The organism is Serratia sp. BFP-2025 (genome assembly GCF_050880365.1).
Lineage (GTDB): Bacteria > Pseudomonadota > Gammaproteobacteria > Enterobacterales > Enterobacteriaceae > Serratia > Serratia surfactantfaciens.
In genome coordinates, this window is record NZ_JBPAFV010000003.1 from 281,361 (window position 1) to 336,317 (window position 54,957).

The following is a 54,957-nucleotide window of genomic DNA, read 5'->3' on the forward strand; positions in this document are numbered from 1 at the left end:
CCCCTGCGTGCACGCCTTCGCCATTCAGGGCAACCTCGACAAGATCATTCCGTTGGTGCTGGCGGCGGTGTGCGCCTGGGGCGTGGCCTACCTGCTGGTGACCTGCTCGGTGGTCATCCTGCGCCTGCGTCGCCCCGATCTGCCGCGCGCTTATAAATCGCCGTGGTTCCCGCTGCCGCAAATCGTCTCCAGCGTCGGCATCGTGCTGGCCATCGTCTACATCACGCCGCCGGGGATGAACCCGAGCGACGTTTACATTCCCTTCGGCTGGATGATCGGCCTGACCGCCGCCTATGCGCTGTTCTGGACGCTGTGCGTGCAGAAAGTGAATCCATTCAAGCCGGTGCCGGTCGAGCAGGTGCTGGAAAATGCCTTCGCCAAGGGCGAAAACGAGGAGGCGCAGTTTGATCGGCTTACTTCCCTCACTTAATCGCGCCTGGCGGCGAGCGCCGTCGGGCTATCGTCCGGGCGCCGCGCTGGATCGTCTGGCGCGCAACCTGGAACCCTACGCGTGCGAACGTCTGGCGCCGGGACTGCTGCGGCTGACGCTGCCGCAGGGGCCGCAGATCGAGGTCAGCGAACAGGTGCAGGGGCTGTTTATGGCGCATATCGTCAGCCATCGTTTTCGGTTGCAGGGCGCGTGCGCGGCGCAGCCCCCGCTGACGCTGGACGTGGTGACCGGCGGTTGGCTGCGGCGGCGCGGCGTGCGCTATCTGCTGCGCCAGCGCCATGCGGCCGCGCAGCGGGTGCTGGATGGCCTGCTGCGCTACCCGCAGATCGGCGAGACGCTGGCGCAGCTGGATTTTCGCCGCGTGCGGCTGACGGTCAAAGACGGGCGCTGGCAGGTGGATATCGAGCATTTCGCCGCATCGGAGGTGGTCAGCCGTTTGCCGGCCGGCCGCCGCTATCTGCGGCTGGACGCCGAACAGCGGCGGCTGCTGTTGAGCAGCCTGCTGATGATCGGCCAACTGATGGAGAAGCTGAATCATGAATAGAGTGGTTGTGATTACCGGCGGCGGCACCGGCGTCGGCGCCGCCTGCGCCCGTCTGCTGGCGGCGCAGGGCGATCGGGTGTTCATCATCGGCCGCCGCCCGGAACCGCTGGCGGCGCTGGCGCATGAGATCGGCGCGCAGGCGCTGGTGGGCGACGCCGCCAGCGGCGAGAGCTGGAACCACACGCTGCTGCCGGCCATTCTGCGCGACGCCGGGCGCATCGACTGCCTGATCGGCAGCGCCGGTGGCATGGACTTCAAGCGCATTACCGAGATGACCGACGAGCAGTGGCAAGGGGCGATGGACAGCAACCTCAACAGCGCTTTCGCCAGCGCGCGCGCCTGCTTGCCGGAGCTGATCAAGAGCGGCGGCAACCTGCTGTTTGTCGCCTCGATCGCCTCGCTGGCCGCCGGGCCGGAGGTCTGCGGTTACGTCACCGCCAAGCACGCGCTGATCGGACTGATGCGCTCCATCGCCCGCGACTATGGCCCGCTGGGCGTGCGCGCCAACGCGGTGTGTCCCGGCTGGGTGACCACGCCGATGGCGGACGAAGAGATGCAGCTGCTGATGGACGCCCATCAGATTTCGCTGGAGCAGGCTTACCAGATGGTCTGCCGCGATGTGCCGCTGCGCCGGCCGGCCAGCGCCGAGGAGATCGCCCGCGTCTGCCGTTTCCTCTGTTCCAGCGAGGCTTCAATCATTACCGGCGCGGCGCTGGTGGCCGACGGCGGCTCCACCATCGTCGATGTGCCGACATTGGCTTTCACTTCCCTGTAAGGAGCATTTCCATGAGTTCAGAAGCGGTATTCATTCAGGTTGGCGCGCTGGCGGAAGGCTTTGCGCCGCACAGCAATACGCTGGAACGCCAGCACGGCCTGGCGGGCACCACGCTGACGCTGCGCTTTCGCGACGGTGCGACACAGCGCTGCCGGTTCACCGACGAGCAGACGCTGGAGTGGGGAGAGCGGCGCGGCGTCGCCTATCGCGCCACCAGCATTCGCCCCGGCGTGCTGTTCATCGATTTTCTCGACCCCGCACGCGCCAACGCCAGCATTACGCTGGTGTGCGACCGCAATCAGGGCAACTTCACCGCGGTGTACGGCCAACTGCCGGACGAAGCGCAGGCGCGGCTCGACGCCTTCAGCCGGGTGGAACAGGGGCTGCCGCTGACCGCGGTCGAGGCCGAATTCCGCTTCGGCACGCTGGATGACGCCGACGTGGCGCCGCCGGGTTTTACCGATGAGCTGATCGGCATGCGCAATATGTACACCTACAGCCCGACCGAACGCTACGAGCATATCTACCTGAACGACAACTTCTACGCCTGGCAGTGTCTGGACGGGGTGGAGAAAGGGCTGGCGGACGTCGATCGCTGTCACTACGTGAAGGTGGCGGAGCAGCTTTATCTGTTCGTCTGGCGCGAGAAGATCATTCCGACGCTGGGCGTGGTGATGATCGATCTGCAAGGCATGCGCACCGACGGCAAGATCCTCGGCTATCAGGGCAGCGATTTCAGCGCGCTGAGCAACTTTGCGGTCGGCGCCCACGCGCAGGTGCTGAACACCACGCGCCACCCGCGAGGATAGGCCGATGAACGCAACCTATGCGGCCGACGCCTTCGCGGGGCAGGCGGTGCTGGTGACCGGCGGCGCTCAGGGCATTGGGCTGGCGATCGTCAGCGCCTTCGCCCGGTTGGGCGCCGAGGTGACGATCGCGGACGTGCAGCTGCCGCAGGCACAGGCGGCGGCGCAAGCGCTGCGGGACGAAGGGTTGAGCGTGCAGGCGCTGGCCTGCGATCTGGCCGAGCCGGGGCAGATCGCCGAGGGGGTGGCGGCGGTGGGCGAGCGGCATCAACGGCTGGATGTGGTGATCCACAACGCCGCTTACTTTCCGCTGACGCCGTTCGCCGCCATCGACGCGGCCCTGCTGCAACGCACGCTGAGCGTCAATCTGATGGCGCCGTTCTTTCTGGCGCAGGCAGCGCTGCCGTGGATGCGCCGCTCCGGCGGCGGCAGTCTGCTGGTGACCTCGTCGGTGACCGGCCCGCGGGTGGCCTACCCGGGGCTGGCGCACTACGCCGCTTCCAAGGCCGGGGTGAACGGGTTTATTCGCGCGGCGGCGCTGGAGCTGGCGGCGGAGAAAATTCGCGTCAACGGCGTGGAGCCGGGGATGATCCGCACGCCGGCGATGGCCAACCTGGGCGACGCGCAGGTGAATCAGGCGATCGCCGCTGCGGTGCCGCTCGGGCGGCTGGGTGAACCGGAAGACATCGCCGCGGCGATGGTGTTTCTCGCCTCGCCGGCGGCGGCCTATATCACCGGCCAGACGCTGGTGGTGGACGGCGGCGCGCTGTTGCCGGAAACGAATTCTCCGCTTGCTTGACGCTGCAGCGTTGTTGGCTGCAGACGCCAATTAATTTGAGAATTCCGGTGGGTTAAATCACTGCTTGGCAGGATGCGCGGTGACGTTGGCGGGCAGGCTGTCGCCCAGGGTGATCAGCTCGTCCAGCAACGTCATCAACTGGTCCATTTTCTGCCGCGAAAAGGCGGCTTCAATCTCGGCGTAGCCCTGTTCCACCTGGTGGCGCGCCACTTCATACAGATCCTGACCCTGTTGGGTCAGCGACACGTACAGCTTGCGCTGATCGTTGACGGGTTTCAGGCGGAAGATCAGCTTGTCGCGCTCCATGCGCGACAGAATGCCGGTCAGGCTGGGGCGCAGGATACAGGTTTCCGCCGCCAGCTCGTGGAATTCGATCGAACGGCTGTTGGCCAGCACGCGGATGATGCGCCACTGCTGCTCGGTGAGATTGTGGCTTTTCAGGATCGGGCGGAAGAACCCCATGGCGGTTTCACGCGCCTGCAGCAGGGCGATGGTTAACGATTCATGCATAAGTTTGGCCTTAGCTATCAAGGTGTTCGTTATTACGGCGCTCGTTATGGGGGCGCCTGCCCCACAAAGCCCGATTTTGTTAATAACTTAATAGTAGCCAAAGTTACCCGTAGGGATAAAGCAAAAATGCAAGGCGCAGCGAAAAATGGTGTGAAAAAGGGTTAATACGTTGAGTAATCACGCTAATGTTCTTGTTTTGTGAATATTTTGTTATCACGATCACAAATCACTCCAAGCGCGTTGCGTAAAAGCTGCACAGCGTATAAAAGTAATCATTAATATATTAATGAATGCCGGTTGTCATGTTTTGCCATTGGAGGAGTTCGCATGAAAGGCACCGTATTTTCCGTTGCGCTGAACCACCGCAGCCAACTGGACGCCTGGGATCAGGCGTTTCACCAGCCGCCGTATCAGACCCCACCCAAAACCCCGGTGTGGTTTATCAAACCGCGCAATACCCACCTCGCCAACGGCGGGGCGATCCCGTTTCCGGCCGGTGAAACCGTGCAGAGCGGCGGCACGCTGGCGGTGATCATCGGCGACACCGCGCGCAAGGTGCCGGCGGCGCAGGTGAGCCGTTATCTGGCCGGTTACGCGTTGGCCAACGACGTCAGCCTGCCGGAGAGCAGCTTCTATCGCCCGGCGATCAAGGCCAAATGCCGCGACGGGTTCTGCCCGCTGGGAGAGATCGGCCAGCTGGAGAATGCGGATCGGCTGGAGATCGTCACCGAGATCAACGGCGTGGAGCAGGATCGCTGGTCCACCGCCGATCTGGTGCGCTCGGTGCCGGAGCTGATCGCCGCCATCAGCGATTTCATCACCCTGCAGCCGGGCGATGCGGTGCTGATCGGCACCCCGCACCAGCGGGTGGAGATCAAACCGGGGGATGAGGTGACGGTGCGCGCCGCCGGCCTGCCCACTCTGAGCAACCGCGTCACCCAGGCAGGAGCCACATCATGAAACATGCCCGTATTCGCCATCATGGCCAGATCGTCAACGTTCAGGTGGACGACCAGCTGCGCGTCACGCTGCCAAACGGCGAGGTGCTGCAGGAGCGCGAAGTGGAATGGCTGCCGCCGGCGCAGGGCACGGTGTTTGCCCTGGGGCTGAACTATGCCGACCACGCCAGCGAACTGGAATTCAAGGCGCCGGAAGAGCCGCTGGTGTTCCTCAAGGCACCGAACACCCTGACCGGCCATCGTCAGGTATCGGTGCGTCCTGCCGACGTGGAGTACATGCATTACGAAGCCGAGCTGGTGGCGGTGATCGGCAAGACCGCGCGCAACGTCAGCCGCGAGCGCGCCATGGAGTATGTGGCGGGCTACACCCTGTGCAACGACTACGCCATCCGCGACTACCTGGAAAACTACTACCGGCCGAATCTGCGGGTGAAGAGCCGCGATACCCTGACGCCGATCGGGCCGTACATCGTCGATCGCGACGACGTCGCCGATCCGCACCGGCTGGCGCTCAGCACCTACGTCAACGGCGAGCTGCGCCAGCGCGGCAGTACCGCCGACATGATTTTCGACATTCCGTTCCTGATCGCCTACCTGAGCGAATTCATGACGCTGCAGCCGGGCGACATGATCGCCACCGGCACGCCGAAAGGGCTGGCCGACGTGCGGCCGGGCGACGAAGTGGTGGTGGAGATCGAGGGCATCGGCCGTCTGGTTAACCACATTATCAGTGAAAAAGATTACGAGGAGAGCCTGCGATGAAAACCATCAACCACTGGATCAACGGCAAGAACGTCGCCAGCAAAGAGTATTTCACCACCACCAACCCGGCGAACGGCGAAGTGCTGGCGGAAGTGGCCTCCGGCGGCCAGCTGGAGATCGACCAGGCGGTGGCGGCCGCGAAAGAGGCTTTCCCCAAATGGGCCAACACGCCGATGAAAGAGCGCGCGCGCCTGATGCGCCGTCTGGGTGAACTGATCGACCAGAACGTGCCGCAGATCGCCGAAATGGAAACTGCCGATACCGGCCTGCCGATCCATCAGACCAAAAACGTGCTGATCCCGCGCGCCTCGCACAACTTCGAGTTCTTCGCCGAGGTGTGCCAGCAGATGAACGGCAAGACCTACCCGGTGGACGACAAGATGCTCAACTACACGCTGGTGCAGCCAGTGGGGGTCTGCGCGCTGGTGTCGCCGTGGAACGTGCCGTTCATGACCGCCACCTGGAAAACCGCACCTTGCCTGGCGTTGGGTAACACTGCGGTGTTGAAGATGTCCGAACTGTCGCCGCTGAGCGCCGATCGCCTGGGCGAGCTGGCGCTAGAGGCCGGTATTCCCGCCGGGGTGCTGAACGTGGTGCAGGGTTACGGCGCCACCGCCGGCGACGCGCTGGTGCGCCATAAAGACGTGCGCGCGGTTTCGTTCACCGGCGGCACCGCCACCGGCCGCCGCATTATCGAAAGCGCCGGGCTGAAGAAATTCTCCATGGAGCTCGGCGGCAAGTCGCCGGTGCTGATCTTTGAAGACGCCGACATCGAGCGGGCGCTCGACGCCGCGCTGTTCACCATCTTCTCGATCAACGGCGAACGCTGCACCGCCGGTTCGCGCATCTTCATTCAGGAGAGCATCTACCCGGAATTCGTCAAACGCTTCGCCGAGCGCGCCAACCGTCTGCGCGTGGGTGATCCGCAAGATCCCAACACCCAGGTGGGGGCGCTGATCAGCCCGCAGCACTGGGAAAAAGTCTCCGGCTATATCCGCCTCGGGGTGGAAGAAGGGGCGACCCTGCTGGCCGGCGGCCCGGACAAACCGGCTGGTTTGAGCCACGGCAACTTCCTGCGCCCGACGGTGCTGGCGGATGTCGATAACCGGATGCGCGTGGCGCAGGAGGAGATCTTCGGGCCGGTGGCCTGCCTGCTGCCGTTCAAGTCGGAAGAAGACGGCCTGCGCATGGCCAACGACGTGGAGTACGGCCTGGCGTCGTACATCTGGACGCAGGATGTGAGCAAGGTTCTGCGCCTGGCCCGCGGCATCGAAGCCGGCATGGTTTTCGTCAACACCCAAAACGTGCGCGATCTGCGCCAACCGTTCGGCGGCGTGAAAGCCTCCGGCACCGGCCGCGAAGGCGGCGAATACAGCTTCGAAGTGTTCGCCGAAATGAAGAACGTGTGCATTTCCATGGGCGACCACCCGATCCCGAAATGGGGCGTCTGAGCCTCAGACCACAATAATAACGAGAGAGATGAGAACAATGACGACAAAACTGACCACTAATGCTGTCCCTGCTCCCGACGTCGTGCGCTGTGCCTACATGGAAATTCAGGTCACGAACCTTAAAGCCGCACGCGAATTTTACGTCGATATCCTCGGCCTGGTCGTGACCGCCGAAGATGACAAAACCCTCTACCTGCGTTCGATGGAGGAGTTCATTCACCATAACCTGGTGCTGCGCGAAGGGCCGGTGGCCGCCGTGGCGGCGTTTGCTTTCCGCGTGCGCACGCCGGAAGACGTCGATCGCGCCGAAGCGTATTTCAAGGCGCTTGGCTGCCGCACCGAGCGGCGGGTGAACGGGTTCGCCAAAGGCATCGGCGATGCGGTGCGGGTAGAAGATCCGCTCGGTTTCCCGTACGAATTTTTCTACGACGTGCAGCACGTCGAGCGTCTGGCCTGGCGTTACGATCTGTATACGCCGGGCGCGCTGGTGCGCCTCGATCACTTTAACCAAATCACCCCAGACGTGCCGCGCGCCGTGGAATATATCCAGGGGCTGGGCTTCCGCGTAACGGAAGACATCCGCGATGAAGACGGCGTGGTTTACGCCGCCTGGATGCGCCGTAAGGCGACGGTGCACGATACCGCGATGACCGGCGGCGCCGGGCCGCGCATGCACCACATCGCCTTCGCCACCCATGAAAAACACAACATTTTGGCCATCTGCGACAAACTCGGCGCGCTGCGCAAATCCGATTTGATCGAACGCGGCCCTGGCCGTCACGGCGTCTCCAACGCGTTCTATCTCTACCTGCGCGATCCCGATGGCCACCGCGTGGAAATCTACACGCAGGATTACTACACCGGCGATCCGGACAACCCGACCGTGACCTGGGACGTGCATGACAACCAGCGCCGCGACTGGTGGGGCAATCCGGTGGTGCCGAGCTGGTACACCGAAGGATCGCTGGTGCTGGATCTCGATGGGCAGCCGCAGCCGGTCATCGAACGCAGCGCGCCCAGCGAAATGGCCGTCACCATCGGCGCAGACGGTTTTTCCTATACCCGCGAGGGCGATACGGAAAAAGGTTTCAAACTTGGCAATACGCTGTAAATGCCGTTGCGCGGGCCTGGCCCGCGCATATTCGCCGTCTGGAGAACGCTATGCCCCATTTTTACGCTGAATGTACCGACAACATCCGCCGCGAGGCGGATTTGCCGACTCTGTTCGCCAAGGTCAACGAAGCGCTGGCGGCGACCGGCATCTTCCCGTTGGCCGGCGTGCGCAGCCGCGCCATCTGGCTCGACACCTGGCAGATGGCCGACGGCAAGCAGGATTACGCCTTCGTGCACATGACGCTGAAGATCGGCCACGGCCGCAGTCTGGAAAGCCGGCAACAGGTGGGCGAGATGCTGTTTGCGCTGATCAAGGAACACTTCGCCGCGCTGATGGCGCAGCGTTACCTGGCGCTCTCTTTCACTATGGAAGAGCTGGATCCGGTACTGAATTACAAACAGAACAATGTCCACGCGCTGTTCAACAAAGCGTGAATAAGGGGTCGTAAATGCTGGATAAAGAGCAGGTTAACCGCGCCGTGCAGCGTCTGCATCAGGCGGAAAAGAGCCGTGAGCAGATCCGCGCGCTGTCGCTCGATCATCCCGAGATCACCATCGAAGACGCTTACGCCATTCAGCGGCAGTGGGTGGAGCTGAAGATCGCCGAGGGGCGCACGCTCAAAGGCCACAAGATCGGCCTGACCTCGCGCGCCATGCAGGTGAGCTCGCAGATCACCGAACCGGATTACGGCGCGCTGCTGGACGACATGTTCTTCAACGACGGCAGCGATATTCCGATCGATCGCTTTATCGTGCCGCGGGTGGAGGTGGAGCTGGCGTTCATACTGGCCAAGCCGCTGCGCGGGCCGAACTGTACGCTGTTCGACGTCTACAACGCCACCGATTACATCATTCCGGCGCTGGAGATTATCGACGCGCGCAGCCATAACGTCGATCCCGAGACTCAGCGGCCGCGCAAGGTGTTCGACACCATCTCCGACAACGCCGCTAACGCCGGGGTGGTGATGGGCGGGCGGCCGATCAAGCCGGATGCGCTGGATCTGCGCTGGATCTCTGCGCTGCTGTACCGCAACGGCGTGATTGAAGAGTCCGGCGTGGCGGCGGCGGTGCTCAACCACCCGGCCAACGGCGTGGCCTGGCTGGCCAACAAGCTGGCGCCGTATGAGGTGGAGCTGGAGGCGGGGCAGGTGATCCTCGGCGGCTCCTTCACCCGGCCGGTGCCGGCGCGGCGCGGCGATACCTTCCACGTCGACTACGGCCCGATGGGCTGCATCAGCTGCCGCTTCGTCTAATAAGCAGGCTCGGCGAACCGGGCCGCACTAAACCGGGCGGGGGCCATGCGCCGCGCCCGCTTGTCAGGGAGAATGCGATGTTAACCAACCACTTCAAACGTGCGCTGCAGGAAAAACGCCCGCAGATCGGGCTGTGGCTCGGGCTGTGCAGCAGCTACAGCGCCGAGCTGCTGGCCGGCGCCGGTTTCGACTGGCTGCTGATCGACGGCGAACATGCGCCCAACAACGTGCAAACGGTGCTGGGGCAGCTGCAGGCGGTCGCGCCTTACCCCAGCCAGCCGGTGGTGCGTCCGCCGTGGAACGACGCGGTGATCATCAAGCAGCTGCTGGACGTCGGCGCGCAAACCTTGCTTATCCCGATGATTCAAAACGCCGAACAGGCGCGTGACGCGGTGCGCGCGACGCGCTATCCACCGCACGGGGTGCGCGGCGTCGGCAGCGCCCTGGCGCGCGCTTCACGCTGGAACCGGGTGCCCGATTACCTGCAGCAGGCCGACGAGCAGATGTGCGTGCTGGTGCAGATTGAAACCCGCGAAGCGGTGAAAAACCTCGACGCCATTTTACAGGTGGAAGGGGTGGACGGCGTGTTTATCGGCCCGGCGGATCTCAGCGCCGACATGGGCTTCGCCGGCAACCCGCAGCACCCGGAGGTGCAGCGCACCATCGACGACGCCATCGCGCGCATCCGCGCCGCCGGCAAGGCGCCGGGCATTCTGATGGCCAACAAGGCGCTGGCGCAGCGCTATCTGGAAGCCGGCGCGCTGTTCGTCGCGGTAGGGGTGGACACCACCCTGCTGGCGCGGGCGGCGGAAGCCCTGGCGGACGAGTTCAAGCAGGGCGGGGCGTCAGCACCTTCATCGGGAGTCTACTGAACCATGAACCACGTCGATTCGCTGCAGCCGGCCAACCCGGCGCAGCAACATAAAGCGTTAACCGCCGCCGAGCAATCGGTGATTAAAAAGTTGTTTCGGCGCCTGATCATTTTCCTGTTCGTGCTGTTTGTTTTCTCTTTCCTCGACCGCATCAACATCGGCTTCGCCGGGTTGACGATGGGCAAAGATCTCGGCCTCAGCTCGACCATGTTCGGGCTGGCGGCGACGTTGTTCTATGTCACCTACGTGATCTTCGGCATTCCCAGCAACATGATGCTGAGCCGGGTCGGCGCGCGGCGCTGGATCGCCACCATCATGGTGCTGTGGGGCATCGCCTCCACCTGCACCATGTTCGCCACCGGGCCCACCAGCCTGTACGTGCTGCGTATGATCGTCGGTATCACCGAGGCCGGCTTCCTGCCGGGCATTCTGGTGTACCTCACCTACTGGTTCCCGGCGTTCTACCGCGCCCGCGCCAACGCCTTGTTCATGATCGCCATGCCGGTGACCATGGCGATCGGCTCGCTGGTCTCCGGCTATATTCTGGCGCTGGACGGGGTGATGAACCTGAAGGGCTGGCAGTGGCTGTTCCTGCTGGAAGGCATTCCGTCGGTGCTGCTGGGCGTGGTGGTGTGGTTCTATCTCGACGATACGCCGGCCAAGGCCAAGTGGCTGACCGACGAGGAGAAAGCCAGCCTGAAGGCGATGATGGAGGCCGACAAGCTGCAGCTGGTGCAACCCAACGGGCCGAGCAGCCACCGCGCGCTGCAGCAGCGCAGCCTGTGGCGCGAGATCTGCACGCCGATCGTGCTGATGTACACGCTGGCCTATTTCTGCCTGACCAACACCCTGAGCGCGATCAATATCTGGACGCCGCAGATCCTGCAGAGCTTTAACCAGGGCAGCAGCAACGTGACGATCGGCATCCTGGCGGCGATCCCGCAGATCTGCACCATCGCCGGCATGGTGTGGTGGAGCAAACGATCCGACCGGCTGCAGGAGCGCAAGCATCACACCGCGCTGCCGTACCTGTTCGCCGCCGCCGGCTGGCTATTGGCGTCGGCCACCGATCACAGCCTGATCCAACTGCTGGGGATCGTGATGGCTTCGGTCGGCTCCTTTACCGCCATGGCGATCTTCTGGACCACGCCGGATCAGTCGATCAGCCTGGAAGCGCGGGCGGTGGGGATCGCCGTGATCAACGCCACCGGCAACATCGGATCGGCGCTCAGCCCGCTGTTGATCGGCTGGTTCAAAGACATGACCGGCAGCTTCAACTCCGGGCTGTATTTCGTCTCGGCGCTGTTGATCGTCGGCGCCGTGTTGGTGTGGCGCATCCCGATGAAGGATTCGCGCCCGAGAGCGACGCCTTGATGCGCAGATAGGCAGGATTGCAGGAGGTCATGAGGTGCGGAAAAGTACCGGCTTTATCGCCAACATCGATATTTGCAAAGAGTATGACGCGCGCTACGCCGCCGACGAGGTGCATTACGAAACCTTCGCCGGGCTGGCGGCGTTCTTCGGCCGCGACATGCAGGTGCATTGGCACGACTGCTTTTTCCAGGTGCATTTCCTGGAGACCGGCAAGATAGAGCTGCAGCTCGACGATCAGCACTATTCGGTGCAGGCGCCGCTGTTCATCCTCACGCCGCCGTCGGTGCCGCATGCGTTCTTCACCGAACCGGACAGCGACGGCCACGTGCTGACGGTGCGCCAGGAGCTGATTTGGCCGCTGCTGGAGCGCCTCTATCCCGGCAGCAATCTGGCGCTGGACATGCCGGGCATCTGCCTGTCGCTGGCCGACGCGCCGCAGGAGCTGACGGCGCTCAGCCACTATTGGGCGCTGATCCGCCGCGAGTTCGCGCAGAACCTGGCCGGGCGCGAACAGACGCTGGCGCTGCTGGCGCAGGCGGTGTTCACGCTGCTGCTGCGCAACACCGCGCTGGAAGACAGCGCCAACAGCGGCGTGCGCGGGGAATTGAAACTATTTCAACGATTTAACAAGATGGTGGACGAGCGTTTCCGCGAGCACCTGCCGGTGCCGGAGTATGCGCAGGCGCTGGGGGTGACCGAATCGCGGCTCAACGACCTGTGCCGACGCTTCGCCAATCGGCCGCCCAAGCGGCTGATCTTCGATCGGCTGCTGCGCGAGGCCAAGCGCATGCTGCTGTTCAGCGCCTGCACGGTGCATGAAACCGCCTACAGCCTCGGCTTCAAGGATCCGGCCTATTTCGCCCGGTTTTTCAATCGGCTGGAAGGCTGTTCCCCTTCGACCTACCGCGCGGCGCAGCACGCCCTTTCGTAACCGCGATCACAGTTTGCCGCGAAAGCGGCAAACTGACCTGAAAAGTACCGGCGATTGCCGCAAAAGTCTCTTCTCGAAACCGGCTTTGGCAGCTTCAATTAAGCAACCAAAAGAAAACATTATTTTAACAAATGGCCGGCTCCACGGCCTGAAAAATGCCGATGACGAGGAAGACCCGATGAAACCAGAAGACTTTCGTGCCGACAGCAAACGCCCGTTCACCGGCGCCGAATACCTGAAAAGTTTGCAGGACAGCCGCGAAATCTACATTTACGGCGAGCGCGTGAAAGACGTCACTACGCACCCTGCGTTCCGCAACGCCGCGGCGTCTGTCGGCCAGCTGTACGACGCGTTGCACGATCCGGCCAGCCAGGATCGCCTGTGCTGGAACACCGACACCGGCAACGGCGGTTACACCCACAAATTCTTCCGCTATGCCCGCAGCCCGGAAGAGATGCGCCAACAGCGCGACGCCATCGCCGACTGGTCGCGCCAAAGCTATGGCTGGATGGGGCGCACGCCGGACTACAAGGCGGCCTTCGGCTGCGCGCTGGGCGCTTATCCGGAGTTCTACGGCCAGTTCGCCGACAACGCGCGCCACTGGTACAAACGCATTCAGGAAACCGGGCTCTATTTCAACCACGCCATCGTCAACCCGCCGATCGACCGCCATAAGCCGGTCAACGAGGTGAAAGATGTCTACATTCAGGTGGAAAAAGAGACCGACGCCGGCATCATCGTCAGCGGCGCCAAAGTGGTGGCCACCAACTCGGCGTTGACCCACTACAACTTCATCGGCTTCGGTTCGGCGCAGGTGATGGGCGATAACCCGGACTTCGCGCTGATGTTCGTGGCGCCGATGGACGCCGAAGGGGTGAAGCTGATTTCGCGCGCCTCCTACGAGCTGGTGGCCGGCGCCACCGGATCGCCGTTCGACTACCCGCTCACCAGCCGCTTTGACGAGAACGACGCGATCCTGATCATGGATCATGTGTTGATCCCGTGGGAAAACGTGCTGATCTACCGCGATTTTGACCGCTGCCGCCGCTGGAGCACCCAGGGCGGTTTCGCCCGGCTGTTCCCGCTGCAGGCCTGCGTGCGCCTGGCGGTGAAGATGGATTTCATCACCGCGCTGCTGCAAAAGAGCCTCTCGTGCACCGGCGTGCTGGAGTTCCGCGGCGTGCAGGCCGATCTGGGCGAAGTGGTGGCCTGGCGCAACCTGTTCTGGTCGCTGAGCGACGCGATGTGCGCCGAAGCCACTAAATGGGAAAACGGCGCCTATCTGCCGGATTCCGCCGCGCTGCAAACCTACCGGGTGATGGCGCCGATGGCCTACACCAAGGTGAAACACATCATCGAGAAGAACGTCACCAGCGGCCTGATCTACCTGCCGTCCAGCGTGCGCGACATGAACAATCCGGAGATCGACAAGTACCTGGCGCGCTACGTGCGCGGATCGGACGGCATGGATCACGTCGAGCGCATCAAGATCCTCAAGCTGATGTGGGATGCGATCGGCAGCGAATTCGGCGGCCGTCACGAGCTGTATGAGATCAACTACGCCGGCAGCCAGGATGAGATCCGCCTGCAGTGCCTGCGCCACGCGCAGGGATCCGGCAACATGGATCGCATGATGCAGATGGTCGACAAATGCCTGGCCGATTACGATCAGCACGGCTGGAAGGTACCGCACCTGCGGAACAATGACGATATTAATCAGTTGGATAATCTGCTGAAGTAATTCAGGAGGAGGTTGTATGTCTCAGGAAAATGAACAGCGGTTGCGCTTTCGCGATGCCATGGCCAGCCTGTCGGCGGCGGTGAATATCGTCACCACCGACGGCCCGGCGGGGCGCTGCGGCATTACCGCCACGGCGGTGTGCTCGGTAACCGATACGCCGCCGACGCTGCTGGTGTGCATCAATCGCAACAGCGCGATGAACCCGGTGTTTCAGGAAAACGGCAGGCTGTGCGTCAACGTGCTCAACCACGAGCAGGAGCTGATGGCGCGCCACTTCGCCGGCATGACCGGCGTCAGCATGGAGGAGCGTTTCCGGCTGGAAGAGTGGCAGCTTGGCGCGCTGGGGCAGCCGGTGCTGCGCAATACCCTGGCCAGCCTGGAAGGGGAGATCGAACAGATCCAGAGCATCGGCACCCACCAGATGTACCTGGTGCAGATCAAGCAGATCGCGCTGAGCGAAGCCGGCAACGGTCTGATCTACTTCAAGCGCAACTTCCATTCGGTGATCCACCCGATGGCGGTGCCGGCCTGAGGCGTTGGGGCGCAGCAGCCTGCGCCCCGCGTTTCAACTCTTGTTGGCTGCCAGATCGCTCACCAGGCGGTTGACCGGATCGCTCATGTTGGTGAACTTGCTTAGCTCTGAGCGTGTCACCACCACGAACACCCCGACGTTTTTCGCCGGAATCATCGCCATGTAGGTAATGAATCCGCCGCCGCCGCCGGTCTTCTGAATGATGCCCGGCAGCCCGTCTTTCGGTGCCATATACACCCAACCCAATCCCAGCGCATCCGCTTGCCCCGGCACGTCCATGCCCTTCAGCGACACCAGATCGTGGCGCTGGAAGTACATGGTTTGCTCGCTGGCGGCGGTGGCTTTGCGCGGGCCGCTGGCGCTGGAAGAGAGGAACTGCTGCATCCAGCGCTGCATGTCGCGCGGGGTCGAGTAGACGCCGCCGCTGCCGGCTGCGGCGGTGGTGTCGCGGCAGGCGCTTGGGCCGGCCGCCGCCACCATCAGGCGAGAGCACTGTTCGGGGCTTGGCGTCAGCGTGGTGTCGACCATGCCGAGCGGCGCGGTGATTTTCTCTTTCAGCAGCGCGTTGTAAGGCTTGCCCGCGGCGCGCGACAGCGCATCGGCCAGCAGGTCATACGCCAGGTTGGAGTAGGCGGCGTGCACCCCCGGCGGCACCGTGACGTTGGCGTGCGCCAGCCACTGCCAGCGCTGGGCCTTGGTCGGCCAGGTGAACACCGGCGTTTTCGGCGGCTTCTTGCCCGGCTGCTCGCGCGGCAGCGAACTGGTGTGGGTCGCCAGGTTCAGCAGGGTGATCGGTTGACCGGCGTTGTAAGCCGGTACATAGGCGCCTTTGGGGGCGTACTTGCGCAGCGGGTCGGTCAGCTTGACCTGGCCATCCGCCGCCATTTTCACCATCACTTCGCTGGTCATCAGCTTGGTGATCGAGGCGATGCGGATCAGGGAATCCGGGCGCGGGCGCAGGTTGTTGCCGGGTTTGGTGTCGCCAAAGCTGCGGTTAACCACCTGATTGCCGTCGATCACTACCAGCGCCATGCCGGTGGCGCCGCTGTTGTAGAAAATATGTTCGGCATACTGGTCGACGATTTGCGAAGCCAGCTGCGGGGGCGCGGCCTGCACGGTCAGCGGCGCGGCGCACAGGCCCAGCGCCAGCAATAAAGCGGAGACAGAGTTCTTCAACGGTCGTTATCCATTTAACAATGCAGCGGGAAAGGGCGTCATTCGTCGCCCAGTGTAATGCGCCCAGGCCCCGGCTGCATGTAGAAAAAAGAGCGGTGACGATAAAATTTTTTAACCGCCGGCGGCCTACTGCGCGCGGGCGAAAATGGCGATCACTTCGTCCAGGTGCGCCTTCATCGCCTTGCGGGCGCCGCGCACGTCGCGCGCTTCGATCGCTGCCAGGATCGCCCGGTGTTCCAGTTCGGAGCGGTGCGGCATATCGTCCGGCGTATAGTGGCGCTGCAGCACGCGGAACATGCTGCCGTAGCGGTGGCCGAGCAGGTGGCCGATGATGAACGCATAGGCCGGGTTGCCGCTGGCCTGGGCGATGCGGATGTGGAACAGCCGATCGCCGGGGTGGGTGGCGGAACCGGCCCGGTTATCGCGGCAGTTCTGCTCATAGGCGGCGCGGATGCCCGCCAGTTCTTCGTCGGTGGCGTGGCGCGCGGCCAGCGCGGCGGTTTCCGGTTCGATCAGCAGGCGGGTTTGCAGCAGAGAAAACGGCGGCAGCTCGGCGTTGAAATCCAGCTCGATGTTCAACTCGTCGTCGATCTCCGCCCACTGGTTGCGGCCGGCCTGGGCCATCACCGGCTCCTTCGACGTCGCCAGCGGCGTTGGCGAACGCACGATCACCCCGTTGCCGACCTTAACGTCCACCAGGCCGATCACTTCCAGCGCGATCAGCGCCTCGCGCACCGACGCGCGGCTGACCTGCAACTGCTGGGCAAGATCGCGCTCCGAGGGCAGACGGCTGCCCGGCGGAAATTCGTTATTTTCGATAAGACGTTTGAGCTGATCAGCTATCTGTCTGTAAATTCGTGGGTTTTCCAGTCGGGTAATCGGCATTTTTGACCTTTGACGATTCGGCGTTCAGTGATTTGGCGCACAATTATGCGACAAGGCGCTTGAGTAATCGTTATTCAAGTGTAAAAAAATGGTTAATTGAAATGCGGTTTCAAGGCTGTTTTATTAACTTCTTCCCCCAACGATAACGCGTAAAGCGTCTTTTGTCATGTTAGAGGCCTGACCTTTAATCGCCCTTAGTGGCCTGACCATTAGACCTTTAGGCCGAGGAGTCAAGATGGATTTAACCGGGAAACGCGTACTGATCACCGCCGCTGGGCAAGGGATCGGATTCACCACCGCCAGGCTGTTCGCTGCCGCCGGCGCCGAAGTGATCGCCAGCGACATTAACCTCGAGCTCCTGCAGGGCTGCGCCGGGATCCGCGCGCTGACGCTGAACGTCACCGATCCGGCCGCCATCGCGGCGGCGGCGGAAGCGATCGGCCCGATCGATGTGCTGTTCAACTGCGCCGGCGTGGTGCACAGCGGATCGATCCTCGATTGCAGCGAAGATCAGTGGGCGTTCGCGCTCGATCTCAACGTGACCGCGATGTTCCGCATGATCCGCGCCTTCCTGCCGGGCATGTTGGCGCGCGGCAAAGGCTCGATCATCAATATGTCCTCGGTGGCCTCGAGCGTGAAAGGGGTGCCGAACCGCTTCGCCTACGGCGCCAGCAAGGCGGCGGTGATCGGCCTGACGCGCTCGGTGGCGGCGGATTACGTCACCCAGGGCATCCGCTGCAACGCCATCTGCCCCGGTACGGTGGAATCGCCGTCGCTGCGCCAGCGCATCGCCGAGCAGGCGCGCGAGCAGGGGCGCAGCGAGCAAGAGGTGTATCAGGCGTTCGTCGCCCGCCAGCCGATCGGGCGCATCGGTACCACCGAGGAGATCGCCCAATTGGCGCTGTATCTGGCCTCTGACGCCAGCTCATACACCACCGGCACGGTGCAGATCATCGACGGCGGCTGGAGCAACTGAACCGTCATTTTTGAGAGAGGAAGGCATGAAACTTTTACGTTACGGGCAACCCGGGCAAGAACGCCCCGGCATGTTGGATGCGCAAGGTCGCCTGCGCGATCTGTCGCAGCATATCGCCGACGTGGGCGGCGCCGCGTTATTGCCGGCGTCGCTGGCCAAACTGCGCGCGCTGGACAGCGCCGCGCTGCCGCTGGTCGAAGGGCAGCCGCGCCTCGGCGCCTGTGTCGGCGGCATCGGCAAGTTTATCTGTATTGGCCTGAACTACGCCGATCACGCAGCGGAAACCGGCGCGGCTATCCCTGAAGAGCCGGTGGTGTTCAACAAATGGACCAGCGCGGTGGTCGGCCCCAACGATCGGGTGGAGATCCCGCGCGGTTCGCAGAAAACCGACTGGGAAGTGGAGCTGGGCGTGGTGATCGGCCAGGGCGGGCGCTACATCAGCGAAGCGGACGCGATGCGCCACGTCGCCGGCTACTGCGTGATCAACGATGTCTCTGAACGCGAATATCAAATTGAGCGCGGCGGCACCTGGGACAAGGGCAAAGGCTGCGACACCTTCGGGCCGATCGGCCCCTGGTTGGTCACCGCCGACGAAATCGCCGATCCGCACAGCCTGAATCTGTGGCTGGAGGTGGACGGCAAGCGCTATCAGGACGGCAACACCAGCACCATGATCTTCCGCATTCCGCAGATCGTCAGTTACCTCAGCCGCTTCATGAGCCTGCAGCCGGGCGACGTGATCTCCACCGGCACGCCGCCGGGCGTCGGCATGGGGCAGAAACCGCAGCCTATCTATCTGCGGGCGGGCCAGACGATGCGTCTGGGCATTGAAGGGCTGGGCGAACAGCGCCAGCAAACCGTACAGGCTTAACCGGGAGCGCTGCCATGACCACCATTACCGCACTGCGGGTTGAAGACATTCGTTTCCCCACGTCGCTGGGGCTGGACGGATCCGACGCCATGAATCCGGATCCCGACTATTCTGCCGCTTACGTGATCTTGGAGACCGATCGCGCGGATCTCAGCGGCCACGGGCTGACGTTCACCATCGGCCGCGGCAACGAGATCTGCTGCGCGGCGATCCGCGCGCTGGAGCATCAGATCGTCGGCGAACGGCTGGAGACGATCGCCGCCGACATGGGCGCCTTCTGGCGGCGCTTCACCAGCGACAGCCAGCTGCGCTGGATCGGGCCGGACAAAGGCGCTATTCACCTGGCGACCGGCGCGGTGGTTAACGCGGTGTGGGATCTGTGGGCCAAATCGGTCGGCAAACCGGTGTGGCGGCTGGTGGCGGAGATGACGCCGGAGGAGCTGGTGCGCTGCATCGACTTCCGTTACATCACCGACTGCATCACGCCGCAGGAAGCGCTGGCGCTGCTCAAGCAGCGGGCCGAGGGCAAAGAACGCCGCCTGGAACGGCTGCTGCAGGAAGGGTATCCCTGCTACACCACTTCGGCAGGGTGGTTGGGTTATCCGGACGACAAGCTGCGCCGCCTGTGCCAGGAGGCGGTCGACGCCGGTTTCTCCTACCTGAAACTGAAGGTCGGGCGCGATCTGGAAGACGACATCCGCCGGGTGCGCATCGCCCGCGAGGTGATCGGCCCGGATCGCCGGCTGATGATCGATGCCAACCAGGTGTGGGAAGTCGATGAAGCCATTCCGTGGGTGAAGCATCTGGCGTTCGCCAAGCCCTGGTTTATCGAAGAGCCGACCAGCCCGGACGACGTGGAAGGGCATCGCCGCATCCGCGAAGGGGTGGCGCCGGTCAAGGTGGCCACCGGCGAGATGTGCCAGAACCGCATCATGTTCAAGCAGTTCATCATGCGCGGCGCGGTGGACGTGGTGCAGATCGACGCCTGTCGCCTCGGCGGCGTCAACGAAGTGTTGGCGGTGATGCTGATGGCGGCCAAATACCAGTTGCCGGTCTGTCCGCACGCCGGCGGCGTCGGGCTGTGCGAATACGTGCAGCACCTGTCGATGATCGACTATCTGTGCATCGCCGGCACCCACGAGGGCCGGGTGATCGAGTATGTCGATCATCTGCATGAGCACTTTGTCGATCCTTGCGTAATCAAGGGCGCGGCCTACATGCCGCCGAGCCGGCCCGGCTATTCGATCGAGATGCATCCGGCGTCGATCGAGCAGTATCGGTTCCGCGGGTGAGGCAGGGGGATCCCATGCTGCGCATCGACGCTCACCAGCACTACTGGCGCTACCACCCGCAGCACTACCCGTGGATCGACGAGCAGATGCGCGTGCTGCGGCAGGATTTTGGGCCGACCCAGCTGCGGCCGCTGTTGCAGGCGCACGGTTTCGACGGCGCGCTGGCGGTGCAGGCGCGTCCCAGCGAGGAAGAGACGCTGGCCCTGCTGGCGCTGGCTGAGCAGAGCGAGGGCGTATGCGGCGTGGTGGGGTGGCTGGATATCGCTTCGCCACAGCTGGCGCAGCGTCTGGAGGCCTTGCAGCCTTATCGCGCGCTGCGCGGGGTGCGCCATCAGGTGCAGGACGAGGCGGAGCCGGCAGCCTGGCTGGCGCGGCCAGAGGTGGAGCGCGGCATCCAGACGCTGCAGCGCGCCGGGTATGTATACGAGATCCTGGTGACGCACCGGGATCTGGCGGCCGCGGCGGCGTTCGCCGCCCGCCACGACCAACACTGGCTGGTGTTGGATCATCTCGGTAAGCCGGACGTGGCGCGCGGTGCGCGGCACTGGGCGCAGCAAATCCGGCCGCTGGCGGCATTGCCGCACGTGGCCTGCAAGCTCTCGGGGCTGATCACCGAGGCACCGGGCGGCCGGTGGCGGGCGGAGGAGCTACTGCCGTTCTTCGCCGCCGCGCTGGAGGCTTTCGGCCCGCAGCGGCTGATGTTCGGCTCCGACTGGCCGGTGTGCCTGTTGGCCGGCGACTACCGTCAGGTGGTGCAACTGTGCGAACAGGCGCTGTCGACGCTGGGGGCCGCCGAACAGGCGGCAATTTGGGGCGGCACCGCCTGGCGAATTTACGGTTTAACGGAGTCTGGTTATGGATCTGTATCTGCAAGATAAGGTGGTGTTGGTTACCGGCGGCGGTTCCGGCATCGGCGCGGCGATTTCTCATGTGCTGGCCGAAGAGGGAGCGATTCCGGTGCTGGTCACCAACGCCGCGCCGGAGGCGGCGCTGCTGGCCGATTTGCAGCGGCTGCAGCCGCGCACCGAGGTGATCCTCACCGAATTGTGCGACGAGGCGGCCTGCCGCCGCGCGGTTAGCCAGACGCTGGCGACCTTCGGCCGCATCGACGGGCTGGTGAATAACGCCGGGGTCAACGATGGCGTCGGGCTGGAGGCGGGGCGCGAGGCGTTCGTCGGCTCGCTGGAAAAGAATCTGGTGCACTACTACCTGATGGCGCACCTGTGCCAGGCGGCGCTGCGGGAGAGCCGAGGCTCCATCGTCAACATCGCCTCCAAGACCGCGCTCAGCGGGCAGGGGGGGACCAGCGGTTACACCGCCGCCAAGGGCGCGGTGCTGGCGCTGACGCGCGAATGGGCGGTGTCGCTGCGCCATGACGGGGTGCGGGTGAACGCGGTGGTGCCGGCGGAGGTGATCACCCCGCAGTACCAGCGCTGGCTCAACACCTTCGCCGAGCCGCAGCGGCAGATGGAGAAAATCACTGCGCGCATTCCGCTCGGACAGCGCATGACCACGCCGCAGGAGATCGCCGATACCGTGGCGTTTCTGCTGTCATCGCGGTCATCGCACACCACCGGGCAATGGCTGTCGGTGGACGGCGGCTACCTGCATCTCGATCGGGCGCTGACGTGAGCGGCGCGGCGGCTGGGCGGCGCCGTTTCTGCCAGGCGCTCGATCTGATCGACTCACCGGCGCTGATTGCGGAGTACCAGCAGCATCACCAGCGCATTTGGCCGGGCATCGCCGCGCATTTGCGCGAGCACGGCATTCTGGAGATGGAGATTTACCGGTTGGGCACCCGGCTGTTCATGATCGTGGAGGTCAGCGCCGACTTCGACGCCGCGCGCTTTGACGCCGCCAGCCTGAACAACCCCGAAGTACAGCGATGGGAAGCGCTGATGTGGCACTACCAGGCCGCCACCCCCTGGACGCCGCAGGGCGAAAAATGGGTGGAAATGACGCGGATTTTCTCTCTGCAACAGCAATAACGCCGACATCAACATCGCTAGCCGATACGAGGATATCACCATGCTTGCTGAAAAAAGCGCGGCCTCCGCGCAGCCGGGCGTCCCCGTGACCGCCAACCTGCGCTGGGCCTTTATCCTGGTCACCAGCCTGTTCTTCATGTGGGGGCTGTCCTATGGCCTGCTGGACGTATTAAACAAACATTTTCAGGAGACGCTGCACGTCACCAAGGCGCAGTCGGGGCTGCTGCAGGCGGCCTATTTCGGCGCCTATTTCCTGGTGGCGCTGCCCGCCGGCTATTTCATGGACCGCAAGGGCTATAAAGCGGGCATTCTGGTCGGGCTGTGCCTGTATGCGCTGGGGGCGCTGCTGTTCGTGCCGGCGGCGTCGGCCAACAGCTTCGGCGTGTTCCTGTTCGCGCTGTTCGTTATCGCCAGCGGCCTGGGCTGCCTGGAAACGGCCGCCAACCCTTACGCCACGGTGCTGGGCGACGCGCAGGGCGCCGAACGGCGGCTGAACCTGGCCCAGTCGTTCAACGGCCTCGGGCAGTTTATCGGCCCGCTGATCGGCGGCACGCTGTTCTTCTCCGCCAGCCAATCCGCCGGCGGCGGCGATCAGAGCGCGGTGAAGATGACCTATGTGGCGATCGCCGTGCTGGTGCTGCTGATCGCGCTGTTGTTCAGCCGCACCCGGCTGCCGGCGATCCGCGAGGAGGAGAAACCGGTGCACGGCGTGATAGCGCAGGGATTGTGGCAGCATCCGCATTTCGTCGGCGGGGTTATCACGCAGTTCTTTTACGTGGCGGCGCAGGTGGGCGTGGGGGCATTCTTCATCAACTACGCCACCGAGCACTGGCGCGATGTGTCCAACCAGAGCGCTTCTTACCTGCTGTCGATCGCCATGATCTGCTTTATGGTCGGGCGCTTCTTCAGCACCTGGCTGATGGGGCGGGTCAAGCCGGCGACGCTGCTGGCGGCCTATGCGCTGATCAACATCGCGCTGTGCGGCGTGGTGATGCTGAGCGTCGACGGGGTGTCGGTGGTGGCGCTGATCGCGGTGTTCTTCTTTATGTCGATCATGTTCCCAACCATTTTCGCCCTGGGGGTGAAAAATCTGGGCAAGCACACCAAACGCGCCAGTTCCTTCATGATCATGGCGATCGTCGGCGGCGCCATCATGCCGTACTTTATGGGGGCGCTGGCCGACCGCTACAGCACCGCGCTCTCTTATCTGCTGCCGCTACTGTGCTTCGCGGTGGTGCTGGTTTACGGCCTGCGGCAGCGCCGCGCCTGATTCAACCCGGCGGCGAATCGGCCTTCGCCGCCGTTGTCAGCGTCTGTGGGCGCATTCGCATCAGGATCGCCAACGCCAGCAGCAGCACCATGCCGGACAGCGCACCGTTTATCGTCAAGCCTCCTGCGTCCACCACCAGCCCGCCCGCCAGCGAACCGCAGGAAATCGCCAGGTTAAATAGCGCGATATACAGCGAAGAGGCGACCTCGACCGCGTCGGGCGCCGCCTTGAGCATCCACGCCATCAGCGAAACGGAAACGCCGCCGTAGGCGATGCCCCACAGCAGGAGGAAGGCGCCGCCGCTCATCGGCGCGTAACCCAGCAGTGGCAGCAGCAGGACGGCGAGCGCCAGCCCGAGGGTGATTAGCGCCAGGGTGCGGCGCAGCCGTTTGGCGGCGGCCTGGCCGGCGATGAAATTCCCGATGATGCCGGCGACGCCGTAGGTGAACAGCAACGGCCCCATCCAGCGGCCCTCGATGCCGGCAACCGTCTGCAGCAGCGGGCGGACAAAGGTGTAAGCCATAAAGTGGCCGGCGACCAGCAGAAACGTCAGCAGCAGCCCGGTCAGCAGCCGGCGATTCGCGCGCTGCGCGGTGAACGACCGCCAGCTCACCGCCTGCGTGACCGGCAGCGGTGGCAGCACGCACAGCAGCAGCAGCAGGGTCAGCGCCGCCAGGACGGCGACGGCCAGAAACGCCAGGCGCCAGCCCAGCGCTTCGCCGAGGAACACCCCGAACGGCACGCCGAACACCGAGGCCGCCGCCACGCCGCCGAAGATGATCGACAGCGCCAATCCGACGGAGGCCGGCGGCACCAGACGTTCCGCCAGCCCGCCGGCGATGACCCAGATACCGCCGATGCAAAAGCCCAGCAGGATGCGAGCGGCGAACAGCAGGGCCATGGAGGTGGCGGCGGCGGCCAGCAGGTTGGCGGCGATCAGCAGCAGCAGAAAGCCCACCAACAGGCGGCGGCGATCCGTGCGCCGGGCGCCCAGCACCACCAGCGGGGCGAACAGTGCGGCGAACAGGGCTGGCAGAGAAATCAGCAGCCCCGCGCGGCCGACCGTCGCGTTCAGCGTGCTGACGATCGGGGTCAGCAGCCCGACGGGTAGCATTTCTGCGGTAACGACGGTGAAGGTGGACAGGCCGATGGCGAAGGTCGCCAGCCAGGGTTTTGCGCCGCCGTCGGCGTGTAAGGCATTCATAAGGATCCTCCCAGCAGATGAATAACCTCAGTGTATCCGCGCCAAAATGGCTGATAAACTGGCCTTGATGCGCAATATTGGGGACAAAACGTGGCTAATTTACCGTCTATGCCGTTGGATAACCTGACCGATCTGCTGGTGTTCATTCGCGTCGCCGACGCCTGTAGCTTCACGCTGGCGGCCGAGAGGCTGGGTATCTCCCGATCGGCGGCGGGCAAATGCGTGAACCGGTTGGAGGAGCGACTGGCCACCCGGCTGCTGCAGCGCACCACGCGCAGCGTCAGCCTGACCGAAGACGGCGCGGTGTTTTACGAATATGCGCAGCGCATCCTGTCGCAGGCCGAAGAGGCGGAAACAGCGCTCAATACGCGGCGGCAAACCCCGCGCGGGCGGCTGCGGCTGGATTTGCCGGTCGCGTTGGGGCGGTTGCATATTCTGCCGATTTTGCGGGAGTTTTTGGCGCAGTGGCCGGAGGTGGACGCCGACGTCAGCTTTTCCGATGATTACAGCGATCTGGTGCGCGACGGCATCGACGTGGCTGTCCGCGTCGGCGGCAGCGACGACAGCCGGCTGGTGCGGCGGGTGCTCGCGCCGCATCGTCTGATCACCTGCGCTGCGCCGGACTATCTGGTGCGGCACGGTACGCCTGCGAAACCGGAGGCGTTGGGCGATCACCAGACGCTGGTCTTCAGCCATCAGGGGCTGCCGGCGCCCTGGCGCTATCGGGTCAACGGTCAACTGCACGAACAGCCGGTGCGCGGCCGGATGCGTTTCAACAACGTCGAGGCCTTGCGGGATGCGGCCGTCGCCGGGGCCGGCCTGTGCCAGGTGGGGGCGTTTCTGGTCGGCGAACAGATTGCGGCCGGCACGCTGGTACCGGTGCTGGAGCGCTATTGTCGCCCAGGGCCGCCGATCTGCGCCGTCTATCCCAGCCGGCGCCACCTCTCCCCCAAGGTGAAGCTGTTCCTCGCGGCGATCGAACAGCGCTGGCAGGGCAAGGCGATTTGGGAAACCGCTTAGCGCGGGCGGCTCACGCCGCTTGCACGGCCAGCGTTCGCCGCATTAAGCGATAGCCGCCGGCCGCCACCGCCATAACCACCAGGCCGGCAATGAGCGTGACGCCGAAGCCGGCCTTGATCCCCACCGCATCGATCGCCAGCCCCGCCAGGGCGGCGCCGAGCGCCACGCCAATCCCCAGGCCGGTCACCATCCAGGTCAATCCTTCCGTCAAGCGTGAAGGCGGCACGAGGCGTTCAACCAACCCCATGGCGACGATCATGGTTGGCGCGAAAAACAGTCCGGCGACAAACATCGCCGCCGCCAGCGTTAAGACATTGTGCACCCACAGCAGCGGCAGCGTGGTGAGTGCGGTGGCGAAGGCGGCGTATAAGAACTGCCGGGGCAAGGGAGACGGCAGCTTTATTGCGCCGAAAATCAGCCCGGCGAGGCAGGAGCCGCCTGCATAAACAGACAGCACGATGCTGGCGGCGGCCGGCTGCCCTTGCTGCTCGGCGAAGGCCACGCTGATGACGTCCACGGTGCCGACGATGGTGCCCAGCGCGATCAGCGCCAGCACCAGGATCTGCATCGACGGCATCGCCAGGATGGCGCGCTGCCGCTGGCGAGTGCGGGGGTAAACCGGAGGCTGAGTGCTTTTTTGCCAGGCGAACGCCGTGACGCCCGCCACCAGAAGCAGCGCGGCCGCCAAAGGGCCGGCCTCAGGGAAGAGTGAAACGCTGAGCCCCACGGCGATCGGCGGGCCGATGATAAAGGCGACCTCATCCAGTACGGATTCGAATGAAAATGCCGTGTGCAGCTGCGGCGTGCCGCGATAAATTTCGCTCCAGCGGGCTCTGACCATCGCGGAGATGCTGGGCATGCCGCCCGCGAGCGCGGCGAAGACGAACAGCGTCCAGTCCGGCACCCGATAGTGGGTGCAGATCAGCAGCAGCAACAGGGCGAGTGCGCTGACCCCGGTGGCGTAGGGCAGCACGCGGTTTTGGCCGTGGCGGTCCGCCGCGCGTGCGATTTGCGGCGCGAGCAGCGCCATGGAAAAGGCGAATGTCGCCGCCACCGCACCCGCCAGCCAATAGGAGCCGCGTACCTGCGAAAGCATGGTGATGATGCCGATACCGGTCATTGAGATCGGCAGGCGTGCGATCAACCCGGCAGAGGAAAACGCCTTGCTGCCCGGTGCGCTGAACAGTGTGAAATAAGGATTTGCCATGAAAAGGGCTCCTGAATGTTGGCGGCTCGGTATTCGCGCAATGCCCATCATTGACATACGCCACGTATGTTACGTTAATTGACATACATGGCGTATGTCAATTATAACGTCATCAATGGCGAGACGGGAGTGAATCCATGGCACGTAAAGCGCGCACAGAAATGATTGAAGAAACCCGGCGTAAGCTGGTGGCGGCCGCCCGTCAGCAGTTCGGCGGCGTGGGGTATGCCGAAACGGTGATGGATGAGCTTACCGCGCAAGCCGGTATGACGCGCGGTGCGCTCTATCACCATTTTGGCGACAAGAAGGGATTGTTTTTGGCCGTCGTGCAGGAAATCGACGCCGAAATGGATGCGCGCCTGGCCGACATTACCGCGAGCACGCCAGATGACTGGGAGGCCTTCGCGGGCCGTTGTCGCGGTTACCTGATCATGATGACGGAGCCGCATGCGCAGCGCATTCTGTTACGCGATTCGCCTTCGGTGCTGGGAGCCGACTATCTGCAGGCCAGCAAGTTGGGTTGCATCACCTGGATGACGGGGGCCTTACAGGCGTTGATGGCGCAGCGGCGTATCGCTACCGCCGAACCGGAAGCGCTGGCGCATTTAATCAATGGCGGCCTGATGGATGCTGCGCTGTGGGTCGCACATCAGCCGGAAAAAGAAACGGCGTTGGAACAGGCGTTAGCCGGTCTGAACCTGTTGCTGAACGGGCTGCGTTTTCCCGTCGCTTAAATGTTGAAGCCGGCCACCGCGCGTTGCGGCGGCGGCTTAGGAGTGAAGGGGAGCGGGCTGGACGTTTTGCGCCAGCTGGATATTGTTGCGGCCGCTGTGTTTCGCCAGGTAGAGCGCAGCGTCGGCTGCACCGATCGCCGATTCGACGTCCAGCTTTTCCAATGCCGAGATGCCGGCGCTGAGCGTCAGCGTGCCGCTGTGCTGTGGGCTGGCGCCGTGCGGGATGTTCAGTTCCGCCACCCGCTGGCGTACCCGTTCTGCCAGTTGCGCCGCGTAGCCTTCGTGCACGTTGGTCAGCAGCACCAAAAACTCTTCCCCGCCGTAGCGCACCACGATATCGCGCGAACGCACCGCATCGCGGATGGCGACCGCCACTTGTACCAGCGCCCGATCGCCCATCGCATGGCCGTAGCTGTCGTTGTAGACCTTAAAGTGGTCGATATCCAGCAGCAATACGTAGTGGCGGCCGGTTTGCGGCTCCAGCAGCATATTGATCTTATTCTCCAGCCCACGTCGGTTATAAAGGCCGGTCAGGGGATCGAGCATGCTCAAATTATTGAATCTGTCCCGTTCGTTATACAGATTGGCCACCAACGCATGGGTGAAGATTTCGCTGCGTTTCAACATCAGATGATGGAGCGAAAAAGCAATAATAGGTAATACCGTAGTGAATAATATCCGCAGGGTATTATGCATGCCGTCCAGGGCCAGGATCATCATTGCAGAGGGCACGGCGTGCAAACAAAAGGCGGTGAAGTTATCCGTCAGAGAAATAGCGCTGATAAAAAAGATACTGAACAAACTAATTAATAAAAAATCTTGGTTATTCGGTAGGCAATACTGACTTTTGACATAGATATGTGCGGCCCACAGCAGGCCGAGCACGCTGGCAAACAGGTTGAGTTTGCACTGGTATTGCCGCGGTGTGTACAACGAAAATAGCGCCGCCGCCAGACAAAATAACGGTATGCATAATAAAGGCAGAGTAAAAGAAGGGACATCCCTAAAAGGGAACAATAACGTAAATATGGAAGAGGCGGCATTCATCATTAGAAAAATAAATAATGCCAGGCGCTGCTTGCTGTTCAGTAATTCCTGATAAGAACGGGCGTTCATACGGAGGTCACTCTTTGCAAAGTCGTACTGTCGAATAATTAAGGTTGAGAAGCATTCCCTCGGCGCGAAATATCCACTTGAATTGCATGGTTGACCGTTGTGATTATTATCATGCAAACAGGACTAGGAATTTTCTTATGTCAAATTATCATTTTTTCATGCTGGTGTCATCTGGGTTTGGTCACCGTAGCGAAAATGATGCGGCGGCCAAAAAAGTGTTATATGATATTGGTTATCATTATCACTTGAAGGGGGTTGTCATGCTTACTGCCATGATTGCCGCATGCGGGCTGTGGGGCGTCAGTTGGTGCCTCGGCGATCGTCTGGCCAGCGCCTGGGGCGTTTTGCTGCCGTGCGCGCTGATGCCGCTGCTGGCCTTGATCGACCTGGATATGATGCAGTTGCGCACCCTGATCGTGATAGCGATGTTGGCGACGCTGGTGATGTTGTTTAACAGCCGGCTGCGTCACTATCTGCTGCTGCCTTCCTGTATGGCGTTGGCGGGCGGCCTGGCGGCCATCAGTCTGAACTTCAGCGTCGGCTAAACGCCGGAAACGGCAAAACCACGCTTATGCGTGTTTATCATCAATGCGTTGGGATTTTTTCGAGGGAACTGCCGGAGAGATCATCAATTGGTGCGAAGAGAGGGACTTGAACCCTCACGTCCGTAAGGACACTAACACCTGAAGCTAGCGCGTCTACCAATTCCGCCACCTTCGCACAGTCGATGTTGTTGCTTTGATTTATATTACGTCGCCAGCTTGGTGCGAAGAGAGGGACTTGAACCCTCACGTCCGTAAGAACACTAACACCTGAAGCTAGCGCGTCTACCAATTCCGCCACCTTCGCATCGATGCTGAGTGCAATATAAATCATGTGGTTATTGGTGCGAAGAGAGGGACTTGAACCCTCACGTCCGTAAGGACACTAACACCTGAAGCTAGCGCGTCTACCAATTCCGCCACCTTCGCGTACCAGAAACATTACCGGAGTAACGTTACCACGGAGGCGAATTCTAGAGATTTTGGCGGACACGTCAATAGTTATTTCCCCGCTTTGCGGGCGTTTGCTGGAAAAACAGCCATATCGCCGCTTTTCTGCTGGTCAAACAGCCAAATCAGCCAATCAATCAACACTCTGACCCGCGGCGCCAGGAAACGGCCGGGTGGATACATGATGTAAATCGGCATCGGCGGAGGCGGCGTTTCCGCCAACACTTCCACCAGCTCCCCCTGTTTCAGCCAGGGTGCCAGCGAATAGCGCGCCGCCTGAATCAATCCCATGCCGGCGCGCGCGCCGGCGATGTAGGCATCGGCGCCGCTGACGCTGAGCCGCGCGGGCAGCTCGCGCAGTTCCAGCTTGCCGCCGCGGCAGAATTCCAGCGGGTAATCGCGGTTGCTGGCCAGGGAAAAATAGCCCACCGCGCGATGCGGCGCCAGGCTATCGATGTCGAGCGGCGTGCCGTGAGCCTGCAGATAAGCGGGGGACGCGCAGGTCACCTGCGGCAGCTGGGCGATGCGCCGCGCCGCGAGGCCGTCGTCTTCGGTTTCCCAGGCGCGCAGCACGCAGTCTACGCCTTCGCGCAACAGATCGACGTGGGTGTCGTTGGCGCCCAGCGCCAGCGTGATGTCGGGATACCGCCGATAAAAGTCGTCCAGCGCCGGAATCACCACCTCGCGCGCCAGCGAATGGGGCATATCGATGCGCACCTTGCCGGATGGCTGCAGCTTATGCTGGCTGAACAGCGTGTCCGCCTCTTCCAGCGCCCCCAGCAACTGCACGCAGCGCTGGTAATAGAGGCTGCCTTCGCTGGTCACCTGCACCTGGCGGGTAGTGCGGATCAGCAGGCGCACGCCCAGCCGCTGTTCCAGCCGTTTCAGTGCGTTGCTGACCGTGGCGCGCGGCAGCTGCAGGCGTTCGGCCGCCCGGCTGAAGCTGCCCAGTTCGACGATGCGGGTAAAAATGCGCATGGCTTGAACCTGATCCATGTTCACTCCGGATTGTTGGCGATTTTTAAACAGTGATGTGCAATCTGCATTATTTATCTTTGCCGCGTAAACAACCAGACTTTGCTGCGTTATCCATTCACCGCATGAGGGCAGCACAATGCAACAACGTAAACTCGGTTCCAACGGTCCCGTCGTCTCCGCTCTGGGGCTGGGGTGCATGGGCATGAGCGACTTCTATTCCACCGGCGCCGATCGGCAAGAAGCCATCGCCACGCTGCACCGGGCGCTGGAGTTGGGCGTCACGCTGCTCGACACCGCCGACATGTACGGGCCGCACACCAACGAACAGCTGGTGGGGGAGGCGATCAAGGGCAAGCGGCGGCAGGTATTCCTGGCCACCAAGTTCGGCATTCTGCGCGATCCGGCGGATCCGTCGGCGCGCGGCGTCAGCAGCCGGCCCGAGTATATCCGGCGCTCGGTGGAAGGCAGTCTGCGGCGCTTGGGCGTGGAGGAGATCGATCTCTATTATCAGCACCGGGTCGATCCGCAGGTGCCGATCGAAGATGTCGTGGGCACGATGGCGGATCTGATCCGCGAAGGCAAGATCCGCCATATCGGCCTGAGCGAGGCGTCGGTCGCCACGCTGGAGCGGGCGCACAAGGTGCATCCGATCACCGCGCTGCAGACCGAGTATTCGCTGTGGACGCGCGACGCCGAACAGGGCGTGCTGGCGGCCTGTGAGCGTCAGGGCATCGGCTTTGTGCCATACAGCCCGTTAGGGCGCGGTTTTCTCACCGGCGCTATTCGGCGGCCGGAGGATCTGGCCGAGGACGATTTCCGCCGCAGTAACCCGCGCTTCCAGGGGGAAAACTTCGCCCGCAACCTGGCGCTGGTGGAGAAGGTGGGCGAGCTGGCGGCGCAGAAGGGCGTCAAGCCTTCACAGCTGGCGCTGGCCTGGGTGTTGGCGCAGGGCGAGCACATCGTGCCGATCCCCGGTACCAAACGTCGGCGCTATCTGGAAGAGAACGTCGCCGCGGCGGAGATAACGCTGAGCGCGGCTGAACTGGCGGCGATAGAAGCGGTGTTTCCGCTGAGCGCGGCGGCCGGCGATCGCTACGGCGCGGAGTCGATGACCTATATCAACGGCTAAAAAAAAGCGCGGCCTCGGGCCGCGCTCTGTCGTTTTCCGCCAACGGGAACTTATTTCTTCTTCGGCGCGCGCGGCGGGCGGCCGACGGTAGCCTGGTACACCTTGAAGCGGCCGTTCTGCGCCAGCACTTCGTGGCTGCCGAAGGTGGCGTCCAGAATGTCCGGGTACGGCAGGAAGGCGTTGGCGACGATGCGCAGCTGGCCGCCGATCGGCAAATGCTTCACCGCGCCGCGGATCAGGGTTTCCGCGGCGGTCAGGCTGGTCTGCAGCCCGTCGTGGAACGGCGGGTTGGAGATGATCATGTCGAAACGGCCGGTGATGTCGGAGTAAACGTTGCTGACGATCACTTCGCCTTCGATGCCGTTGGCGGCCAGCGTCGCACGGCTGGATTCCACCGCGGCGGCGTTGACGTCGCTGAGGGTCAGTTTCACCTTCGGCGACAGCTTGGCCATCACCGAGGCCATCACGCCGGCGCCGCAGCCGATGTCCAGCACCTTGCCTTTCATGTGTTTTTCCAGCGTCGACAGCAGCAGCGAGCTGCCGACGTCCAGGCCATCGCGGCTGAACACGCCCGGCAGCGTTTTCACTTCCAGATCGTGCAGCTGATAGCTGTCCCACCAGTCGTTCAGATCGAACTCGGTCTGCGCGTCCAGGCGGCCGTGATACAGGCCGCAGCGCCGTGCGCTGTCGATTTTCACCAGCGCAACGTGGCCTTCCAGCGTTGGCTCGGCGCTGCGCACGCCGCTGCGGTTTTCACCGACCACGAACACGTCCACGCCTACCGGCAACAGCGCCAGGAGGTTGCACAGTTGGAATTGCGCCTCCTGCTTGCTCTTCGGCCAGTAGTAAACCAGCGTGTCGCAGTCGGCGACGAAAGCGGGATCGACGGTCAAACCGAACTGCACGTTATCGCCCATCGTCCGGTTCAGTAACTGCCAGTGATGGTAATGCTGAGTGTGGACGCGCACGTCCACGGCCTCGAATTGGGCCGGCAGGCTGTCCTGCAGGTCGCCGGCAAACAGCACGCGGCGTTCGATAAATTCATCACTGTGGCGCAGCATGACTTCACTGGCGGGGGTTAATGCAGACATCAGATATTGGCTCCTGGAAATGAGACCGGGGATTATAGAGCTTTGTGGCGATATGTTCGACGGGTTTGTTGGCGCGGGCTGCGCGGGTTTGTTAGCATAGCGCGGCGCATGGCAGGCATGGCGCACCACAACGGGTAGGAATCGGCATGGCATCAAAACGCGACTGGCTGTTACAACAACTGGGTATTACGCAGTGGACATTGCGCCGCCCGGGCGTGTTGCAGGGCGAAGTGGCGGTCAGTCTGCCACCCGAGGCGCGCCTGCTGGTGGTCGCGCAGACGTTGCCCGCGCCCGACGATCCGCTGTTTTGCGACGTGCTGCGCAGCCTGGGGCTGACGCCGGCGCAAACCTACAGCCTGACGCCGGAACAGGCGGCGATGCTGCCTGAAGAGACCACATGCAACAGTTGGCGGCTGGGCGTGGCGGAACCGCTCGCGGTCGCCGGCGCGCAGCTACACAGCCCGGCGCTGGCCGAGCTTTCCCAAGACGCGGGGGCCAAACGCGCCCTCTGGCAGCAGATTTGTCATCATGAACACGATTTCTACCCTGACGGCGGCCGACCTGGCCACAGCCTTCACCATTGAGCAAGCCAGCCACGCCTTTCCCTGGACGGAAACCACCTTCGCCAGCAATCAGGGCGATCGCTACCTTAACCTGAAGCTGAGCGCCGACGGGGAGATGGCGGGATTCGCCATCACGCAAATCGTGCTGGATGAAGCCACGCTGTTCAACATCGCCATCCATCCACAGTGGCAGCGCCGGGGTTTTGGCCGCCTGCTGCTCAACGGGTTGATCGAACAGCTGGAGAGCCGCGGCGTGGTCACGCTGTGGCTGGAGGTGCGCGTCTCCAACCAGGCGGCGATCGCGCTGTATGAAGATCTCGGCTTCAACGAAGTCACCGTGCGCCGCAATTATTACCCGAGCGCCCACGGCCGCGAAGACGCGATCGTGATGGCGCTGCCGTTGGCGTAATCTAAAAACATCCTATTGATTGTTTTCTTCCCTTTAACAACTTAAAAGTTGTTTCCTGATTAATTTACATCAAACAAGTTGTTTTTCGCTGTGACGACAACTAATTTGTTGTTTATTGTTGAGGAAACAATCAATGCGTTGTTTGGAGGTGGGGATGAGAAAATTATCAGAAATATCAGCGTTGCTGAAAGAAAAGCGCATTGAGTTGGGCTGGAGCCAAAAAGACTTTTTGATGAAGATTGGCATGACTCAACAGCAATATCAGCGTGTTGAATCGGGCAGCGATATGCGGATGAGCACGCTGCTACGGATATTGGCGGCGATGGATTTGGAATATGTTATCGTGCCGAAAAGGTCTGTCCGTGATGTGGAGTGCTTGCTGCAACAGACAGTGAGTCATGCACCAGAAGTGAGTAACTTACAGAATTTCGAAGAAAAACTGAAAGATCTCGAGGACTAGCGAATGAAAGGGCGGCGACAGGTTGAATCGGTGCAGGCGTTAGCCTTGATATTGCATGGTGTGCGGGTGGGCGTGCTGGCGCACTACAGCGGCGGCAGAAACATCCTGACGTTTGATCCGCACTACCTCGCTTTGCCGGAGCCTGTTCGTCCCCTGTTTACGCTAAGGCAGAAGGCGCACGCAGGGTATCTTGAGCAAGTTTTACAGTCATCGCAGCGCCTTCCGCCCGTCTTATCCAATTTATTGCCCGAAGGCGCACTGCGCAGTTGGTTGGCCCAGTCGTTGAAAACCCATGTGAATGAGGAGTTTCCTTTAATTGCCTGGGCGGGGGAAAACTTGCCGGGAGCGCTTGAAGCACGGCCGCTGGCCGCAAGTGATATTCCCGCTTGGGCGTTAATGTCGCGCGGAGAGCTGGAAGCCGTGCAAATTGATGTTGGAGTGGTGGCGCAGAAATTTTCTCTGGCAGGGGTACAAATGAAATTTTCCTCTGTGCGCAAAGATGGCCGCTTCAACATTTCTTCTCAGGTGGGTGCTGATAGCTGGATCATTAAAACGCCTTCAACCGTTCATCGTCATCTCCCCGAAAATGAATATACGGCAATGCGCTTGGCGCAAGCCATCGGCGTGGATATTCCCGATATTGAGCTGGTTGAGCTGACACGGCTTGAACACTTGCCTGATATTCGCTTGGCGGATGAACCCTATGCTTATGCCATTCGTCGTTTTGACCGCAGTGAAAGTGGGCGAGTGCATACAGAAGATTTTGCCCAGATATTCGAGATCTATCCACACGACAAATACCGCGGCAAAAATTACGATCAGATAGCGGCTTATCTCTATGAGTTTGGCAGTGAATCTTTAGCGGATACGCAGCAAATGGCGCGCCGTCTGTTGGCGAATATTCTGCTCGCCAATGGCGATGCTCACGTAAAAAATTGGTCCATGATCTATCCAAACCAGGCCGATGTGCGGCTTGCCCCCGCTTATGACATCGTCACTACATTGGCTTATATCCCTGGTGAGTCTGAGGTTGCGCTCAATATGGCGAAGGAAAAACGCTGGGATAGGATCTCAATGCGAACCTTCGAGCGCTGGTCTGATCGAGTCGATATTCCCTGGCCTGCAATACGGGTGCATCTCTTGGATGCCATCGACAAGGCGCGAGCTTTGTGGCCGGCATTGTTGGAAAACCTGCCGATGGCGGACGATCACAAATCGGTATTGCGTCGGCATTGGGCCGCCTTGTCCCCCGATTTCCGCCTGCGTTAGCGGGAAATCGGATCCATTGATTGTCACCGGTTGGCAAATCGGCGAAAATGCCCGGCTGTTATCTTTTATTCACCGCTTTGCCCGGCGCCGCGATCGGCGCGTTCTGATGATGTCGCAGGGCGGACTAACCGTAGAACCTGAAAACCATGTCTCCTAGTGAATTTGCCCGCGAAGTCTCCAAAAGAAGAACTTTCGCCATCATCTCGCACCCCGATGCCGGTAAGACCACCATTACCGAAAAAGTGCTGCTGTTCGGACAGGCGATCCAGACCGCCGGTACGGTAAAAGGCCGCGGCTCCAGCCAGCACGCCAAATCCGACTGGATGGAAATGGAAAAGCAGCGTGGGATCTCGATCACCACCTCGGTGATGCAGTTCCCGTATCGCGACAGCCTGGTCAACCTGCTGGACACCCCGGGGCACGAAGACTTCTCCGAAGATACTTACCGTACCCTGACCGCCGTCGACTGCTGTCTGATGGTGATCGACGCCGCCAAGGGCGTTGAGGATCGCACCCGCAAACTGATGGAAGTCACCCGTTTGCGCGACACGCCGATCCTGACCTTCATGAACAAACTGGACCGCGACATCCGCGATCCGATGGAAGTGATGGACGAAGTTGAGCGTGAACTGAAGATCGCCTGCTCGCCCATCACCTGGCCGATCGGCTGCGGCAAGCTGTTCAAAGGCGTTTACCACCTGTACAAGGATGAAACCTACCTGTATCAGACCGGTAAAGGCCACACCATTCAGGAAGTGCGCATCGTCAAAGGCCTGAATAACCCGGAACTGGATGTCGCCGTGGGCGAAGATCTGGCGGCGCAGCTGCGCGATGAGCTGGAACTGGTGCAGGGTGCTTCCCACGAGTTCGATCAGGAGGCTTTCCTGAGCGGCGAACTGACCCCGGTGTTCTTCGGTACCGCACTCGGCAACTTCGGCGTGGATCACATGCTGGACGGCCTGGTGGCCTGGGCGCCGGCGCCGATGCCGCGCAAAACCGATACCCGCGAAGTGACGGCGGCGGAAGAGAAATTCACCGGCTTCGTGTTCAAGATCCAGGCCAACATGGATCCGAAGCACCGTGACCGCGTGGCCTTTATGCGCGTCGTGTCCGGCCGTTATGAGAAGGGCATGAAGCTGCGCCAGGTACGCACCGGCAAAGACGTGGTGATCTCCGACGCGCTGACCTTTATGGCTGGTGACCGCTCGCACGTGGAAGAAGCCTACCCGGGCGACATCATTGGTCTGCACAACCACGGCACCATTCAGATCGGCGATACCTTCACCCAGGGTGAAGACATGAAGTTCACCGGTATTCCGAACTTCGCGCCTGAACTGTTCCGCCGCATTCGCCTGCGCGATCCGCTGAAGCAGAAACAGCTGCTGAAAGGGCTGGTGCAGCTGTCCGAAGAGGGCGCGGTGCAGGTATTCCGTCCGATCGCCAACAACGATCTGATCGTCGGCGCGGTCGGTGTGCTGCAGTTCGACGTGGTGGTGGCGCGCTTGAAGAGCGAGTACAACGTGGAAGCGCTGTATGAGTCAGTCAACGTGTCGACCGCGCGCTGGGTCGAGTGCGACGACGTGAAAAAGTTCGAAGAGTTCAAGCGCAAGAACGAGATCAACCTGGCGCTGGACGGTGGGGACAACCTGTCCTACATCGCGCCGACCATGGTGAACCTCAACCTGACGCAGGAACGCTATCCTGACGTGACCTTCCGCAAGACGCGCGAACACTGATAAATCGGCAGGGCGCCCGGTGCGCCCTGCCAACCTCCCTCATCCTCACTCCGCTAATTAATAAAACTTCCTCACCTTTTATGCCGCAAACCGATGTCGCCAGGCAGCGTTCGTTTGGCCTGCGTTTTTCGTCTGATGGTCTATGTTTAACAAGATGCCCACACATTGCTTGAGAGTAAATCACTGTAATGCGTTGGTTATTTGGTGACTTATTCCAATGTGTTGCCGATAGGAGACAGTGTGTTTCCTTGAATATCAATGAGATGGCTGTTTTACCGTTTTGTGTCACTTAGTCTGTCGTCAATAGGCGACAGTTTTTTGATTAAAAATCCGACGCAATGATTTATATATTTGATTTTAAATGTATTTATTGAGTTGGCACGACGGTTGCAGTACTCCTGTCGTGAACGCTTAATCGTATAGCGATGATGAAGTATTTACCGAGCAGGCCGCGTGAAGGCGGCCGCAGGGTTCCGGCGCTCTGGCGCTGAGGGCCCCCAACAAAAGGAAGAGATCGATGAAAAAGACCAAATTTGCACACTCGCTGATGGCTGTCGTATTGGGTTCTGTTTTGGTGAGCGGCAGTGCGCTGGCCGAAGACAGTCTGCTCAACAAGGCGTCTAACGCCGCGGATAGTGCCGGTGCCAAAATCGATAGCTCCATGAAAAAAGTTGACGGTTACATGGATGACAGCGCGATAACGGCTAAAGTTAAAAGTGCGTTGGTGGAAGATAAGACCATCAAAAGTTCTGACATTTCGGTGAAAACCGAAAAAGGCACGGTGACCCTGAGCGGGTTCGTCGGCAGCCAGGCGCAGGCGGAACATGCGGTCGCGGTTGCCGGTAAGGTGGAAGGCGTCAAGACCGTCAGCGACAAGCTGCACGTGAAAGATGAAGCCAACCCGTCGATCAAATCGTATGCCGGCGACACCGCCACCACCAGCGAGCTGAAAGCCAAGTTGCTGGCCGACGACATCGTGCCGTCGCGCAATGTGAAAGTGGAAACCACCGACGGTGTGGTGCAGCTTTCCGGCGAAGTGAAAACGCAGGCGCAGTCTGAGCGTGCGGAAAGCATTGCCAAGGCCATCGACGGCGTGAAAAGCGTGAAAAATGACCTGGTGGTCAAGCAGTAATCCCGCCAGGCGCCCGTAACAAGTCACAACAAGCCGCATCTGTCGGGCCGTGAAGGCGGCCCGACGTGTACCACCAAAAAAAGAAACTGATTTGCCGTCGATGCCCCGTTGTCGGGGCGGGAGACAGCAGCGATTTTTTCACAATGGTAAGGAGAAGCTTATGTTTCGTTGGGGCATTATCTTTTTAGTCATCGCGCTTATCGCTGCGGCGCTGGGGTTCGGTTCGCTGGCGGGTACCGCCGCCTGGGCCGCCAAGGTGGTGTTCGTCGTCGGCATCATCCTGTTCCTGGTCAGCCTGTTCACCGGCCGCCGGCGCCCTTAGCCGGCCGGCATTTTCCTGTAAACTGTAACAAAGCTTAATTCCTTTTCTCACGTCGGGAGGGCCGGCCATGAACAGCGATATCGTCGTCGGACGCTGGAAACAGCTGAAAGGCCAGGTATGGCAGGCGTGGGCCGAATGGTCCGGCAGCGATTGCGCCTGGCTGGCTGGCAGCAATGATTTCCTCGCCGGCGTGCTGCAAGAGGATTACGGAAGAGAGCGAGACGCGGTATCCTCGGAAAAAACGTCTCACTGAGGATGCCAAGTTGGGATACAGAATACCCATCACGCTCGGCAATATAGAACCGCTGGCGTCTAAACCCTTTCGGCCAGGAAAAATGGCGTTGGTCTGCGAAGGCGGCGGCCAGCGCGGCATTTTCACCGCCGGCGTGCTGGACGAGTTTCAGCGCGCGGGCTTTAACCCTTTCGATTTGTTGATCGGCACGTCTGCCGGCGCGCAAAATCTGTCCGCCTACATCTGCGGCCAGATGGGCTACGCGCGTCGAGTGATCACCCGTTACACTACGTCGGCGCAATTTTTCAATCCGCTGCGTTTCGTACGCGGCGGGCATCTGATCGATCTCGATTGGTTGGTCGACACGGCGGCGGCACAGATGCCGCTGGCGATGGACGTGGCGGAACAACACCTCACCGATGGGCGCGAGTTCCTGCTGTGCGCCTGCCGCAGCGATGATTTTGAACCGACCTATTTGCCGGCGCAGCGTGAACGCTGGCTGCCGGCCATCAAGGCGTCCAGTGCCATTCCCGGCTTTTATCGTCAGGGCGTGGAGCTGGATGGCGTCAGCTATCAGGACGGCGGCATCAGCGATGCGATCCCGGTGGAAGAGGCCTACCGTCGCGGCGCCGACACCATCGTGGTGATCCGCACCGTCCCATCGCAGATGTACTACACCCCGCAGTGGATGAAGCGCATGGAGCACTGGCTGAGCGACAGCAGCCTGCAGCAGATGGTGCGCATCCTGCAGCACCACGAGCAAAGCTACCACCGCATCCAGCGCTTTATCGAGAAGCCGCCGGGCAAGCTGCGCATCTTCGAAATCTTTCCACCGAAGCCGCTGGCCAGCAATGCGCTGGGCAGCCGACTGGGTTCGCTCAATCAGGATTATCATCTGGGGCGCCGCTGCGGCCGTTACTTCCTGGCCACCGTCGGCCAGTGGATGGCGCAGCCGGAGCCGGACGGCATGAAGGTGAAGAAATCGCTGTCGCGCCGTCTGATCCAGCCGGAGAACGTCAGAATGCCTTCGCCGATCGTGACTGATATCGCCATGCCGTCCGATCTGGGCGCGCAGCCGGAGGCCGCGGTGGCGGCGCCGAAAATTATCCTGCCGGGCGATCTGCCGCCGGGTGAAGGGGGCGCGCTGTGAGTTACGCCTTTACCGATACCCACTGCCATTTCGATTTCCCACCCTTTACCGGGCATGAGGCCGAGAGCCTGGCGCGGGCGGCCGGCGCCGGCGTGCAGCGCATCATCGTGCCGACGGTTACCGCCGATCGCTTCGCGCGAGTGCTGCGGCTGGCGCAGGAGCACGCGCCGCTGTTCGCCGCGCTGGGGCTGCACCCGCTGTATATCGCGCAGCATCATGAACCGCAGTTGGAACAGCTGGCGGCGTTGCTGGCCGAACGGCCGCACAAGCTGGTGGCGGTGGGGGAAATCGGGCTCGATCTGTATATGGACAACCCGCAGTTCGAGCGGCAGCAAAGCGTGCTGCTGGCCCAACTGAGGCTGGCGAAACAGCATGACCTGCCGGTGATCCTGCACTCGCGCCGCACTCACGATCAGCTGGCCGCGGCGCTGCGGCGCATACAGCTGCCGCGTCGCGGCGTGATGCACGGCTTCGCCGGCAGCCTGTCGCAGGCACAGGCGTTTATTCGCCTTGGCTATTATATCGGCGTGGGCGGCACTATCACCTATGAGCGGGCGCAGAAAACGCGCGGCGTGATGGCGCAGCTGCCGCTCGAGGCGCTGCTGCTGGAGACCGATGCGCCGGATATGCCGCTGGCCGGCTATCAGGGGCAGCCGAATCGCCCCGAACGCGCCGCCGAGGTGTTTCAAACGCTGTGCGCGCTGCGGCCGGAACCGGCCGACGAGATCGCCGCCCACCTGCAACGCAATACTCAGGCGCTGTTCGCCATGCCGAACTGAGATGACCATAACGTGACCTGCGTCACGTTATAAGATTTTCATTTGCGTCTCGTTGTATACATTTGTGACATAAATCGGTGCGAGGGTGACCTCGCTCAGTATAATCCCCCCCGAAACTCTCCAATAGCAGACCTCTCTTCATGAGCAGGGATGTATTTTATTTTTTGCAACAGGGAAACTTTGCATGCAACTCATCATGAGTCTGGTTGGCATGGCGGTGCTGATCGCCATTGCGGTGCTGCTCTCCAGCAACCGCCGGGCCATCAAATTGCGCACCGTCGTGTGGGCGTTCATCATTCAGGTCGGCATCGGTGCGCTGGTGCTGTACGTGCCGCTGGGCCGCAGCATCCTCGGCAGTATGTCTAACGGTGTGGCAAACGTTATCGCCTACGGCAATCAGGGCATTTCGTTCATCTTCGGCGGGCTGGTGTCCGACAAGATGTTCGAGGTGTTCGGCGGCGGTGGCTTCGTGTTCGCGCTGCGCGTCCTGCCGGTGATCGTGTTCTTCTCCTCGCTGATTGCGGTGCTGTACTACCTCGGCATCATGCAGTTGGTGATCCGCGTTCTGGGCGGCGGCCTGCATAAGCTGCTGGGCACTTCGCGCACCGAATCGCTGTCGGCGACCGCCAACATTTTCGTCGGCCAGACCGAAGCGCCGCTGGTGGTGCGTCCGTATATCGCCACCATGAGCCAATCGGAACTGTTCGCCGTGATGTGCGGCGGCCTGGCCTCGGTGGCCGGTTCGGTGTTGGCGGGGTACGCGCAGATGGGCGTGCCGCTGGAATACCTGATCGCCGCGTCCTTCATGGCGGCGCCGGGCGGGCTGTTGTTCGCCAAGCTGATGGTGCCGGAAACTGAGCAGACCCACGATAAAGACGATGCGATGAAGCTGATCGCCGAAGAAGATCGTCCGGCCAACGTGATCGACGCGGCGGCTTCTGGTGCGGCTTCCGGCATGCAGTTGGCGCTGAACGTCGGTGCGATGCTGCTGGCGTTTATCGCGCTGATCGCCTTGCTTAACGGCATTCTCGGCGGTATCGGCGGCTGGTTCGATTATCCGCAGCTGTCGCTTGAACTGATCCTCGGCTGGGTGTTCTCGCCGATCGCCTTCCTGATCGGCGTGCCGTGGAGCGAGGCGATGACCGCCGGTTCGTTTATCGGCCAGAAGATCATCGTCAACGAGTTCGTCGCCTACATGAACTTCGGCGCCTATCTGCGTCCGGACGACGTGGTGGCGGCGGAAGGCCTGCAGGTGCTGTCGGCCCACACCAAGGCGATCATCTCCTTTGCGCTGTGCGGTTTCGCCAACCTCTCCTCGGTGGCGATCCTGCTGGGCGGTTTGGGCAGCATGGCGCCTAACCGACGCCATGACATTGCGCGCTTCGGCCTGAAGGCCGTGGCGGCGGGCACGCTGTCCAACCTGATGAGCGCCACCATCGCCGGCTTCTTCCTGGCGCTGTAAGCCATCCCAGAGCCCGCGACGGTGCGACCGAACGCGGGACTCCGCCTATACTCTAAGCAACGCGGGTGCTTGCCGCACCCGCGATCTTCAGCCGCTTCTTTAGCGAATTTGTGAACGATATCGCGTTATTTTGTGATGCTCTTCACATATAATTCCGGTCTGTTACAGTGCTATTTCATATAGTGTGACGCTGAACGCGAATCGCCCCCGGCATTCGTGTTCAAATAGCTATTACTGGCCGGCCGCAAGGCGGGTGGCCATGTGCGGTGAGAAGGATCTCAGTTGCCGCCGCGGGAACGCCGTTCCCCAGCGCTATCTTCATGGAACCAAGTCCGCTCGCCAACACCCAGGTACTCAGTTGGAGAGTTTTATGACCGAATTAACCGCAGCAGCGCAACGTGCGCTGAACCTGATGGATTTAACCACGCTGAATGATGACGACACCGATGAGAAAGTGATCGCGCTCTGTCGTCAGGCCAACAGCCCGGCCGGTCACACGGCGGCCATCTGCATTTACCCGCGTTTTATCCCGGTGGCGCGTAAGGCGCTGCGCGAGCAAGGCACGCCGGACATTCGTATCGCCACCGTGACCAACTTCCCGCATGGCAATGACGATATCGACATCGCGCTGGCGGAAACCCGCGCGGCGATCGCCTATGGTGCGGATGAAGTGGACGTGGTGTTCCCTTACCGTGCGCTGATTGCCGGCAACGAGCAGGTTGGCTTCGAGCTGGTGAAACAGTGCAAACAGGCTTGCCAGGCGGCCAACGTGCTGCTGAAAGTGATCATCGAAACCGGCGAACTGAAACAGGCCGATTTGATCCGCAAGGCGTCCGAGATCGCCATCAAGGCCGGGGCTGACTTTATCAAGACCTCCACCGGCAAGGTGCCGGTTAACGCCACACTGGAGAGCGCCGAGCTGATGATGTCGGTGATCCGCGATATGGGCGTGGCGAAGACGGTGGGCTTCAAGCCGGCCGGCGGCGTGCGCACTGCGGAAGACGCGCTGCATTATCTGCAACTTGCCGATCGTATTCTGGGCGAGGGCTGGGCCGACGCGCGGCATTTCCGCTTTGGCGCTTCCAGTCTGCTGGCCAGCTTGCTGACCGCGCTGGGCCACCAGACCCAGACCGCCGGTGGCGGCTACTGATCGATTTCGTTGGCGGGCGCCAGGCGCGCCCGTCTGCACCGACTCTCGGCGACACAGGGGGATGCCTTGTTCCTGGCTCAAGAAATTATTCGTAAAAAACGCGACGGCCAGCCGTTAAGCGAAGCGGAAATCCGCTTTTTCATCAACGGCATTCGCGACAACGTGGTGTCGGAAGGGCAGATCGCCGCGCTGGCGATGACCATTTATTTCCACGACATGAGCATGCCGGAGCGCGTGGCGCTCACCATGGCGATGCGCGATTCCGGCACCGTGCTGGACTGGAAGAGCCTGGCGCTGAATGGCCCGATCGTCGACAAGCATTCGACCGGCGGCGTGGGCGACGTGACGTCGCTGATGCTCGGCCCGATGGTGGCGGCCTGCGGCGGCTATGTGCCGATGATCTCCGGCCGCGGCCTGGGGCATACCGGCGGCACGCTGGACAAACTGGAAGCCATTCCGGGCTTCAATATTTTCCCGGACGATAACGCCTTCCGTAAAATCATTCAGGACGTCGGCGTGGCGATCATCGGCCAGACCAGCTCGCTGGCGCCGGCGGACAAACGTTTTTACGCCACCCGCGACATCACCGCCACCGTGGATTCGATCCCGCTGATCACCGCCTCCATTCTGGCCAAGAAGCTGGCGGAAGGGCTGGATGCGCTGGTAATGGATGTGAAGGTCGGTTCCGGCGCCTTTATGCCGACCTACGCCCTGTCGCAAGATCTGGCGCAGGCGATCGTCGGCGTGGCCAACGGCGCGGGCTGCAAGACCACCGCGCTGCTGACCGACATGAACCAGGTGCTGGCCTCCAGCGCCGGTAACGCGGTGGAAGTGCGCGAAGCGGTGCGCTTCCTGACCGGCGAATACCGCAATCCGCGTCTGCTGGAAGTGACGCTGGCGCTGTGCGTCGAGATGCTGCTGTCCGGCGGCCTGGCGCAAGACGAGGCCGACGCGCGCGCCAAACTGCAGGCGGTGCTGGACAACGGCAAGGCGGCGGAGGTGTTTGGCCGCATGGTGGCGGCGCAGCAGGGGCCGATAGACTTCGTCGAACGCTATGATAGCTATCTGCCGGCGGCGACGCTGAGCAAGCCGGTGTATGCTGAAAAGCCAGGCATCATCAGCGCTATGGATACCCGCGCGCTGGGCATGGCGGTGGTTTCGCTGGGTGGCGGCCGCCGCCGGGCGAGCGACGCCATCGATTACAGCGTCGGTCTGACCGAGGTGGCGCGCCTGGGCGATAAGGTGGATGCCCAGCAGCCGCTGGCGATGATCCACGCCAATGATGAAGAGAGCTGGCAGCAGGCGGCCGATGCGGTGCGCAGCGCGATGACGCTGAGCGATAAGGCGCCGGAAGCGACGCCGGTGGTGTATAAGCGCATCACGGAATAACCCAAGAATCAGGAACGGCCGCGGCTTTTTCGCGGCCGTCCAAAGCGTGAGAACACGCAGGAGAGCACAGATGAAACGCACATTTATTATGGTATTGGACTCCTTCGGCATCGGCGCCAGCGAAGACGCCGAACGTTTTGGCGACCAGGGTTCCGACACTCTGGGCCACATCGCCGAGGTTTGCGCGCGCGGTGAAGCCAACGTGGGCCGTCAGGGCCCGCTGACGCTGCCTAACCTGAGCCGTTTGGGTCTCGGCAAAGCGGCGGAAGAGTCCACCGGCAACTTCCCGCAGGGGCTGGATCGCAATGCCGATATCATCGGCGCTTATGCTTACGCCAGCGAGCTCTCTTCCGGTAAAGACACGCCGTCGGGCCACTGGGAAATCGCCGGCGTGCCGGTACTGTTCGACTGGGGCTACTTCAAGGACGAGCACAACAGCTTCCCGCAGGAGCTGCTGGATAAGCTGGTGGAGCGCGCCAACCTGCCGGGCTACCTGGGCAACTGCCACTCATCCGGCACCGTGATCCTCGATCAGCTGGGCGAAGAGCACATGAAAACCGGCAAGCCGATTTTCTACACCTCCGCCGACTCGGTGTTCCAGATCGCCTGCCATGAAGAAACCTTCGGCCTGGAGCGCCTGTACGAGCTGTGCGAAATCGCGCGTGAAGAGTTGACCGAAGGCGGTTACAACATCGGCCGCGTAATCGCGCGTCCGTTCGTCGGCGACAAAGCGGGTCACTTCCAGCGCACCGGCAACCGTCACGATCTGGCGGTAGAGCCGCCGGCGCCGACCGTGCTGAAAAAGCTGGTGGACGAGAAAGGCGGTGAAGTGGTGTCAATCGGTAAAATCGCCGACATCTACGCCAACGTCGGCATCACCAAGAAGGTGAAAGCGACCGGCATCGATGCGCTGTTCGACGCGACCCTGACGGAAATGGAAAAGGCCGGCGACAACACCATCGTGTTCACCAACTTCGTGGACTTCGACTCTTCCTACGGCCACCGCCGCGACGTGGCGGGCTACGCCGCCGCGCTGGAGCTGTTCGACCGCCGCCTGCCGGAGCTGCTGAAGCTGGTGAAAGATGAAGACATCATCATCTTCACCGCCGACCACGGCTGCGATCCGACCTGGCCAGGCACCGACCACACCCGTGAACATATCCCGGTGCTGGTCTACGGCCCGAAAGTGAAACCGGGCTCGTTGGGCCACCGCGAGACCTTCGCCGACATCGGCCAGACCGTCGCCAATTATTTTGGCCTGTCGCCGATGGATTACGGTAAGAGCATGTTTTAATTCGTGAGTCTCAGACGGCGGCGCAGCTGGCCGCCGTCTGACATGCCACGGTTTATACGTTTAACGCTATTTAATACGATTTAAAGGAAGAGAATTATGGCTACGCCGCACATTAATGCTGAGATGGGTGATTTCGCTGACGTAGTACTGATGCCGGGCGATCCGCTGCGCGCAAAATACATCGCCGAAACCTTCCTGGAAGGCGCGGTGGAAGTGAACAACGTGCGCGGCATGTTGGGCTTCACCGGCACCTATAAAGGCCGCCGCATCTCCGTAATGGGCCACGGCATGGGCATCCCGTCCTGCTCCATCTATGCGCGCGAGCTGATCGCCGAGTTCGGCGTGAAGAAAATCATTCGCGTGGGTTCCTGCGGCGCAGTGCGTGACGATATCAAACTGCGCGACGTGGTGATCGGCATGGGCGCATGCACCGATTCCAAGGTTAACCGTCTGCGCTTCAAGGACAACGACTACGCGGCGATCGCCGACTTCGACATGGTGCGCAACGCGGTCGACGCCGCGGCGGCGCAGGGCATTCCGGCGCGCGTGGGCAACATCTTCTCCGCCGATCTGTTCTATACCCCGGATCCGGACATGTTCCAGGTGATGAAGAAGTACGGCATCCTGGGTGTGGAAATGGAAGCGGCCGGCATCTACGGCGTGGCGGCGGAGCTGTATGAAGAGTTCGGCTGTAAAGCGCTGACCATCTGCACCGTGTCTGACCACATCCTGCGTCACGAAGCGACCACGGCGGCGGAACGCCAGACCACCTTTAACGAAATGATCGTTATCGCGCTGGAATCCGTACTGCTGGGCGACAAAGCCTAATACTCCGGCGGGCGTCGTTATGGCGCCCGCCTGTCAATCTATTCACTTCACCTGGCCTGAGTCACTCTTTCTTCGGCGCTTCCTGCTTGTTCTCCGGCGCATCCTCTTCGTCGTCTTCCACGGTATTGCCTTCTGCCAACGGCGTGTTGGCGGTCAACAGGTACGGCGACTGCTGCCAGCGGCTGCGGCGGTGCTGCAGCAGGGTGCGTGCCAGAATGATGCCGATCGCCAGCGCCAGCAGGATCATCAGACGCAGCAGGTTGGTGGTGTTGTCCACCTGTTTGGATTCGGTCGCCAGCACGTGGGTGTCGAGGGTGATGCGGATAAAGCCGATCGGGCCGTCTTTGCCCTGAATGGATTCGACCAACTGGTGGTTGAAGTAGCTGCCGGCGCGTTTGCCGTCGAGCGACAGGCGATCGCGTATACTTATCTGTTCCCCGGCGTGGGAGACCAGTGTGCCGTCCAGCTGATAAACGCTGACGTCGAGAATGCGGCTGTGATCGGTGAGCTGCTTGAGGATGGCGTCGATGCGCGGGTTGTTGCCGTCGTCGTCCAGCAGCGGCGCCAGGCTGTAGGCGACCTGTTTGGTCAGCGTCTGCGCCAGCTCTTCAACCTGCTCGGATCGCGCCATTTGGTGACTCAGGCTAAAATAAGAGGCGCCCTGCATCAGCAACACCAGCAAAGCCAGGCAAATCAGGATAATAGCGGTGCGGTGCAGGCGAAATTTCAGTTTAGCGCGGGCCATGCAGGTTCCTTGGGCATCGGGGACACTTTATGTTGCCAGAACCGCTGGCGATAGGATAGCTTGATGCGTCGTTTTATCATGCAGCGTTTTTGTCCATTCAGGAGTCAATGATGTCAAACAGTCTGACCTATTGCGATCTTCCGGCGGAGATCTCTCAATGGCCGGGTCTTCCCCTTTCGCTTAGCGGCGACGAAGTGATGCCGCTCGATTACCGGGCGGGCAATACCGGGTGGCTGTTGTACGGCAGAAAACTGGACAAGGCGCGCATTACCCAATTCCAACGCAAGCTCGGCGCGGCGATGGTGATCGTCACCGCCTGGGGCGTGGACGACTATCAGGTGGTGCGGTTGGCGGGCACCCTGACGCCGCGCGCCAAGCTGCTGGCGGCGGAGAACGGGCTGGACGTGGCGCCGCTCGGCAAGATCCCGCACCTGCGCACGCCGGGGCTGCTGGTGATGGACATGGATTCGACGGCGATCGAGATCGAATGCATCGATGAGATCGCCAAGCTGGCGGGCGTCGGCGAGCAGGTGGCGGAAGTCACCGAACGCGCGATGCGCGGCGAGCTGGACTTTACCGCCAGTCTGCGTCAGCGCGTCGGCACGCTGAAAGGGGCCGACGCCAACATCCTCAAACAGGTGCGCGACGAGCTGCCGCTGATGCCGGGGCTGACCAGCCTGGTGGGCAAACTGCAGGCGATGGGCTGGCATGTGGCGATCGCCTCCGGCGGTTTCACCTACTACGCCGAACATCTGCGCAACCGGCTGCGGCTGGTGGCGGCGGCGGCCAATGAGCTGGAGATCCGCGACGGCAAGTTGACCGGCGAAGTGCTGGGGCCGGTGGTGGACGCGCAGTTCAAAGCCGATACGCTGCTGCGGCTGGCGGAGAAGCTGGAGATCCCGCTGGCGCAAACCGTGGCCATCGGCGACGGCGCCAACGATTTGAAAATGATGCAGGCGGCGGGGTTGGGCATCGCCTACCACGCCAAACCGAAAGTATATGAAAAAGCGCAGGTGGCGATCCGGCATGCGGATCTGATGGGCGTGCTGTGCATTCTCACCGGCAGCCTGAAACACGAAGTGCGATAACGAAAGATTGAGGTAAGACGTGGCAAAAGCGGCAAAACGGGCATTTGTGTGCAATGAGTGCGGGGCGGACTATCCGCGTTGGCAGGGGCAGTGCAGCGCCTGCCATGCCTGGAACACCATCACGGAAGTGCGTTTGGCCGCGTCGCCCGCAGCGGCGCGCAACGATCGCCTCAGCGGCTATGCCGGCGACGCCGGCGTCAGCAAGGTGCAGAAGCTGTCGGAAATCAGCCTTGAGGCGCTGCCGCGTTTCACCACCGGCTTTCTCGAGTTCGACCGCGTGCTGGGCGGCGGTGTGGTGCCCGGCAGCGCGATTCTGATCGGCGGTAACCCCGGCGCCGGCAAGAGCACCCTGTTGCTGCAGGTGCTGTGCAAGCTGTCTGAACAGATGAAAACCCTGTATGTCACCGGCGAGGAGTCGCTGCAGCAGGTGGCGATGCGCGCTCACCGTCTGGGGCTGCCGACCGGCGGCCTGAACATGCTGTCGGAAACCAGCATCGAGCAGATCTGCCTGATCGCCGAGCAGGAGCAGCCGAAGCTGATGGTGATCGACTCGATTCAGGTGATGCACATGGCGGACATTCAGTCCTCGCCGGGCAGCGTGGCGCAGGTGCGTGAAACCGCCGCCTACCTGACGCGCTTCGCCAAGACGCGCGGTGTGGCGATCGTGATGGTCGGCCACGTCACCAAAGACGGCTCGTTGGCCGGGCCGAAAGTGCTGGAACACTGTATCGACTGTTCGGTATTGCTGGACGGCGACGCCGATTCCCGCTTCCGCACCCTGCGCAGCCACAAAAACCGCTTTGGCGCGGTCAACGAGCTGGGGGTGTTCGCCATGACCGAGCAGGGGCTGCGCGAAGTCAGCAACCCTTCGGCGATTTTCCTCAGCCGCGGCGATGAAGTTACCTCCGGCAGCTCGGTGATGGTGGTGTGGGAAGGCACCCGGCCGCTGCTGGTGGAGATCCAGGCGCTGGTGGATCACTCGATGATGTCCAACCCGCGCCGCGTGGCGGTGGGCCTGGAACAGAACCGCCTGGCGATCCTGCTGGCGGTGCTGCATCGACACGGCGGGCTGCAGATGTCGGATCAAGACGTGTTCGTCAACGTGGTCGGCGGGGTGAAGGTCAGCGAGACCAGCGCCGATCTGGCGTTGCTGATGTCGTTGGTTTCAAGCCTGCGCGATCGGCCATTGCCGAACGATCTGGTGGTGTTCGGCGAAGTGGGGCTGGCGGGAGAGATTCGTCCGGTGCCGAGCGGTCAGGAACGCATCTCCGAAGCGGCCAAGCACGGCTTTAAGCGCGCCATCGTGCCGCACGGCAATATGCCGAAAAAGCCGCCGGCCAACATGCAGGTGTTCGGGGTCAAGAAGCTGGCGGACGCACTGGACGTGCTGGAAGAGTTTTATTAATGTCGCCGGCGGCGAGAGAGATATGCTATTTTGTTTAGCATACTAAACGGAGGTGGCCATGCCGCAATTTGATTACCTGAAGACGTCCATCAAGCAAAAAGGCTGTACTTTGCAGCAGGTGGCGGATGCCAGTGGCATGACCAAAGGCTATCTCAGCCAGCTGTTGAACGACAAGATCAAAAGCCCGAGCGCGCAAAAGCTGGAGGCGCTGCACCGTTTTCTCGGGCTTGAGTTCCCGCGCAAAGAGGTCAAAGTCGGTGTGGTGTTTGGTAAATTTTACCCGCTGCACACCGGCCACATCTATCTGATCCAGCGCGCCTGCAGCCAGGTGGATGAGCTGCACGTCATTTTGTGCCACGACGAGCCGCGCGACCGCGAACTGTTCGAGAACAGTTCGATGTCGCAACAGCCGACGGTCAGCGATCGCCTGCGCTGGCTGCTGCAGACCTTCAAGTACCAGAAAAACATCCATATCCACTCATTCGACGAGCAGGGCATCGAACCCTACCCGCACGGCTGGAACGTATGGAGCGATGGCATGAAGGCCTTTATGGAACAGAAGGGCATCGTGCCGAGCTTCATCTATTCCAGCGAAGCGCAGGATGCGCCGCGTTACCGCGAGCATCTGGGCATCGAAACCATTCTGGTCGACCCCGAGCGTTCGTTCATGAACATCAGTGGCAATCAGATCCGCCAGGATCCGTTCCGCTATTGGGATTACATCCCGACCGAGGTGAAGCCGTTCTTCGTGCGTACCGTGGCGATCCTCGGCGGCGAGTCGAGCGGCAAGTCGACGCTGGTCAACAAACTGGCCAACATCTTCAACACCACCAGCGCCTGGGAATATGGCCGCGACTATGTGTTTTCGCATCTGGGCGGCGACGAGATGGCGCTGCAGTACTCCGACTATGACAAAATCGCCCTCGGGCAGGCGCAATACGTGGATTTTGCGGTCAAGTACGCCAACAAGGTGGCGTTTATCGATACCGATTTCGTCACCACCCAGGCGTTTTGCAAAAAGTACGAAGGGCGTGAACACCCCTTCGTGCAGGCGCTGATCGACGAATACCGTTTCGATCTGGTGATCCTGCTGGAAAACAATACGCCGTGGGTGGCGGACGGCCTGCGCAGCCTCGGCAGCACCGCCGATCGGCTGGCGTTCCAGCGCCTTCTGGAGGAGATGCTGCGCGCCAACAATATCGAGTATGTGCACGTTGAATCCAGCGATTACGAGGAGCGTTTCCTGCGCTGCGTCGAGCTGGTGCAACAGCTGCTGGCGGCGGACGCCGGCCGGTTGAGCGCGCCCGCTTCTCGCCACGCCGCAGGCTGAACAGAATTAGCGGAATGTGCGATCGCGGCGGCAGAAACGCCACCCGGGCGCACATTTAACGGCTTGTTTAAACATGGTTCATTCGACAGCGACTAAGTTAAGATTTTCTTTACAATAACGCTTAGAAGAAGACATGTCTTATCGCTTACTTGCTCTCTGGTTGGTCTGCTATGCCGCAGCCTGGACGCTGCTGACGGTTCATCTTGATCCTACCCTGCCTTACGACGCCGTCGAGGCGCTCAACTGGGGCCTCAACGGCGAGTGGGGTTCACCGAAAAACCCGTGGCTGGTCGGTGCGGCGATGCATCCGGCGATTTGGCTGTCGTGGCTGCCGCTAAACGTTTACTGGTATGGCGGGCACTTCATCGCCATCGCCATCGGCATGTTGGGCGTCTGGCTGTTGGCGCGACGCCTGAGTGGCAGCACCTCGCTGGCCTGGATGGCGCTGCTGACGCTCAACCTGTCCGGCATCATCAATTTCGACATCATTCCCTATAACGACAATTACCTGTTGGTGATGCTATGGCCGTGGATGGCGTTGTTCTTCCATATGGCGATCTCCCGTTCGGCCAATTGGTGGCCGGCCTTCGCGTTGGTCGCCGGTCTGGCGATGATGGCCAAGTACTCGACCTTCGCCTTCGTTTACTTCGCGGCGCTGTCGACGTTGTTCGTGCCGCAGGTTCGCCGCTGCTATCGCCAGCCGCAGTTCTATCTGGCGGTGGCGATCTGGTTGGCGCTGGTGCTGCCGAACGTGGTCTGGCTGTGGAATCACGACTTCGCCGCCTTCAAGTGGGTGGATTCACAGATCAAGATGCAGCTCAATCTCGACATGCTGCAGTCGCTGCTGCTGGTGTTCTATCCGTCGCTGGTGCTGTGGTGGATCCTGCGCCGCAGCGGGGCGGTGCTGGCCTGGCCGAAGGCGTTGCCGATGCGGGTGCTGCTGTGGATCTACCTGCTGCCGCTCGGCATCATCACCTTCTGGTTTTCCTTCAACGTCGGCGGCCGGCTGACCGAGTGGCTGCAGCCGTTCTTCATGCTGGCGCCCGCGCTGCTGGTCGGCTGCGTGCGTCAACCGCCGGTGCGTTCGCTGCGCGCGGCGACCATTGGGCTGATGTGCGCGGCGCTGGCGGTCTATTTGGGGTATGCCGCAGTGATGGTGGGCAATGTGCGCAACGCCGGCCAGAAGATGGTGGGCATCAAGGCCTTCAGCAGTGAAGTGGAACAGCATTGGCGGGAGCGCTATGGCGTCGATCTGCGCTACGTCGGCGGTGAGTATCTGTCGCAATGGATGACGGTGTATGCCGATTCCCGGCCACAAACCATTACGCGCTGGTCCAATCATGCGCGGCCAAATATCTACAACGCCAACATCAGCTATCCGCAGATTGCCCAGCATGGCGTCGCCCTGTTCGGCCGGTTGGGTGACGATTGCGCGCACAGCGATTTCGGCGGGGAGCTGACCCACTGGCCGAAGATGCGCCTCGACTGGCAGCAGAACATGACGTTCCGTTCCGATCCGAACGCCGATGAGCAACGGCTATGCGTCGGGTTCGTGCGGCCGCAGTAACGGCGGCGCTGTGCGCCACCGCGAGTTGGCTCAGTACGCGATGACCAGCTTGCCTTGCATATGGCCGCCGAGCAGTTGTTGATGCGCGGCGGTCAGCGTTTCCACCGTCAGCCCGTGCAGGGTTTCGCTCAGCGTGGTGCTCAGCTTGCCGTCGTCCAGCAGCTGCGCCACCTGCTGCAGGATCTTGCCCTGCTGGGCGATGTCCGGGGTGCTGAACATGCTGCGGGTGAACATGAACTCCCAGTGCAGCGCGGCGCTCTTCAGCTTCAGCGCGTTTTGGTCCAGCGGCTGCGCGTTCTCGACGATGGTGCAGATATGGCCCAGCGGCGCGACCAGCTCGGCCATCGCCGGCCAATGGCCGTCGGTATCGTTCAGACACAGGATGTAATCCACCTGCTCGATGCCGTGCTGCGCCAGGTTGCCCTTCAAATCGCGGTAATCCACCACCAGATCGGCGCCGCGTTCGAGGCACCAGGCGGCGGATTCAGGCCTTGAGGCGGTGGCGATCACTTTCACCTTGCTGCGCAGCGCGGCCAGCGGGATCGCCAACGAGCCTACGCCGCCGGCGCCGCCGATGATCAGCAACGTCTTGTGCTCCGGCGCGTCCTGAATGTTCAGGTGCTCGAACAGCGCCTCCCAGGCGGTGAGGGCGGTCAGCGGCATGGCGGCGGACTCGGCCCAGTTCAGGCTGCGCGGTTTGTGCGCGGCGATGCGTGAGTCGATAAGTTGGTGGCTGCTGTTGCTGCCGGGGCGGGTGATGTCGCCGGCGTACCACACTTCATCGCCGGGCTTGAAGCCGCTGACGCTGCTGCCTGCGCTCACCACGACGCCGCTGGCGTCCCAGCCGAGAATGCGCGGCTGCTGCAGGCCGCTTTTCTGCAGGCCGGCGTGCACTTTAGTATCCACCGGGTTAACCGACACCGCTTTCACTTCCACCAGCAGATCGTACTGGCCGGGAATCGGCATCTCCGGTGAGATTTCGATGAAACCGGCAGGGTTCTGCGGGTCTACGGCAATGGCTTTTATCGACATGGTTGTACTCCTTTCAAATGATGCCCACAGTGTAGACCCGCGATAGTGGAGTGATAAGATGGACAATATCTAACTGAGTGTTCGTTTAAGGTGAACAATGGAATTCAAACAGCTGCAGGACATGGCGCTGTTCGCGCTGGTGGCGGAATGCGGCAGCTTCACCGCCGCCGCGCAGCGTGTTGGGCTGCCGAAATCCAGCGTCAGCCAGCGTATCAGCCAGCTTGAGCAGACGCTGGGGCTACGGCTGCTCAATCGCACCACGCGCCAGTTAAATCTCACCTTCGCCGGCGAGCGCTATCTGGAGCATTGTCAGGCGATGATGTCCGCCGCCGAGCGGGCCGATCTGGCGCTGCAGCGGCTGCGCGATAACCCGAGCGGGCGCCTGCGCATCTCGACGCCGGCCGGGCTGGGCGCGACCCTGGTGGCGCGGCTGGCGGCGGATTTTCAACGCCAGTACCCGGACGTTTCGCTGGAGGTGTCGGTGTCCGACGCGATGGTGGATCTGGTGCAGGAAGGTTTCGACGCCGCGCTGCGCACCGGCAAGCCACAGGATTCTTCGCTGATCGGCCGCCGCCTCGGCTATGCGCCGCGCTATCTGCTGGCGGCGCCGTCCTATCTGGCGCAGCACCCGCCGATCGAACATCCGCAACAGCTGCAGCAGCACCGCTGCATCGCCCATCGCGCCTGGACGGCCTGGAACCTGCGTTGCGGCGACGATTACTACCGCTGGCAGTTGCCGCTGGCGCACACCACCGACAACCTGCTGTATGCGCGCGAATGCGCTATCGCCGGCGCCGGCATTACGCTGCTGCC

57 protein-coding genes and 3 tRNA genes (2 of these 60 running past the window's edge) are annotated in these 54,957 nt (G+C 61.9%); 47 read left to right on the top strand and 13 right to left on the bottom strand.

Annotation, left to right across the window (positions count from 1 at the left end):
- The 5 genes in view from ACRAWE_RS19385 to ACRAWE_RS19405 are tightly spaced (at most 11 nt apart) and all read left to right on the top strand, a layout consistent with a single transcriptional unit that may run on beyond the window.
- Positions 1-430, top strand: the 3' portion of a protein-coding gene (locus ACRAWE_RS19385; protein ID WP_432525776.1) for an APC family permease. The gene continues 1,064 nt to the left of window position 1, outside the view; only the last 430 of its 1,494 coding nucleotides appear in the window; its start codon lies beyond the left edge, outside the window; the stop codon is at positions 428-430.
- Positions 405-995 (top strand): DUF3156 family protein, encoded by a 591-nt coding sequence (locus ACRAWE_RS19390; RefSeq protein ID WP_019454949.1) that lies wholly within the window; start codon positions 405-407, stop codon positions 993-995. The genes ACRAWE_RS19385 and ACRAWE_RS19390 overlap by 26 nt, the downstream gene beginning before the upstream one ends.
- Entirely contained in the window at positions 988-1,770 is a 783-nt protein-coding gene (locus ACRAWE_RS19395; RefSeq protein WP_432525777.1) for an SDR family NAD(P)-dependent oxidoreductase, read from the top strand. The genes ACRAWE_RS19390 and ACRAWE_RS19395 overlap by 8 nt, the downstream gene beginning before the upstream one ends.
- A gap of 11 nt (positions 1,771-1,781) precedes the next feature.
- Positions 1,782-2,579 (top strand): molybdenum cofactor biosynthesis F family protein, encoded by a 798-nt coding sequence (locus ACRAWE_RS19400; protein ID WP_049300740.1) that lies wholly within the window; start codon positions 1,782-1,784, stop codon positions 2,577-2,579.
- Positions 2,580-2,583: 4 nt separating this feature from the next.
- Complete coding sequence (locus tag ACRAWE_RS19405; protein WP_063918103.1) at positions 2,584-3,375, top strand: SDR family oxidoreductase; 792 nt, start codon at positions 2,584-2,586, stop codon at positions 3,373-3,375.
- A 57-nt stretch (positions 3,376-3,432) separates the two neighbouring features.
- On the opposite strand, the gene hpaR is transcribed toward ACRAWE_RS19405, so the two are convergent.
- Positions 3,433-3,885, bottom strand: coding sequence for a homoprotocatechuate degradation operon regulator HpaR (hpaR, locus tag ACRAWE_RS19410; RefSeq protein WP_004933183.1), 453 nt, complete (start codon positions 3,883-3,885; stop codon positions 3,433-3,435).
- Between the two features lie 327 nt (positions 3,886-4,212).
- Between hpaR and ACRAWE_RS19415 the strand changes: the two genes are divergently transcribed.
- The 11 genes from ACRAWE_RS19415 to hpaC all read left to right on the top strand — a co-directional run bounded on the left by ACRAWE_RS19415 (position 4,213) and on the right by hpaC (position 14,873).
- Complete coding sequence (locus tag ACRAWE_RS19415) at positions 4,213-4,845, top strand: fumarylacetoacetate hydrolase family protein (RefSeq protein ID WP_019454953.1); 633 nt, start codon at positions 4,213-4,215, stop codon at positions 4,843-4,845.
- Positions 4,842-5,606 carry a fumarylacetoacetate hydrolase family protein gene (locus ACRAWE_RS19420; protein ID WP_004933177.1) on the top strand — a complete coding sequence of 255 codons (765 nt, stop codon included), beginning with the start codon at positions 4,842-4,844 and terminating at the stop codon, positions 5,604-5,606. Before ACRAWE_RS19415 ends, ACRAWE_RS19420 begins: the two co-directional genes overlap by 4 nt.
- On the top strand, positions 5,603-7,057 hold the full coding sequence (gene hpaE, locus ACRAWE_RS19425) for a 5-carboxymethyl-2-hydroxymuconate semialdehyde dehydrogenase (RefSeq protein WP_033631722.1): 1,455 nt from the start codon (positions 5,603-5,605) through the stop codon (positions 7,055-7,057). Before ACRAWE_RS19420 ends, hpaE begins: the two co-directional genes overlap by 4 nt.
- A 37-nt stretch (positions 7,058-7,094) precedes the next feature.
- Positions 7,095-8,168, top strand: a complete 1,074-nt coding sequence (gene hpaD, locus ACRAWE_RS19430) for a 3,4-dihydroxyphenylacetate 2,3-dioxygenase (protein WP_004933173.1) — start codon at positions 7,095-7,097, stop codon at positions 8,166-8,168.
- Positions 8,169-8,218: 50 nt separating this feature from the next.
- Positions 8,219-8,605 (top strand): 5-carboxymethyl-2-hydroxymuconate Delta-isomerase, encoded by a 387-nt coding sequence (locus ACRAWE_RS19435; protein ID WP_004933172.1) that lies wholly within the window; start codon positions 8,219-8,221, stop codon positions 8,603-8,605.
- Positions 8,606-8,619: 14 nt separating this feature from the next.
- Entirely contained in the window at positions 8,620-9,423 is an 804-nt protein-coding gene (gene hpaH, locus ACRAWE_RS19440; RefSeq protein ID WP_074055322.1) for a 2-oxo-hept-4-ene-1,7-dioate hydratase, read from the top strand.
- A 77-nt stretch (positions 9,424-9,500) separates the two neighbouring features.
- Positions 9,501-10,295, top strand: coding sequence for a 4-hydroxy-2-oxoheptanedioate aldolase (hpaI, locus tag ACRAWE_RS19445; RefSeq protein ID WP_019454958.1), 795 nt, complete (start codon positions 9,501-9,503; stop codon positions 10,293-10,295).
- A 3-nt stretch (positions 10,296-10,298) separates the two neighbouring features.
- On the top strand, positions 10,299-11,669 hold the full coding sequence (gene hpaX, locus ACRAWE_RS19450; RefSeq protein WP_154747140.1) for a 4-hydroxyphenylacetate permease: 1,371 nt from the start codon (positions 10,299-10,301) through the stop codon (positions 11,667-11,669).
- A 34-nt stretch (positions 11,670-11,703) separates the two neighbouring features.
- On the top strand, positions 11,704-12,600 hold the full coding sequence (hpaA, locus tag ACRAWE_RS19455) for a 4-hydroxyphenylacetate catabolism regulatory protein HpaA (RefSeq protein ID WP_019454960.1): 897 nt from the start codon (positions 11,704-11,706) through the stop codon (positions 12,598-12,600).
- 178 nt (positions 12,601-12,778) lie between these two features.
- Positions 12,779-14,341, top strand: a complete 1,563-nt coding sequence (gene hpaB, locus ACRAWE_RS19460; RefSeq protein ID WP_019454961.1) for a 4-hydroxyphenylacetate 3-monooxygenase, oxygenase component — start codon at positions 12,779-12,781, stop codon at positions 14,339-14,341.
- A gap of 16 nt (positions 14,342-14,357) precedes the next feature.
- Positions 14,358-14,873 carry a 4-hydroxyphenylacetate 3-monooxygenase, reductase component gene (hpaC, locus tag ACRAWE_RS19465; RefSeq protein WP_154747139.1) on the top strand — a complete coding sequence of 172 codons (516 nt, stop codon included), beginning with the start codon at positions 14,358-14,360 and terminating at the stop codon, positions 14,871-14,873.
- A 33-nt stretch (positions 14,874-14,906) separates the two neighbouring features.
- Here the strand turns inward: hpaC and ampH are convergent, their stop codons facing one another.
- Positions 14,907-16,049 carry a D-alanyl-D-alanine-carboxypeptidase/endopeptidase AmpH gene (gene ampH, locus ACRAWE_RS19470; RefSeq protein ID WP_063918107.1) on the bottom strand — a complete coding sequence of 381 codons (1,143 nt, stop codon included), beginning with the start codon at positions 16,047-16,049 and terminating at the stop codon, positions 14,907-14,909.
- 126 nt (positions 16,050-16,175) lie between these two features.
- Positions 16,176-16,934 carry a FadR/GntR family transcriptional regulator gene (locus ACRAWE_RS19475; RefSeq protein WP_063918108.1) on the bottom strand — a complete coding sequence of 253 codons (759 nt, stop codon included), beginning with the start codon at positions 16,932-16,934 and terminating at the stop codon, positions 16,176-16,178.
- Between the two features lie 235 nt (positions 16,935-17,169).
- Between ACRAWE_RS19475 and ACRAWE_RS19480 the strand changes: the two genes are divergently transcribed.
- Genes ACRAWE_RS19480 through fucP form a run of 7 tightly spaced genes read left to right on the top strand, consistent with a single transcriptional unit; the run spans position 17,170 to position 23,331 of the window.
- A complete protein-coding gene (locus ACRAWE_RS19480) occupies positions 17,170-17,910 on the top strand; it encodes an SDR family oxidoreductase (RefSeq protein WP_432525778.1) in 741 nt (246 codons plus the stop codon).
- A gap of 25 nt (positions 17,911-17,935) precedes the next feature.
- A complete protein-coding gene (locus ACRAWE_RS19485; protein WP_063918109.1) occupies positions 17,936-18,781 on the top strand; it encodes a fumarylacetoacetate hydrolase family protein in 846 nt (281 codons plus the stop codon).
- A 14-nt stretch (positions 18,782-18,795) separates the two neighbouring features.
- Entirely contained in the window at positions 18,796-20,073 is a 1,278-nt protein-coding gene (locus ACRAWE_RS19490) for an L-fuconate dehydratase (RefSeq protein WP_074055317.1), read from the top strand.
- Between the two features lie 14 nt (positions 20,074-20,087).
- Positions 20,088-20,951, top strand: coding sequence for an amidohydrolase family protein (locus ACRAWE_RS19495; RefSeq protein WP_309530874.1), 864 nt, complete (start codon positions 20,088-20,090; stop codon positions 20,949-20,951).
- Positions 20,929-21,705 carry an SDR family oxidoreductase gene (locus ACRAWE_RS19500; RefSeq protein WP_154747134.1) on the top strand — a complete coding sequence of 259 codons (777 nt, stop codon included), beginning with the start codon at positions 20,929-20,931 and terminating at the stop codon, positions 21,703-21,705. Before ACRAWE_RS19495 ends, ACRAWE_RS19500 begins: the two co-directional genes overlap by 23 nt.
- On the top strand, positions 21,702-22,061 hold the full coding sequence (locus tag ACRAWE_RS19505) for an L-rhamnose mutarotase (RefSeq protein ID WP_074055314.1): 360 nt from the start codon (positions 21,702-21,704) through the stop codon (positions 22,059-22,061). The genes ACRAWE_RS19500 and ACRAWE_RS19505 overlap by 4 nt, the downstream gene beginning before the upstream one ends.
- 40 nt (positions 22,062-22,101) lie before the next feature.
- Positions 22,102-23,331 (top strand): L-fucose:H+ symporter permease, encoded by a 1,230-nt coding sequence (gene fucP, locus ACRAWE_RS19510; protein WP_019454971.1) that lies wholly within the window; start codon positions 22,102-22,104, stop codon positions 23,329-23,331.
- A gap of 1 nt (position 23,332) precedes the next feature.
- Here fucP and ACRAWE_RS19515 read toward each other — a convergent pair whose 3' ends face one another.
- The gene (locus ACRAWE_RS19515; protein ID WP_432525780.1) at positions 23,333-24,535 is read right to left on the bottom strand and encodes an MFS transporter; all 1,203 of its coding nucleotides are present in this window, start codon (positions 24,533-24,535) and stop codon (positions 23,333-23,335) included.
- Between the two features lie 108 nt (positions 24,536-24,643).
- Here ACRAWE_RS19515 and ACRAWE_RS19520 point away from each other — a divergent pair, with 108 nt between their 5' ends.
- Positions 24,644-25,555: a LysR family transcriptional regulator gene (locus ACRAWE_RS19520; protein WP_063918116.1), complete on the top strand. Its 912-nt coding sequence runs from the start codon at positions 24,644-24,646 to the stop codon at positions 25,553-25,555.
- Between the two features lie 10 nt (positions 25,556-25,565).
- Here the strand turns inward: ACRAWE_RS19520 and ACRAWE_RS19525 are convergent, their stop codons facing one another.
- A complete protein-coding gene (locus ACRAWE_RS19525; protein ID WP_432525781.1) occupies positions 25,566-26,762 on the bottom strand; it encodes an MFS transporter in 1,197 nt (398 codons plus the stop codon).
- 137 nt (positions 26,763-26,899) lie between these two features.
- Between ACRAWE_RS19525 and ACRAWE_RS19530 the strand changes: the two genes are divergently transcribed.
- Positions 26,900-27,496: a TetR/AcrR family transcriptional regulator gene (locus ACRAWE_RS19530; RefSeq protein ID WP_019454975.1), complete on the top strand. Its 597-nt coding sequence runs from the start codon at positions 26,900-26,902 to the stop codon at positions 27,494-27,496.
- A 36-nt stretch (positions 27,497-27,532) separates the two neighbouring features.
- Here ACRAWE_RS19530 and ACRAWE_RS19535 read toward each other — a convergent pair whose 3' ends face one another.
- A complete protein-coding gene (locus ACRAWE_RS19535; protein WP_025159610.1) occupies positions 27,533-28,612 on the bottom strand; it encodes a GGDEF domain-containing protein in 1,080 nt (359 codons plus the stop codon).
- A 260-nt stretch (positions 28,613-28,872) separates the two neighbouring features.
- Between ACRAWE_RS19535 and ACRAWE_RS19540 the strand changes: the two genes are divergently transcribed.
- Positions 28,873-29,157 carry a DUF1435 domain-containing protein gene (locus tag ACRAWE_RS19540; protein WP_025159611.1) on the top strand — a complete coding sequence of 95 codons (285 nt, stop codon included), beginning with the start codon at positions 28,873-28,875 and terminating at the stop codon, positions 29,155-29,157.
- A gap of 88 nt (positions 29,158-29,245) precedes the next feature.
- On the opposite strand, the gene ACRAWE_RS19545 is transcribed toward ACRAWE_RS19540, so the two are convergent.
- The 4 genes from ACRAWE_RS19545 to ACRAWE_RS19560 all read right to left on the bottom strand — a co-directional run bounded on the left by ACRAWE_RS19545 (position 29,246) and on the right by ACRAWE_RS19560 (position 30,600).
- Positions 29,246-29,332 (bottom strand) — tRNA-Leu (locus ACRAWE_RS19545).
- A 42-nt stretch (positions 29,333-29,374) separates the two neighbouring features.
- Positions 29,375-29,461, bottom strand: a tRNA-Leu gene (locus tag ACRAWE_RS19550).
- A 35-nt stretch (positions 29,462-29,496) separates the two neighbouring features.
- Positions 29,497-29,583 (bottom strand) — tRNA-Leu (locus ACRAWE_RS19555).
- A gap of 72 nt (positions 29,584-29,655) precedes the next feature.
- On the bottom strand, positions 29,656-30,600 hold the full coding sequence (locus ACRAWE_RS19560) for a LysR family transcriptional regulator (protein ID WP_019454978.1): 945 nt from the start codon (positions 30,598-30,600) through the stop codon (positions 29,656-29,658).
- 118 nt (positions 30,601-30,718) lie between these two features.
- Between ACRAWE_RS19560 and ACRAWE_RS19565 the strand changes: the two genes are divergently transcribed.
- Entirely contained in the window at positions 30,719-31,711 is a 993-nt protein-coding gene (locus tag ACRAWE_RS19565) for an aldo/keto reductase (protein WP_432525782.1), read from the top strand.
- 50 nt (positions 31,712-31,761) lie between these two features.
- On the opposite strand, the gene rsmC is transcribed toward ACRAWE_RS19565, so the two are convergent.
- Positions 31,762-32,802 carry a 16S rRNA (guanine(1207)-N(2))-methyltransferase RsmC gene (gene rsmC / locus ACRAWE_RS19570; RefSeq protein WP_432525784.1) on the bottom strand — a complete coding sequence of 347 codons (1,041 nt, stop codon included), beginning with the start codon at positions 32,800-32,802 and terminating at the stop codon, positions 31,762-31,764.
- A 146-nt stretch (positions 32,803-32,948) separates the two neighbouring features.
- Here rsmC and ACRAWE_RS19575 point away from each other — a divergent pair, with 146 nt between their 5' ends.
- The 15 genes from ACRAWE_RS19575 to deoD all read left to right on the top strand — a co-directional run bounded on the left by ACRAWE_RS19575 (position 32,949) and on the right by deoD (position 46,977).
- Positions 32,949-33,386, top strand: coding sequence for a DNA polymerase III subunit psi (locus ACRAWE_RS19575; RefSeq protein ID WP_019454981.1), 438 nt, complete (start codon positions 32,949-32,951; stop codon positions 33,384-33,386).
- Positions 33,331-33,774 carry a ribosomal protein S18-alanine N-acetyltransferase gene (gene rimI / locus ACRAWE_RS19580; RefSeq protein ID WP_063918119.1) on the top strand — a complete coding sequence of 148 codons (444 nt, stop codon included), beginning with the start codon at positions 33,331-33,333 and terminating at the stop codon, positions 33,772-33,774. The genes ACRAWE_RS19575 and rimI overlap by 56 nt, the downstream gene beginning before the upstream one ends.
- Before the next feature lie 154 nt (positions 33,775-33,928).
- Positions 33,929-34,234 (top strand): helix-turn-helix domain-containing protein, encoded by a 306-nt coding sequence (locus tag ACRAWE_RS19585; RefSeq protein ID WP_019454983.1) that lies wholly within the window; start codon positions 33,929-33,931, stop codon positions 34,232-34,234.
- A 3-nt stretch (positions 34,235-34,237) separates the two neighbouring features.
- Positions 34,238-35,503 carry a type II toxin-antitoxin system HipA family toxin gene (locus ACRAWE_RS19590; protein ID WP_063918120.1) on the top strand — a complete coding sequence of 422 codons (1,266 nt, stop codon included), beginning with the start codon at positions 34,238-34,240 and terminating at the stop codon, positions 35,501-35,503.
- Positions 35,504-35,649: 146 nt separating this feature from the next.
- Positions 35,650-37,239: a peptide chain release factor 3 gene (prfC, locus tag ACRAWE_RS19595; protein WP_049241937.1), complete on the top strand. Its 1,590-nt coding sequence runs from the start codon at positions 35,650-35,652 to the stop codon at positions 37,237-37,239.
- A 517-nt stretch (positions 37,240-37,756) separates the two neighbouring features.
- Positions 37,757-38,371 (top strand): molecular chaperone OsmY, encoded by a 615-nt coding sequence (gene osmY, locus ACRAWE_RS19600; RefSeq protein ID WP_198635804.1) that lies wholly within the window; start codon positions 37,757-37,759, stop codon positions 38,369-38,371.
- 160 nt (positions 38,372-38,531) lie between these two features.
- Positions 38,532-38,693, top strand: a complete 162-nt coding sequence (locus ACRAWE_RS19605; RefSeq protein WP_004933089.1) for a DUF1328 domain-containing protein — start codon at positions 38,532-38,534, stop codon at positions 38,691-38,693.
- Between the two features lie 67 nt (positions 38,694-38,760).
- Positions 38,761-38,946, top strand: coding sequence for a CsbD family protein (locus tag ACRAWE_RS19610; protein WP_019454987.1), 186 nt, complete (start codon positions 38,761-38,763; stop codon positions 38,944-38,946).
- A gap of 10 nt (positions 38,947-38,956) precedes the next feature.
- Positions 38,957-40,075: a patatin-like phospholipase family protein gene (locus tag ACRAWE_RS19615; RefSeq protein ID WP_074055303.1), complete on the top strand. Its 1,119-nt coding sequence runs from the start codon at positions 38,957-38,959 to the stop codon at positions 40,073-40,075.
- Positions 40,072-40,854, top strand: coding sequence for a TatD family hydrolase (locus ACRAWE_RS19620; RefSeq protein WP_432525786.1), 783 nt, complete (start codon positions 40,072-40,074; stop codon positions 40,852-40,854). The genes ACRAWE_RS19615 and ACRAWE_RS19620 overlap by 4 nt, the downstream gene beginning before the upstream one ends.
- A 184-nt stretch (positions 40,855-41,038) precedes the next feature.
- The gene (locus ACRAWE_RS19625; RefSeq protein WP_019454990.1) at positions 41,039-42,316 is read left to right on the top strand and encodes a NupC/NupG family nucleoside CNT transporter; all 1,278 of its coding nucleotides are present in this window, start codon (positions 41,039-41,041) and stop codon (positions 42,314-42,316) included.
- 370 nt (positions 42,317-42,686) lie between these two features.
- On the top strand, positions 42,687-43,466 hold the full coding sequence (gene deoC / locus ACRAWE_RS19630) for a deoxyribose-phosphate aldolase (RefSeq protein ID WP_016929165.1): 780 nt from the start codon (positions 42,687-42,689) through the stop codon (positions 43,464-43,466).
- A 66-nt stretch (positions 43,467-43,532) separates the two neighbouring features.
- Positions 43,533-44,855, top strand: coding sequence for a thymidine phosphorylase (deoA, locus tag ACRAWE_RS19635; protein ID WP_019454991.1), 1,323 nt, complete (start codon positions 43,533-43,535; stop codon positions 44,853-44,855).
- Positions 44,856-44,925: 70 nt separating this feature from the next.
- The gene (deoB, locus tag ACRAWE_RS19640) at positions 44,926-46,149 is read left to right on the top strand and encodes a phosphopentomutase (protein WP_197667708.1); all 1,224 of its coding nucleotides are present in this window, start codon (positions 44,926-44,928) and stop codon (positions 46,147-46,149) included.
- Positions 46,150-46,245: 96 nt separating this feature from the next.
- On the top strand, positions 46,246-46,977 hold the full coding sequence (gene deoD / locus ACRAWE_RS19645) for a purine-nucleoside phosphorylase (protein ID WP_004933059.1): 732 nt from the start codon (positions 46,246-46,248) through the stop codon (positions 46,975-46,977).
- Positions 46,978-47,038: 61 nt separating this feature from the next.
- Here deoD and ACRAWE_RS19650 read toward each other — a convergent pair whose 3' ends face one another.
- Entirely contained in the window at positions 47,039-47,722 is a 684-nt protein-coding gene (locus tag ACRAWE_RS19650; protein WP_019454993.1) for a YtjB family periplasmic protein, read from the bottom strand.
- A 110-nt stretch (positions 47,723-47,832) separates the two neighbouring features.
- Between ACRAWE_RS19650 and serB the strand changes: the two genes are divergently transcribed.
- The 4 genes from serB (at position 47,833) to ACRAWE_RS19670 (ending at position 53,112) form a co-directional block, all read left to right on the top strand.
- Positions 47,833-48,810: a phosphoserine phosphatase gene (gene serB, locus ACRAWE_RS19655; protein WP_025159616.1), complete on the top strand. Its 978-nt coding sequence runs from the start codon at positions 47,833-47,835 to the stop codon at positions 48,808-48,810.
- A gap of 19 nt (positions 48,811-48,829) precedes the next feature.
- Positions 48,830-50,215: a DNA repair protein RadA gene (gene radA, locus ACRAWE_RS19660; RefSeq protein ID WP_025159617.1), complete on the top strand. Its 1,386-nt coding sequence runs from the start codon at positions 48,830-48,832 to the stop codon at positions 50,213-50,215.
- A gap of 58 nt (positions 50,216-50,273) precedes the next feature.
- Positions 50,274-51,545 (top strand): multifunctional transcriptional regulator/nicotinamide-nucleotide adenylyltransferase/ribosylnicotinamide kinase NadR, encoded by a 1,272-nt coding sequence (gene nadR / locus ACRAWE_RS19665; RefSeq protein WP_019454996.1) that lies wholly within the window; start codon positions 50,274-50,276, stop codon positions 51,543-51,545.
- Positions 51,546-51,678: 133 nt separating this feature from the next.
- Positions 51,679-53,112 carry a glycosyltransferase family 39 protein gene (locus ACRAWE_RS19670; protein ID WP_432525787.1) on the top strand — a complete coding sequence of 478 codons (1,434 nt, stop codon included), beginning with the start codon at positions 51,679-51,681 and terminating at the stop codon, positions 53,110-53,112.
- Between the two features lie 30 nt (positions 53,113-53,142).
- Here ACRAWE_RS19670 and ACRAWE_RS19675 read toward each other — a convergent pair whose 3' ends face one another.
- The gene (locus tag ACRAWE_RS19675; RefSeq protein WP_432525788.1) at positions 53,143-54,144 is read right to left on the bottom strand and encodes a zinc-binding alcohol dehydrogenase family protein; all 1,002 of its coding nucleotides are present in this window, start codon (positions 54,142-54,144) and stop codon (positions 53,143-53,145) included.
- A gap of 97 nt (positions 54,145-54,241) precedes the next feature.
- Between ACRAWE_RS19675 and ACRAWE_RS19680 the strand changes: the two genes are divergently transcribed.
- Positions 54,242-54,957, top strand: partial view of a LysR family transcriptional regulator gene (locus ACRAWE_RS19680; RefSeq protein ID WP_019454999.1) — the 5' portion only. 196 nt of this gene lie beyond the right edge of the window; the window shows 716 of its 912 coding nt (coding positions 1-716); it begins with the start codon at positions 54,242-54,244; the stop codon falls past the right edge of the window.

Bases quoted from the DNA above. Each gene is read 5' to 3' on its own strand.
- ACRAWE_RS19395 (WP_432525777.1), top strand. From the start codon at position 988: ATGAATAGAGTGGTTGTGATTACCGGCGGCGGCACCGGCGTCGGCGCC.
- ACRAWE_RS19400 (WP_049300740.1), top strand. From the start codon at position 1,782: ATGAGTTCAGAAGCGGTATTCATTCAGGTTGGCGCGCTGGCGGAAGGC.
- ACRAWE_RS19405 (WP_063918103.1), top strand. From the start codon at position 2,584: ATGAACGCAACCTATGCGGCCGACGCCTTCGCGGGGCAGGCGGTGCTG.
- hpaR (WP_004933183.1), bottom strand. From the start codon at position 3,885: ATGCATGAATCGTTAACCATCGCCCTGCTGCAGGCGCGTGAAACCGCC.
- ACRAWE_RS19415 (WP_019454953.1), top strand. From the start codon at position 4,213: ATGAAAGGCACCGTATTTTCCGTTGCGCTGAACCACCGCAGCCAACTG.
- ACRAWE_RS19420 (WP_004933177.1), top strand. From the start codon at position 4,842: ATGAAACATGCCCGTATTCGCCATCATGGCCAGATCGTCAACGTTCAG.
- hpaE (WP_033631722.1), top strand. From the start codon at position 5,603: ATGAAAACCATCAACCACTGGATCAACGGCAAGAACGTCGCCAGCAAA.
- hpaD (WP_004933173.1), top strand. From the start codon at position 7,095: ATGACGACAAAACTGACCACTAATGCTGTCCCTGCTCCCGACGTCGTG.
- ACRAWE_RS19435 (WP_004933172.1), top strand. From the start codon at position 8,219: ATGCCCCATTTTTACGCTGAATGTACCGACAACATCCGCCGCGAGGCG.
- hpaH (WP_074055322.1), top strand. From the start codon at position 8,620: ATGCTGGATAAAGAGCAGGTTAACCGCGCCGTGCAGCGTCTGCATCAG.
- hpaI (WP_019454958.1), top strand. From the start codon at position 9,501: ATGTTAACCAACCACTTCAAACGTGCGCTGCAGGAAAAACGCCCGCAG.
- hpaX (WP_154747140.1), top strand. From the start codon at position 10,299: ATGAACCACGTCGATTCGCTGCAGCCGGCCAACCCGGCGCAGCAACAT.
- hpaB (WP_019454961.1), top strand. From the start codon at position 12,779: ATGAAACCAGAAGACTTTCGTGCCGACAGCAAACGCCCGTTCACCGGC.
- hpaC (WP_154747139.1), top strand. From the start codon at position 14,358: ATGTCTCAGGAAAATGAACAGCGGTTGCGCTTTCGCGATGCCATGGCC.
- ACRAWE_RS19475 (WP_063918108.1), bottom strand. From the start codon at position 16,934: ATGCCGATTACCCGACTGGAAAACCCACGAATTTACAGACAGATAGCT.
- ACRAWE_RS19480 (WP_432525778.1), top strand. From the start codon at position 17,170: ATGGATTTAACCGGGAAACGCGTACTGATCACCGCCGCTGGGCAAGGG.
- ACRAWE_RS19485 (WP_063918109.1), top strand. From the start codon at position 17,936: ATGAAACTTTTACGTTACGGGCAACCCGGGCAAGAACGCCCCGGCATG.
- ACRAWE_RS19490 (WP_074055317.1), top strand. From the start codon at position 18,796: ATGACCACCATTACCGCACTGCGGGTTGAAGACATTCGTTTCCCCACG.
- ACRAWE_RS19495 (WP_309530874.1), top strand. From the start codon at position 20,088: ATGCTGCGCATCGACGCTCACCAGCACTACTGGCGCTACCACCCGCAG.
- ACRAWE_RS19500 (WP_154747134.1), top strand. From the start codon at position 20,929: ATGGATCTGTATCTGCAAGATAAGGTGGTGTTGGTTACCGGCGGCGGT.
- fucP (WP_019454971.1), top strand. From the start codon at position 22,102: ATGCTTGCTGAAAAAAGCGCGGCCTCCGCGCAGCCGGGCGTCCCCGTG.
- ACRAWE_RS19515 (WP_432525780.1), bottom strand. From the start codon at position 24,535: ATGAATGCCTTACACGCCGACGGCGGCGCAAAACCCTGGCTGGCGACC.
- ACRAWE_RS19520 (WP_063918116.1), top strand. From the start codon at position 24,644: ATGCCGTTGGATAACCTGACCGATCTGCTGGTGTTCATTCGCGTCGCC.
- ACRAWE_RS19525 (WP_432525781.1), bottom strand. From the start codon at position 26,762: ATGGCAAATCCTTATTTCACACTGTTCAGCGCACCGGGCAGCAAGGCG.
- ACRAWE_RS19530 (WP_019454975.1), top strand. From the start codon at position 26,900: ATGGCACGTAAAGCGCGCACAGAAATGATTGAAGAAACCCGGCGTAAG.
- ACRAWE_RS19535 (WP_025159610.1), bottom strand. From the start codon at position 28,612: ATGAACGCCCGTTCTTATCAGGAATTACTGAACAGCAAGCAGCGCCTG.
- ACRAWE_RS19540 (WP_025159611.1), top strand. From the start codon at position 28,873: ATGCTTACTGCCATGATTGCCGCATGCGGGCTGTGGGGCGTCAGTTGG.
- ACRAWE_RS19560 (WP_019454978.1), bottom strand. From the start codon at position 30,600: ATGGATCAGGTTCAAGCCATGCGCATTTTTACCCGCATCGTCGAACTG.
- ACRAWE_RS19565 (WP_432525782.1), top strand. From the start codon at position 30,719: ATGCAACAACGTAAACTCGGTTCCAACGGTCCCGTCGTCTCCGCTCTG.
- rsmC (WP_432525784.1), bottom strand. From the start codon at position 32,802: ATGTCTGCATTAACCCCCGCCAGTGAAGTCATGCTGCGCCACAGTGAT.
- ACRAWE_RS19575 (WP_019454981.1), top strand. From the start codon at position 32,949: ATGGCATCAAAACGCGACTGGCTGTTACAACAACTGGGTATTACGCAG.
- rimI (WP_063918119.1), top strand. From the start codon at position 33,331: ATGAACACGATTTCTACCCTGACGGCGGCCGACCTGGCCACAGCCTTC.
- ACRAWE_RS19585 (WP_019454983.1), top strand. From the start codon at position 33,929: ATGAGAAAATTATCAGAAATATCAGCGTTGCTGAAAGAAAAGCGCATT.
- ACRAWE_RS19590 (WP_063918120.1), top strand. From the start codon at position 34,238: ATGAAAGGGCGGCGACAGGTTGAATCGGTGCAGGCGTTAGCCTTGATA.
- prfC (WP_049241937.1), top strand. From the start codon at position 35,650: ATGTCTCCTAGTGAATTTGCCCGCGAAGTCTCCAAAAGAAGAACTTTC.
- osmY (WP_198635804.1), top strand. From the start codon at position 37,757: ATGAAAAAGACCAAATTTGCACACTCGCTGATGGCTGTCGTATTGGGT.
- ACRAWE_RS19605 (WP_004933089.1), top strand. From the start codon at position 38,532: ATGTTTCGTTGGGGCATTATCTTTTTAGTCATCGCGCTTATCGCTGCG.
- ACRAWE_RS19610 (WP_019454987.1), top strand. From the start codon at position 38,761: ATGAACAGCGATATCGTCGTCGGACGCTGGAAACAGCTGAAAGGCCAG.
- ACRAWE_RS19625 (WP_019454990.1), top strand. From the start codon at position 41,039: ATGCAACTCATCATGAGTCTGGTTGGCATGGCGGTGCTGATCGCCATT.
- deoC (WP_016929165.1), top strand. From the start codon at position 42,687: ATGACCGAATTAACCGCAGCAGCGCAACGTGCGCTGAACCTGATGGAT.
- deoB (WP_197667708.1), top strand. From the start codon at position 44,926: ATGAAACGCACATTTATTATGGTATTGGACTCCTTCGGCATCGGCGCC.
- deoD (WP_004933059.1), top strand. From the start codon at position 46,246: ATGGCTACGCCGCACATTAATGCTGAGATGGGTGATTTCGCTGACGTA.
- ACRAWE_RS19650 (WP_019454993.1), bottom strand. From the start codon at position 47,722: ATGGCCCGCGCTAAACTGAAATTTCGCCTGCACCGCACCGCTATTATC.
- serB (WP_025159616.1), top strand. From the start codon at position 47,833: ATGTCAAACAGTCTGACCTATTGCGATCTTCCGGCGGAGATCTCTCAA.
- nadR (WP_019454996.1), top strand. From the start codon at position 50,274: ATGCCGCAATTTGATTACCTGAAGACGTCCATCAAGCAAAAAGGCTGT.
- ACRAWE_RS19670 (WP_432525787.1), top strand. From the start codon at position 51,679: ATGTCTTATCGCTTACTTGCTCTCTGGTTGGTCTGCTATGCCGCAGCC.
- ACRAWE_RS19675 (WP_432525788.1), bottom strand. From the start codon at position 54,144: ATGTCGATAAAAGCCATTGCCGTAGACCCGCAGAACCCTGCCGGTTTC.